52 protein-coding genes (2 of these 52 running past the window's edge) are annotated in these 56,574 nt (G+C 73.1%); 29 read left to right on the top strand and 23 right to left on the bottom strand.

What is annotated here, in order from left to right:
- On the bottom strand, window positions 1-1,102 hold the 5' portion of the coding sequence (locus C2L58_RS18605) for an MDR family MFS transporter (protein ID WP_103338849.1). It extends 407 nt beyond the left edge of the window; only the first 1,102 of its 1,509 coding nucleotides appear in the window; its start codon is at window positions 1,100-1,102; its stop codon lies beyond the left edge, outside the window.
- A 121-nt stretch (window positions 1,103-1,223) separates the two neighbouring features.
- Between C2L58_RS18605 and C2L58_RS18610 the strand changes: the two genes are divergently transcribed.
- Complete coding sequence (locus C2L58_RS18610) at window positions 1,224-2,384, top strand: DUF1015 family protein (RefSeq protein ID WP_103339411.1); 1,161 nt, start codon at window positions 1,224-1,226, stop codon at window positions 2,382-2,384.
- A 359-nt stretch (window positions 2,385-2,743) separates the two neighbouring features.
- Here C2L58_RS18610 and C2L58_RS18620 read toward each other — a convergent pair whose 3' ends face one another.
- On the bottom strand, window positions 2,744-3,250 hold the full coding sequence (locus tag C2L58_RS18620) for a DinB family protein (RefSeq protein ID WP_103338850.1): 507 nt from the start codon (window positions 3,248-3,250) through the stop codon (window positions 2,744-2,746).
- Between the two features lie 54 nt (window positions 3,251-3,304).
- Between C2L58_RS18620 and C2L58_RS18625 the strand changes: the two genes are divergently transcribed.
- Both C2L58_RS18625 and C2L58_RS18630 read left to right on the top strand, forming a co-directional pair.
- A complete protein-coding gene (locus C2L58_RS18625; RefSeq protein ID WP_199191328.1) occupies window positions 3,305-4,384 on the top strand; it encodes an ATP-dependent DNA ligase in 1,080 nt (359 codons plus the stop codon).
- Window positions 4,381-5,385: a DNA polymerase domain-containing protein gene (locus C2L58_RS18630; protein WP_103338851.1), complete on the top strand. Its 1,005-nt coding sequence runs from the start codon at window positions 4,381-4,383 to the stop codon at window positions 5,383-5,385. Before C2L58_RS18625 ends, C2L58_RS18630 begins: the two co-directional genes overlap by 4 nt.
- Here C2L58_RS18630 and C2L58_RS18635 read toward each other — a convergent pair whose 3' ends face one another.
- Window positions 5,386-6,516: an MFS transporter gene (locus C2L58_RS18635; protein WP_233225794.1), complete on the bottom strand. Its 1,131-nt coding sequence runs from the start codon at window positions 6,514-6,516 to the stop codon at window positions 5,386-5,388.
- A gap of 98 nt (window positions 6,517-6,614) precedes the next feature.
- Here C2L58_RS18635 and C2L58_RS18640 point away from each other — a divergent pair, with 98 nt between their 5' ends.
- Window positions 6,615-7,175 (top strand): TetR/AcrR family transcriptional regulator, encoded by a 561-nt coding sequence (locus tag C2L58_RS18640; RefSeq protein ID WP_103338853.1) that lies wholly within the window; start codon window positions 6,615-6,617, stop codon window positions 7,173-7,175.
- Here C2L58_RS18640 and C2L58_RS18645 read toward each other — a convergent pair.
- Window positions 7,172-7,426, bottom strand: a complete 255-nt coding sequence (locus C2L58_RS18645) for a hypothetical protein (protein WP_103338854.1) — start codon at window positions 7,424-7,426, stop codon at window positions 7,172-7,174. The two genes, C2L58_RS18640 and C2L58_RS18645, sit on opposite strands and share 4 nt — an antisense overlap.
- A 68-nt stretch (window positions 7,427-7,494) precedes the next feature.
- Window positions 7,495-8,520, bottom strand: a complete 1,026-nt coding sequence (locus C2L58_RS18650) for a CobW family GTP-binding protein (RefSeq protein ID WP_103338855.1) — start codon at window positions 8,518-8,520, stop codon at window positions 7,495-7,497.
- A gap of 451 nt (window positions 8,521-8,971) precedes the next feature.
- Between C2L58_RS18650 and C2L58_RS18655 the strand changes: the two genes are divergently transcribed.
- From C2L58_RS18655 to C2L58_RS18665, 3 genes are all read left to right on the top strand, one after another.
- Window positions 8,972-10,105: a nitric oxide synthase oxygenase gene (locus C2L58_RS18655; RefSeq protein ID WP_103338856.1), complete on the top strand. Its 1,134-nt coding sequence runs from the start codon at window positions 8,972-8,974 to the stop codon at window positions 10,103-10,105.
- 91 nt (window positions 10,106-10,196) lie between these two features.
- A complete protein-coding gene (locus tag C2L58_RS18660; protein ID WP_103339413.1) occupies window positions 10,197-10,703 on the top strand; it encodes a flavodoxin domain-containing protein in 507 nt (168 codons plus the stop codon).
- 79 nt (window positions 10,704-10,782) lie between these two features.
- Window positions 10,783-12,063, top strand: a complete 1,281-nt coding sequence (locus tag C2L58_RS18665; protein ID WP_103338857.1) for an MFS transporter — start codon at window positions 10,783-10,785, stop codon at window positions 12,061-12,063.
- Between the two features lie 10 nt (window positions 12,064-12,073).
- Here the strand turns inward: C2L58_RS18665 and C2L58_RS18670 are convergent, their stop codons facing one another.
- Genes C2L58_RS18670 through C2L58_RS18685 form a run of 4 tightly spaced genes read right to left on the bottom strand, consistent with a single transcriptional unit; the run spans window position 12,074 to window position 15,821 of the window.
- The gene (locus C2L58_RS18670; RefSeq protein WP_103338858.1) at window positions 12,074-13,210 is read right to left on the bottom strand and encodes a hypothetical protein; all 1,137 of its coding nucleotides are present in this window, start codon (window positions 13,208-13,210) and stop codon (window positions 12,074-12,076) included.
- A gap of 44 nt (window positions 13,211-13,254) precedes the next feature.
- Window positions 13,255-13,917, bottom strand: coding sequence for a hypothetical protein (locus C2L58_RS18675; protein WP_146073634.1), 663 nt, complete (start codon window positions 13,915-13,917; stop codon window positions 13,255-13,257).
- A 35-nt stretch (window positions 13,918-13,952) separates the two neighbouring features.
- Window positions 13,953-14,612: a response regulator transcription factor gene (locus C2L58_RS18680; protein WP_103338860.1), complete on the bottom strand. Its 660-nt coding sequence runs from the start codon at window positions 14,610-14,612 to the stop codon at window positions 13,953-13,955.
- Window positions 14,613-14,621: 9 nt separating this feature from the next.
- Window positions 14,622-15,821 (bottom strand): sensor histidine kinase, encoded by a 1,200-nt coding sequence (locus tag C2L58_RS18685; RefSeq protein ID WP_199191329.1) that lies wholly within the window; start codon window positions 15,819-15,821, stop codon window positions 14,622-14,624.
- Window positions 15,822-15,988: 167 nt separating this feature from the next.
- Here C2L58_RS18685 and C2L58_RS18690 point away from each other — a divergent pair, with 167 nt between their 5' ends.
- Entirely contained in the window at window positions 15,989-16,597 is a 609-nt protein-coding gene (locus C2L58_RS18690) for an MmpS family transport accessory protein (RefSeq protein ID WP_103338861.1), read from the top strand.
- Window positions 16,598-16,675: 78 nt separating this feature from the next.
- Here C2L58_RS18690 and C2L58_RS18695 read toward each other — a convergent pair whose 3' ends face one another.
- Window positions 16,676-18,181 carry a sialidase family protein gene (locus C2L58_RS18695; protein WP_103338862.1) on the bottom strand — a complete coding sequence of 502 codons (1,506 nt, stop codon included), beginning with the start codon at window positions 18,179-18,181 and terminating at the stop codon, window positions 16,676-16,678.
- A 113-nt stretch (window positions 18,182-18,294) separates the two neighbouring features.
- Window positions 18,295-19,263 (bottom strand): YeiH family protein, encoded by a 969-nt coding sequence (locus tag C2L58_RS18700; RefSeq protein ID WP_103338863.1) that lies wholly within the window; start codon window positions 19,261-19,263, stop codon window positions 18,295-18,297.
- Between the two features lie 71 nt (window positions 19,264-19,334).
- Here C2L58_RS18700 and C2L58_RS18705 point away from each other — a divergent pair, with 71 nt between their 5' ends.
- Entirely contained in the window at window positions 19,335-20,234 is a 900-nt protein-coding gene (locus tag C2L58_RS18705) for a LysR family transcriptional regulator (protein ID WP_103338864.1), read from the top strand.
- Here C2L58_RS18705 and C2L58_RS18710 read toward each other — a convergent pair.
- Window positions 20,231-21,133 (bottom strand): LysR family transcriptional regulator, encoded by a 903-nt coding sequence (locus tag C2L58_RS18710; protein WP_103338865.1) that lies wholly within the window; start codon window positions 21,131-21,133, stop codon window positions 20,231-20,233. The two genes, C2L58_RS18705 and C2L58_RS18710, sit on opposite strands and share 4 nt — an antisense overlap.
- 122 nt (window positions 21,134-21,255) lie before the next feature.
- On the opposite strand from C2L58_RS18710, the gene C2L58_RS18715 reads away from it, so the two are divergent.
- Window positions 21,256-22,140 (top strand): SDR family oxidoreductase, encoded by an 885-nt coding sequence (locus C2L58_RS18715; protein WP_103338866.1) that lies wholly within the window; start codon window positions 21,256-21,258, stop codon window positions 22,138-22,140.
- Between the two features lie 63 nt (window positions 22,141-22,203).
- Here the strand turns inward: C2L58_RS18715 and C2L58_RS48710 are convergent, their stop codons facing one another.
- Window positions 22,204-22,524 carry a hypothetical protein gene (locus tag C2L58_RS48710; protein WP_146073635.1) on the bottom strand — a complete coding sequence of 107 codons (321 nt, stop codon included), beginning with the start codon at window positions 22,522-22,524 and terminating at the stop codon, window positions 22,204-22,206.
- Between the two features lie 24 nt (window positions 22,525-22,548).
- Here C2L58_RS48710 and C2L58_RS51375 point away from each other — a divergent pair, with 24 nt between their 5' ends.
- Both C2L58_RS51375 and C2L58_RS18725 read left to right on the top strand, forming a co-directional pair.
- Window positions 22,549-23,229, top strand: coding sequence for a PadR family transcriptional regulator (locus C2L58_RS51375; protein ID WP_304532857.1), 681 nt, complete (start codon window positions 22,549-22,551; stop codon window positions 23,227-23,229).
- A 398-nt stretch (window positions 23,230-23,627) separates the two neighbouring features.
- Window positions 23,628-24,377, top strand: coding sequence for a class I SAM-dependent methyltransferase (locus tag C2L58_RS18725; protein ID WP_369904228.1), 750 nt, complete (start codon window positions 23,628-23,630; stop codon window positions 24,375-24,377).
- A gap of 1 nt (window position 24,378) precedes the next feature.
- Here the strand turns inward: C2L58_RS18725 and C2L58_RS18730 are convergent, their stop codons facing one another.
- From C2L58_RS18730 to C2L58_RS18745, 4 genes are all read right to left on the bottom strand, one after another.
- A complete protein-coding gene (locus tag C2L58_RS18730) occupies window positions 24,379-25,698 on the bottom strand; it encodes a M14 family zinc carboxypeptidase (RefSeq protein WP_103338867.1) in 1,320 nt (439 codons plus the stop codon).
- Between the two features lie 197 nt (window positions 25,699-25,895).
- Complete coding sequence (locus C2L58_RS18735; RefSeq protein ID WP_103338868.1) at window positions 25,896-31,364, bottom strand: ATP-binding protein; 5,469 nt, start codon at window positions 31,362-31,364, stop codon at window positions 25,896-25,898.
- Window positions 31,365-31,611: 247 nt separating this feature from the next.
- Window positions 31,612-31,851: a hypothetical protein gene (locus C2L58_RS18740; RefSeq protein WP_103338869.1), complete on the bottom strand. Its 240-nt coding sequence runs from the start codon at window positions 31,849-31,851 to the stop codon at window positions 31,612-31,614.
- Window positions 31,852-31,998: 147 nt separating this feature from the next.
- Window positions 31,999-33,627 carry a DUF6345 domain-containing protein gene (locus tag C2L58_RS18745; protein WP_103338870.1) on the bottom strand — a complete coding sequence of 543 codons (1,629 nt, stop codon included), beginning with the start codon at window positions 33,625-33,627 and terminating at the stop codon, window positions 31,999-32,001.
- Window positions 33,628-34,972: 1,345 nt separating this feature from the next.
- Here C2L58_RS18745 and C2L58_RS18750 point away from each other — a divergent pair.
- The 3 genes from C2L58_RS18750 to C2L58_RS18760 all read left to right on the top strand — a co-directional run bounded on the left by C2L58_RS18750 (window position 34,973) and on the right by C2L58_RS18760 (window position 37,765).
- Window positions 34,973-35,296: a hypothetical protein gene (locus C2L58_RS18750; protein ID WP_103338871.1), complete on the top strand. Its 324-nt coding sequence runs from the start codon at window positions 34,973-34,975 to the stop codon at window positions 35,294-35,296.
- A 78-nt stretch (window positions 35,297-35,374) separates the two neighbouring features.
- On the top strand, window positions 35,375-36,883 hold the full coding sequence (locus tag C2L58_RS18755) for a CehA/McbA family metallohydrolase (RefSeq protein ID WP_103338872.1): 1,509 nt from the start codon (window positions 35,375-35,377) through the stop codon (window positions 36,881-36,883).
- Window positions 36,884-36,949: 66 nt separating this feature from the next.
- Window positions 36,950-37,765, top strand: coding sequence for a hypothetical protein (locus tag C2L58_RS18760; protein WP_233225796.1), 816 nt, complete (start codon window positions 36,950-36,952; stop codon window positions 37,763-37,765).
- A gap of 154 nt (window positions 37,766-37,919) precedes the next feature.
- Here C2L58_RS18760 and C2L58_RS18765 read toward each other — a convergent pair whose 3' ends face one another.
- On the bottom strand, window positions 37,920-39,125 hold the full coding sequence (locus C2L58_RS18765; protein ID WP_103338874.1) for an MFS transporter: 1,206 nt from the start codon (window positions 39,123-39,125) through the stop codon (window positions 37,920-37,922).
- Window positions 39,126-39,206: 81 nt separating this feature from the next.
- On the opposite strand from C2L58_RS18765, the gene pdxR reads away from it, so the two are divergent.
- A complete protein-coding gene (gene pdxR, locus C2L58_RS18770; RefSeq protein ID WP_103338875.1) occupies window positions 39,207-40,619 on the top strand; it encodes a MocR-like pyridoxine biosynthesis transcription factor PdxR in 1,413 nt (470 codons plus the stop codon).
- Here the strand turns inward: pdxR and C2L58_RS18775 are convergent.
- Together C2L58_RS18775 and C2L58_RS18780 are read right to left on the bottom strand one after the other, a co-directional pair.
- Window positions 40,547-41,980: an MFS transporter gene (locus C2L58_RS18775; RefSeq protein WP_103338876.1), complete on the bottom strand. Its 1,434-nt coding sequence runs from the start codon at window positions 41,978-41,980 to the stop codon at window positions 40,547-40,549. The genes pdxR and C2L58_RS18775 overlap by 73 nt on opposite strands.
- A 76-nt stretch (window positions 41,981-42,056) precedes the next feature.
- Window positions 42,057-42,533: an SRPBCC family protein gene (locus tag C2L58_RS18780; RefSeq protein ID WP_199191330.1), complete on the bottom strand. Its 477-nt coding sequence runs from the start codon at window positions 42,531-42,533 to the stop codon at window positions 42,057-42,059.
- Window positions 42,534-42,695: 162 nt separating this feature from the next.
- Between C2L58_RS18780 and C2L58_RS18785 the strand changes: the two genes are divergently transcribed.
- Together C2L58_RS18785 and C2L58_RS18790 are read left to right on the top strand one after the other, a co-directional pair.
- Window positions 42,696-43,211: a bifunctional nuclease family protein gene (locus tag C2L58_RS18785; RefSeq protein ID WP_103339416.1), complete on the top strand. Its 516-nt coding sequence runs from the start codon at window positions 42,696-42,698 to the stop codon at window positions 43,209-43,211.
- Window positions 43,212-43,290: 79 nt separating this feature from the next.
- Window positions 43,291-44,259 carry a sigma-70 family RNA polymerase sigma factor gene (locus C2L58_RS18790; RefSeq protein ID WP_103338878.1) on the top strand — a complete coding sequence of 323 codons (969 nt, stop codon included), beginning with the start codon at window positions 43,291-43,293 and terminating at the stop codon, window positions 44,257-44,259.
- Here C2L58_RS18790 and C2L58_RS18795 read toward each other — a convergent pair.
- The gene (locus tag C2L58_RS18795; protein WP_103338879.1) at window positions 44,223-44,702 is read right to left on the bottom strand and encodes a DUF2087 domain-containing protein; all 480 of its coding nucleotides are present in this window, start codon (window positions 44,700-44,702) and stop codon (window positions 44,223-44,225) included. The genes C2L58_RS18790 and C2L58_RS18795 overlap by 37 nt on opposite strands.
- A gap of 69 nt (window positions 44,703-44,771) precedes the next feature.
- On the opposite strand from C2L58_RS18795, the gene C2L58_RS18800 reads away from it, so the two are divergent.
- The 5 genes from C2L58_RS18800 to C2L58_RS18820 are packed head-to-tail and all read left to right on the top strand — an operon-like array spanning window position 44,772 to window position 50,556.
- Complete coding sequence (locus C2L58_RS18800) at window positions 44,772-46,412, top strand: fatty acyl-AMP ligase (protein ID WP_103338880.1); 1,641 nt, start codon at window positions 44,772-44,774, stop codon at window positions 46,410-46,412.
- Entirely contained in the window at window positions 46,405-46,668 is a 264-nt protein-coding gene (locus C2L58_RS18805; protein ID WP_233225797.1) for an acyl carrier protein, read from the top strand. The genes C2L58_RS18800 and C2L58_RS18805 overlap by 8 nt, the downstream gene beginning before the upstream one ends.
- Window positions 46,665-46,982: a hypothetical protein gene (locus tag C2L58_RS18810; RefSeq protein ID WP_103338882.1), complete on the top strand. Its 318-nt coding sequence runs from the start codon at window positions 46,665-46,667 to the stop codon at window positions 46,980-46,982. Before C2L58_RS18805 ends, C2L58_RS18810 begins: the two co-directional genes overlap by 4 nt.
- A complete protein-coding gene (locus C2L58_RS18815) occupies window positions 46,982-50,182 on the top strand; it encodes a WXG100 family type VII secretion target (protein WP_103338883.1) in 3,201 nt (1,066 codons plus the stop codon). The genes C2L58_RS18810 and C2L58_RS18815 overlap by 1 nt, the downstream gene beginning before the upstream one ends.
- Before the next feature lie 8 nt (window positions 50,183-50,190).
- A complete protein-coding gene (locus tag C2L58_RS18820) occupies window positions 50,191-50,556 on the top strand; it encodes a hypothetical protein (RefSeq protein ID WP_103338884.1) in 366 nt (121 codons plus the stop codon).
- On the opposite strand, the gene C2L58_RS18825 is transcribed toward C2L58_RS18820, so the two are convergent.
- Window positions 50,540-51,334 (bottom strand): class I SAM-dependent methyltransferase, encoded by a 795-nt coding sequence (locus tag C2L58_RS18825; protein WP_103338885.1) that lies wholly within the window; start codon window positions 51,332-51,334, stop codon window positions 50,540-50,542. The two genes, C2L58_RS18820 and C2L58_RS18825, sit on opposite strands and share 17 nt — an antisense overlap.
- 163 nt (window positions 51,335-51,497) lie before the next feature.
- Between C2L58_RS18825 and C2L58_RS18830 the strand changes: the two genes are divergently transcribed.
- From C2L58_RS18830 to ligD, 5 genes are read left to right on the top strand one after another with little or no spacing between them, the layout of a single operon-like run.
- Window positions 51,498-51,686, top strand: coding sequence for a hypothetical protein (locus C2L58_RS18830; protein WP_103338886.1), 189 nt, complete (start codon window positions 51,498-51,500; stop codon window positions 51,684-51,686).
- A complete protein-coding gene (locus C2L58_RS49265; protein ID WP_158264139.1) occupies window positions 51,686-51,862 on the top strand; it encodes a hypothetical protein in 177 nt (58 codons plus the stop codon). Before C2L58_RS18830 ends, C2L58_RS49265 begins: the two co-directional genes overlap by 1 nt.
- A gap of 60 nt (window positions 51,863-51,922) precedes the next feature.
- Window positions 51,923-52,477 (top strand): hemerythrin domain-containing protein, encoded by a 555-nt coding sequence (locus C2L58_RS18835; RefSeq protein WP_103338887.1) that lies wholly within the window; start codon window positions 51,923-51,925, stop codon window positions 52,475-52,477.
- A 3-nt stretch (window positions 52,478-52,480) separates the two neighbouring features.
- Window positions 52,481-52,615 carry a hypothetical protein gene (locus C2L58_RS51300; protein ID WP_255410548.1) on the top strand — a complete coding sequence of 45 codons (135 nt, stop codon included), beginning with the start codon at window positions 52,481-52,483 and terminating at the stop codon, window positions 52,613-52,615.
- Window positions 52,616-52,632: 17 nt separating this feature from the next.
- Complete coding sequence (ligD, locus tag C2L58_RS18840; protein WP_103338888.1) at window positions 52,633-54,210, top strand: non-homologous end-joining DNA ligase; 1,578 nt, start codon at window positions 52,633-52,635, stop codon at window positions 54,208-54,210.
- Window positions 54,211-54,214: 4 nt separating this feature from the next.
- On the opposite strand, the gene C2L58_RS18845 is transcribed toward ligD, so the two are convergent.
- Window positions 54,215-55,156, bottom strand: coding sequence for a PfkB family carbohydrate kinase (locus tag C2L58_RS18845; RefSeq protein ID WP_233225798.1), 942 nt, complete (start codon window positions 55,154-55,156; stop codon window positions 54,215-54,217).
- A gap of 124 nt (window positions 55,157-55,280) precedes the next feature.
- Between C2L58_RS18845 and C2L58_RS18850 the strand changes: the two genes are divergently transcribed.
- On the top strand, window positions 55,281-56,574 hold the 5' portion of the coding sequence (locus C2L58_RS18850) for a RecQ family ATP-dependent DNA helicase (protein WP_103338890.1). Its footprint extends 329 nt past the window's final position; only the first 1,294 of its 1,623 coding nucleotides appear in the window; it begins with the start codon at window positions 55,281-55,283; its stop codon lies off the right edge, out of view.

Consider the following 56,574-nt stretch of genomic DNA (forward strand, 5'->3'; position numbering starts at 1 on the left):
CGAACGCCGCCGCCCAGAGTGACGAACCCGCGCCGAGGAGCGCCACCAATACGCCGCCGGCGATGATGAACACGCTGCCGATCAACGCCGTGTCGCGGAAGCCGATGCGCAGGTAGATCTTGCCCGCCAGGGACGCCGAAATCGGCCAGCCGACCGTCAGGGCCGCCACCGCGAACCCCGCCACCAGCGCGCCCGCGCCGAGCACCCCCTGCGCGTACGTCGGCAGGTACGACGTCAGGCCCATCAGGACCGCGCCGACCACCAGCGCCACCAGGTTGCCGCCCACCAGGACCCGCCGGGTGAACACCCAGAGCGGCAGCACCGGCTCGGCCGCGCGCTTCTCCGCCACCACGAACGCCACCAGCAGCAGCGCGCCCGCGACGAAGATCCCCACGCTCGGCAGCGAGCCCCACGCCCACGCGACGCCGCCCTCGAGCAGGCCGAGGATGACCAGGGAACAGCCGACGGTGAGCAGTGCCGCGCCCAGGTAGTCGACCTTGTGCGGCTTGCGCTCGACGTGCTCGGCGAAGTTGCGGAACAGCATCAGCGCCGCGATCGCGCCCAGCGGCAGGTTGATGAAGAAGATCCAGCGCCAGTCCAGGTACTCGGCGAAGACCCCGCCGAGCGTCGGGCCGACCACCGAAGCCACGCCCCAGACGCTGGCCACGTAGCCCTGGACCCGCGCGCGTTCCTCCACCGTGTACAGGTCGCCGATCACCGTCATCGACATCGGCTGGATCGCTCCGGCGCCGATGCCCTGGACCGCCCGGGCGGCGATCAGCACCGGCATGCTCCACGCCGCACCGCAGAGCACCGAGCCGACCAGGAACGCCGCGATCCCGAAGAACATCACCGGCCGCCGGCCGAGCACGTCGGCGAACTTGCCGTAGAGCGGCACCGTCACGGCCTGGGTGAGCAGGTAGATCGAGAACAGCCACGGGAACTGGGCGAAGCCGCCGAGGTCGCGCACCACCGACGGGACGGCGGTCGCGATGATCGTGCTGTCCAGCGCGACCAGCGCCGTGCTGAGCATGACCGCGATCAGCACCGGGCCGCGTTCGGACCGGAAGCCGACCCCCTTCGTGGCGGCGGATGTCGTCATCGGCGGGGTGCTCCTCGGGACGGTCATGACCGGGGTCAACTACTTTGCAGTCCTAAGCATTCCATCCCGGCGGCACCGGCCCCAGCGAATTTCCCGGCGCCCGTGGCGCAAGATGGACAGGATGAGCGACTGGATCCGGCCGATCGGGCGGGGCTGGGTGGTCCGCGACGCGGTCCCCGGCCCCGACGTCGACGAGTTCGCCGAGCCCGAGCGCGTGGTCGCGGCGCTGGCCGCGCCCGGTGCCGCCGACAGCCTGCTGGCCGTGCAGCACCCGGCCCGCACCCCCGCGGCCCTGGCGCGTGGTCTCGACCTGACGGCCGCCGTCCCCGTCGCCCGCGCCGTGCTCGAACGGCTCCGCAAGCGGTCCTACCGGCCGGTCCGCGACGTCGTCGCGCCCTACCGGATCGAAGGGCCGGACGGGGTGGCGCTCGGCCTGCTCTGCCTGGTCGACCCGGCCGCGGTGACCGACGACGGCGCCGCGCGAGTCCGCCACACCGAGGACGTCTACCCCGACGTCGTCGCCGAGCGGGCCGCGGTGCTCGCCGGGCTGGGCTGCGCGACCAGCGCGGCGCTGCTCGTCCCGGCCGGCGGCGGCGCGGAGCTGACCGAGCAGGTCGAGCAGGCCTGCGCCGGCCTCGGCCTGCCCGATCTGTCCACTTCGGACGCGGCCGGGCGGCGGCACGACCTGTGGGTGGTGCCGGAAGGGCCCCTGCAGAGCCGGCTGCTGGCCGCGGTCGCCGGCACGGACCTCCTGGTCGCCGACGGCAACCACCGCGTGGCCGCCGCGGCGGCGGCCGGCCACGGCGCGCTGCTCGCCCTGGTCACCGCGGGACCGGCGCTGGAGATCGGCGCGATCCACCGCGTCCTCACCGGCACCGGCCTCGGCCCCGAAGACCTGGTGTCCCGCTGGTGCGAGGCCGGCCTGGACGTCCGCTACGACGAGCAAGCCGTGCCGGTCGCCGGCGAGGTCGTGGTGCGCGCCGGCGCGGCCGTGCTGCGGATCCCGCTCCCGGCCGTGGAAGGGCCCGGGCCCGTGATCGACCACGAGATCGTCGAGCAGGTCCTGTTTTCCCGCGCGCTCGGCGTCGACCCCGAAGGGCCGTGCGTCCGCCCGCTCCCGGCCGGCCGCCCGCTGCCGCCGGACGCGGACGCGGTGGTGCTGCTGGCCCCGGTCAGCTACGCCGACGTCCTCGCGGTGCACGCGGCCGGGCGCCGGATGCCGCGCAAGGCCACGTACTTCACGCCGAAGCCGCGCAGCGGGCTCGTGCTGGCGGAGCTTTAGCGGCGGTCCACCGCGAACCACGCGCGGCCCGAACAGCCCGCGTTCCCGCAGGTACTCCTCCCCGGAACGACGTGCCAGCCGGGAAGCCATCGTGCCGCCCGTCGCGGTTTCGTACGCGAGCAGGCCCTTGAGCACGTTGAGTGTCGAGTGGGCCGAAGAGCGCGCCGAGCCTTCGACCCACGCGCAGCCCGCCCACCGGCCATCGGGGTCCGCGCCGCCGGTAGGCCGGCACCCCGACTCCTCCGTCCCGATCCGCGCCTGCGTCGCTTCCGGGATCTCCGGCGGCTCGCCCGCCAGGTCGCGCTCCATCTCCCGGCCCAGGGCCGGATCCGGGTCGCACGACCAGGCGAGCAGGTCCGTCAGGCTCCCGTGACGCCGTCGATGGCCTCCCGCAGGAAGTCCGCGTGGCCGTTGTGGCGGGCGTACTCGTGGATCATGTGCAGCATCACCAGCCGCAGCGAGACGTCCTCGCCCCAGCGCGCCTGGTGGCCGGTGACGTCCAGGGACTCGGCCGCCTCTTCGATCTTGCGTGACTGCTCGACCTCGTCCTGCCACGCCTCGAAGGCCTCCGCGCGGGTGGACGAACTCGCGTCGTAAGCGGCCTGGAAGTCGCCTTCGGGCGACCACCGCAGCGGGATGTCCTCGGCGTTGATCACCCGCCGGAACCAGGTGCGCTCGACCTCGGCCATGTGCCGGACGAGGCCGAGCAGCGAAAGCGTCGACGGCGGGCTCGACGCCCGGCGGAGGTCCTCGTCGGACAGTCCGTCGCACTTCATCGCGAGGGTGGCGCGGTGGAAGTCGAGAAAGGTGCGCAGCATTTCGCGCTCGCCGCCGGTCAGGGGCGGTGCGGGGCGTTCGGTGGTCACGAGGGAGTGTGTATCACGCCGAGAAATGTCGTACCTGTGTTTTAAGCTCGCGCGGTGGACTTGCCCGTGATGCCGCCGGTGCGGCCGATGCTCGCGAAAGCCGTGCACGAGGTGCCTCGTGACCCGGGGCTGCTGTACGAGCCCAAGTGGGACGGCTTCCGCTGCGTCGTGTTCCGCGACGGCGACGAGATCGAGCTCGGCTCCCGCAACGACCGCCCGCTGACCCGCTACTTCCCGGAGCTGGTGGAGCTGCTGGCCGCCGCGCTGCCGCCCCGCTGCGTCGTCGACGGCGAGATCGTGCTGGTCACGCCGGCCGGGCTCGACTTCGAGGTGCTGCAGCTGCGGCTGCACCCGGCGGCCTCGCGCGTGCGCAAGCTCGCCGTGGAGACGCCGGCCAGCTTCGTCGCCTTCGACCTGCTCGCCCTCGGCGACACCGACCTCACCCAGGAGCCGTTCCGCGAGCGGCGCAAGCAGCTCGAAAGCATCCTCCGCACGGACGCCGAAGGTCTGCAGCGCATCCACCTGACCCCGCTGAGCGACGACCCCGGCCAGGCCGAAGACTGGTTCACCCGGTTCGAGGGCGCGGGCTTCGACGGCGTCATGGCCAAGCCCGGTGACCTGCCGTACGAGCAGGACAAGCGCGTCATGCTGAAGGTCAAGCACGAGCGCACGGCCGACTGCGTCGTCACCGGCTTCCGCTGGCACAAGGACGGCGCCGGCGTCGGTTCGCTGCTGCTCGGGCTGTTCGACGACGAGGGCGTCCTGCACCACGTCGGGGTGGCCAGCAGTTTCACCAAGGCGCGGCGGGCCGAGCTGGTCGAAGAGCTGGCGCCGCTGCGCGAGAACGCGCTCGAGAACCACCCGTGGCGGTCCTGGGCCGAATACGAACCCGAGCCCGGTCGGCAGCCGGGCGCGAACAGCCGATGGGCCCCGCAGAAGGACCTTTCGTGGGAGCCGCTGCGCCCGGAATGGGTGGCCGAGGTCCGCTACGAGCACCTGCAGGGTGGCCGGTTCCGGCACGGCGGGCGGCTGGTCCGTTTCCGGCCCGACCGCACGCCGGAGTCCTGCACGTACGCCCAGCTCGACGAGGCACCGCCCGCCGAGCTCGCGAAGCTGTTCGGGGAGGCGCGATGAGCGGGGCGGTGCTGCTCGACGTCGACGGCGTCGAGGTCAAGATCAGCAGCCCGGACAAGGTCTACTTCCCGGAACGCGGCGAGACGAAGCTCGACCTCGTCGAGTACTACCGGGCGGTGTCCGGGCCGCTGCTGGCCCGGCTCGGCGGGCGTCCGCTGCTGCTGGAGCGCTACCCGGACGGCGCCGGCGGCAAGAACTGGTTCCAGAAGCGCGTCCCCAAGGGCGCGCCGTCGTGGCTGACCACCACGGTCGTCTCGACGCCGAACGGCACGACGAGCGACGCGCTGGTGGCGAAGGACCTCGCCCACATCCTCTGGGCGGTGAACCTCGGCTGCCTCGGCTTCCACGTCTGGCCCTACCTCGCCGACACGCCCGAGGTCACCGACGAACTGCGCGTCGACCTCGACCCGTCGCCCGGCATCGGGTTCGACGAGCTGCGCGAAGCCGCGGTGCTGACCAGGGAGTTCCTGGCCGAGCACGGCATCGAAGGTCACCTGAAGACGTCGGGTTCGCGGGGGCTGCACCTGTACGTGATGCTCGAGCCGCGCTGGGACGGCTTCCAGGTGCGGGCGGCCGCGGTCGCGCTGGCGCGGGCGCTGGAACGCCGTCACCCGGAGAAGATCACCGCGCAGTGGTGGAAGGAAGAACGCGGCACGCGCGTGTTCGTCGACTTCAACCAGAACGCCCCGCACAAGACCGTGTTCGGCACCTGGTGCGTGCGCCCGCGCGTCGGCGGCCAGGTGTCCACCCCGATCGGCTGGGGCGAGCTGGACACCGTCGAGCCCGGCACGCTGACGCTGAGCACGGTGCCCGCGCGGGTCGCCGAGCGCGGCGATCCGTGGGCCGGGGCGGGGGAGCGGCCGCAGTCGATCGAGCCGCTGCTGGAGATGTCCGAACGCGACATGGCGGCCGGGCTGATGGACGCGCCGTGGCCGCCGGTGTACCCGAAGATGCCCAACGAGCCACCGCGCGTGGCGCCGAGCCGCGCGAAGAAGGCGTGATCAGGGTGGCCCGAGGCGCCGGTGAAGCTGGCTCCACGCGGTGAGGGCCACCAGGGCGGTGAGCCCGAACACCGCCGCGGACCCGAGGCCCGCGGCCGCCGCACCGGCCAGCGGCGAGGCGACGGTCTGGCCGGCGCCGAGCCCGGCGAACGACCACGTGATGCCGCGGGCGGGCCGCGCCGGGAAGAGGCGGGCCGCCCACAGGATGCAGAGCCCGGTCAGCGCCATGTAGGTGCTGCCGAACAGCGCACCGGAAAGCAGGGCGAGGGGCACGCCCGGGTCCGGCAGCGCCAAGAGGGCGATGCCCGCGGCGGAGAGGGTCCACGTCGCGAGGTTGACCGTCCGCAGGCCCACGCGCCCGGCCGCCCGGCCCGCGAGGCCGCCGAGCAACCCGGCCACGCCGATCGCGGCCCAGCACCAGGTCGCGGCCACCGGGCTCAGCCCGGTTTCGGCGAGCCGGGAGCTGGAGAACGTCCAGTACGGCGCGCTCGTCACGCCGATGAGGACGGAGTTGACCACGAGCGGGACCAGCCCGCCGACGGGACCGGAGGTCGCCGGGACGTCGGCGGGCCCGGGTGAGCGCGGCAACGTCCGCCACGCGATCAGCGTCACGGCCACGCCGAGGGCGGCGAACGCCGACCAGATCACCGGCCAGCCGAACGCGAGCAGGGGAGTGAACGCCGACGCGGCCAGGCCCAGCCCGGTTCCGGTGTTGGCCCAGGTCTGCGCCCGGTCGCGGGTGCGCGCCCCGGCCGTCTCGCCGATCAGCTGGGCGACGCCGGGCGAGACGAGGCCCGCGCCGGCCCCCGCGACGGCGATCCCGGCACCGAAGACCGCGACGTGCGGGGCGACAGCCATGAGGCCGAGCCCGAGCGTCGCCGCCGCCGCGGCCAGCAGCACGGTGCCGCGTGCCGACCGCGCGGACGTTCTCGGGGCGAGCAGCAGCCCGAGGCCGTAGCCCGCGGTGGACACGCCGCCGAGCACGCCGACGCCGACCGCCGTGAGCCCGAACGTCTCGCTGAACCGCGGCACGAACGGCCCGAACGCGTACCGCGCGAACCCGTAGCAGAGGGCGATCACGACCGCGCCGATCGCGGCCGTGGACCACCACCTGTCCGTTTTCGTCTGCATCACCACTCCATCCACCAAACAGACAGGTCTGTCTGATGTCAAGCGATGGTACGATTACCGCAGGTGAAGACTGATACCGACCTGTTCGGAGGAGTGCGGTGGCCAGGACCCGTCCCGGCGATGCGGGCGCGAAAGTGCTCAAAGCCGCGTCGACGCTGTTCTACCGCGACGGCATCCACGCCGTCGGCGTCGACACGGTGGCGGCCGAAGCCGGGGTGACGAAGGCGGCCCTCTACGGCAACTTCGGGTCCAAGAGCGGGCTCGTCGTCGCCTACCTGCGGGAGCGCGACCGGCGGTGGCAGGAGGAGGTCGACCGGATCACCGCCGCGCACCCCGATCCGCGGGACCGGGTGCTGGCGGTTTTCGACGCCTACGAAGCCTGGGTGGCGCGCGACGGCTACCGCGGCTGCGCCTTCCTGAACGCGACTTCGGAGTTCCCCGACCCCGCCGACCCGGTCCGCGAGGTGGTCCGCCACCACAAGACCGCGTTGCACGGCTATCTGCGGGCGCAGCTCCGGCGCGGCCACCCTGAGCGCGCCGACGTCCTGGCCGACGAGCTGATGCTCCTGCTGGAGGGCGCCGCGGTCACGTCGGTGGTCGCCCAGGGCGCACAGCCGTTCGAGACCGCCAAGCGGCTCGCGCGGACGTTGACCGCTTAGATCCCCAGGTCGAGCACGAGCTGGCTGCGGTCCTCGCCGACGCCGGACAGCGTCGCGACGCACGCCGGGCACGGCGCGAGCTCGGCGGTGACCAGGTCCACGGGCTTCCAGCTGCGGGACTCCCGTTCGCCGCAGGCGGACCGCCGGTAGCGGAGGTCGCCCGAGCGGGTCATCAGGTGGGCCAGGGGGACGTCTTCGGGCAGCACGCCGACCAGGTACCAGCGTGGTGCGCTCACCGCGGTGGTCGTCATGGCGGCCAGTGTCCGTCGCGGTGCCCGGGGTCCGGGCGCATTTGCCGATCTTCGGCGTGGCGGGGTGCTCAGGCCTGGTCGGGCAGGTACCGCAGGACGTGCAGCAGGCCGCGTTCGTCCACCGTGTCCGGGTCTTCGGCCAGGCAGCTGCCGAGGTCGGCGAGCACGGCGTCGGTGTCGATCCCGGCGCCGATCAGCACCAGCTCGGTCCGCCGCGGCTCGCCCCGCGGCCACGCCGACCGCGCCAGCTGGACGAACCCGCCGACGGTGTGCAGGTGGAAGCGCGATTCAGGGCCGGTGGGGCCGAAGTCGGCTTGGCCCTTCATCCGGTAGAGCCCGGCCGGCCGCCGCTCGAGGAACTCGACGAAGGCACGCGGCGCGAGCGGCGTCGCGGCGGTGAAGGTGACCGTCTGGTACTCGGCGTGCAGGTGCCGCGAGTGGTCGTGGTCGTCCTCGCGCAGGTCGTCGAACGACAGCTGCCCGGCCCGCTCGCCGCGGGGTTCCGGGTCGAAGAACAGCCGCGGGTCGACCCGGCCGTGCTCGGTGACCAGCAGCGGGCGGCCCGGCGCCAGCTCTTCGACGGTCGCGGTCAGCTTCGCGAGCGCCCCGGCGGGCACCCGGTCGGCCTTGTTCAGCACCACGAGGTCGGCCAGCCGCAGGTGGTCGGCCAGCTCGGGGTGGCGTTCGCGGGCGGCCTCGAACTCGGCGGCGTCGACGACCTCGGCGAGCCCGCCGTAGCGGATATCGGGGTTCTCACTGGCGATCATCAGCCGGATGAGGTCGCGGGGTTCGGCGATGCCGCTGGCTTCGACGACGATCACGTCGATGCCCGCCTCCGCGCTCGAAAGCTTCGCGAGCATCGCGTCCAGCCCGCCGGCGTCGACGGCGCAGCACAGACAGCCGTTGCCGAGCGAGACCATCGTGTCGACCTGGCCGGCGACGGCGAGCGCGTCGACGTTCACCTGCCCGAAGTCGTTGACCACGACGCCGACCCGGGCGCCCTCGCGGTTGGCGAGCAGGTGGTTGAGCAGCGTCGTCTTGCCCGCGCCGAGGAACCCGGCGACGAGGACCACGGGGATGCGCCTGGCGTGCACGAAACGTCCTCCCTCTGCCGATCACCGCGACTCTAACGCCGAGGCCCCTACACGGCCGGACGACCCCGGTGAAGGCCGTTCGGCGAATGCCCACGAAAAGACGCAGGCGGTCGCGCGGGAAAGGATCACGCGGATTTCGCCGCCCGGCGTGATCGATTGACGGAAACGCGCTTTGCCATGTCCGGATAACTCTTGGTAGTAGTTGTTTTTTCGGCGTTCAACCTGCGTGCGCCGGTATTCCGCGATCGCCGGGACGTCGTTCCCGAGTGGGGGATCCCGCCTCGCGGACCGTCGGGTATCCTCCCCCGCCTGGCCGGAGTTCCCAGGACAGTGGGGACTTCCGGCCGGCAGTGTCGTCGGTGACTCTCGGAGGAACGGTGAACCTTTTCGTCGGGCTGCAGATCGCGATTTCGGAGAGTGGGGAACCGCGGTGACGGTTACACCCGAGCGGGTGACGCCCTCCCTATCGCTTTACTCACAGCGTGTCTCGCAAGAGCAAAGCGTCAATTCCGCGGAAGCGGAAGAATTCCTGGACCGGATGTTCGCCGAAGGCGCCGCGGAAGAGGGCGAGCGGTTGGAGACCCGGCTGGCCGCGGTTCGCGCGGAAATCCAGGAAACCGGCACCTACAGGCACACCCCGGCCGAGCTGGCGTACGGCGCGCGCGTCGCGTGGCGCAACTCGGCGCGCTGCATCGGCCGGCTGTACTGGCGCAGCCTGCGCATCCGGGACCGGCGCCGGGTCACCGATCCCGCCGCGATCGCCGGCGAGTGCGTCGCCCACCTCCGCCAGGCCACCCGGGGCGGGCGGATCCGGCCGACGATCACCGTCTTCGCGCCGGACACCCCGGACGCGCCGGGCCCGCGGATCCACAACGAGCAGCTGATCCGCTACGCCGGGTACCGCTTCGAAGACGGCTCGGTCCTCGGCGACCCGCGCTACGCCGCATTCACCGAGCAGGTGCGAAGACTCGGCTGGCGGCCGCCGGAGCGAAGAGGCTCCTTCGACGTCCTGCCCCTGCTGATCGAGGCCGTGCCCGGCGAGCCGCGGCTGTTCACCCTGCCGCCGGACGTCGTCCTGGAGGTCCCGCTGACCCACCCGGACCACCGCTGGTTCGCGGGGCTGGGGCTGCGCTGGCACGCCGTGCCCGCGATCAGCGACATGCCGCTGGAGATCGGCGGCGTCACCTACCCGGCCGCGCCGTTCAACGGCTGGTACCTCGGCACCGAGATCGGCGCCCGGAACCTGGCCGACGAGCGGCGCTACGACCTGCTGCCGGTCGTCGCCGAGCTGATGGGCCTGGACACCGCGTCCGAGCGGACGCTGTGGCGCGACCGGGCGCTGGTGGAGCTGACGCTGGCGGTGCAGCACTCCTTCGACGCCGCCGGGGTCACGATGGCCGACCACCACACCGAATCGCGCCGGTTCCTGTCCCACCTGGAACGCGAGGAGCGGGCCGGGCGCCGGTGCCCCGCGGACTGGAGCTGGATCGTGCCGCCGTTGTCCGGTGGGCAGACCGCGGTTTTCCACCGCTACTACGACGAACCGGACCCGACGGAGCGACCGGCGTTCCTGCCGCCGCCGTGAGGGCTGCGGAGAGTAGCGTGCGAGCGCCCGTTCGGCGGATCGTGGGCGACCCGCGGGGCAGTCCGGTCCCCGAGGGCCGACAATGGTCCGCATGACCGCAGTCCTCGTCGCCTACGCCGGGCGTCATGGCGGAACCCGGCAGATCGCCGAGGTCATCGCCGCCGAGCTCGGTGCGGCGGGTCTGACCGTCGATGTGCGCGACGCCGCCGACGTGGCCGGCGTCGAGCACTACGCCGCGGTCGTCGTCGGCAGCGCCCTGTACTACCACCGGTGGCGCCCGGAGGCCGTCCGGTTGCTGGAACGCAACGCGCGGGCGCTCGCCGAGCGTCCGGTGTGGTTGTTCCACAGCGGACCGTGCGGCCCCGGCGCGGCCACACACCAGGTGAGCCTGCCGGCGAACGTCGCGTTGCTGGCCGCGCGCATCGACGCGGAACGCACGGCCACCTTCGGCGGCCGGCTGGACCCGGCGACCGTGCACGGCCTGATCCCGAAGCTGGTGGCGTCGGGCCGGCGGGCCGGGGACTTCCGTGACTGGGACCGGATCAAGGCGTGGGCCCGGGACGTCGGCCGCCGGGTCCGCATCCGCGTCGCGCTCTGATCCTCTTGCCCGCCCGGGGTGGTGGGTGCTAAACCGGGCCTGAGGTCTTCCGGTGGGGAACCGACGGAACGGGGCGAACGTGACGGATCGACCGGGCAAGAAAGCGCTTACCTCGGACCAGCGCAACGCGTTCCTCGCGGCGCTGCTCGGCTGGAGCATGGACTCGTTCGACTACTTCCTCGTCGTCTTCGTCCTGGCGGACATCGCGAAGGACAAGTCGTTCGGGGCGACGGCCACGCAGCTGGCGTTCATCACGACGGCGACCTTGGTGATGCGCCCGGTCGGCGCGCTCCTGTTCGGCCTGTGGGCCGACCGGGTGGGCCGCCGGATCCCGCTGATGGCCGACGTCGTGCTGTACTCGGTGGCCGGTCTGCTGTGCGCCTTCGCGCCGAACTACACGGTGCTGCTGGTGCTGCGGTTCGTCTACGGCATCGGCATGGGCGGCGAGTGGGGCCTGGGCGCGGCGCTGGCGATGGAGAAGATCCCGGTCGAGCGCCGCGGCTTCTTCTCGGGCCTGCTGCAGGTCGGCTATTCGATCGGCTACCTGCTGGCGGCGCTGGCGTACCTGCTGTTCCACTCGGCGCTCGACCTGCAGTGGCGCTGGATCTTCGTGCTGAGCATCTTCCCGGCCCTGATCAGCCTGCTGATTCGCGCGCGCGTGCGCGAGTCGGAGGTGTGGGAGACCGCGCGCGAGAAGCTGAAGGTGACCCGGACGTCGGTGAAGGACATCCTGCTGAACCCGAAGGTGATCCGCCGCTTCGGCTACCTGATCCTGCTGATGACGGCGTTCAACTGGATGAGCCACGGAACCCAGGACGTCTACCCGAGCTTCTTGAAGGCCCACGACAACGGCGGCGCGGGGCTGAGCGCGGCGACGAGCACGTGGATAGCGGTGCTGTACAACATCGGAGCCATCATCGGCGGCTTGACGTTCGGCACGCTGTCCGAGCGGCTGGGCCGCCGCCGCACGATCGTGACGGCGGCGGTCCTGGGCCTCCCGGTGATCCCGATCTTCGCCTTCGACCACGGCGCGGGCATGCTGGCGCTGGGCTCGTTCCTGATGCAGATCATGGTCCAGGGGGCGTGGGGAGTGATCCCGGCGCACCTGACGGAGATGTCACCGGACGCGATCCGCGGGTTCTACCCGGGAGTGACCTACCAGCTGGGCAACCTGCTGGCGGCGTTGAACCTGCCGATCCAGCAGGCGATCGCGGAATCACACGGGTACACGTCGGCTCTGGTGTGGACGGTGGTGCCGGGGCTGATCGCGGTGGCGGTGCTGACGGCGATCGGGAAGGAAGCGAAGGGGATCAAGTTCGGCGAGTCGGCGGTGGCCACGGCACCGGCGGGGGCGCAATGAGCTGGTCCGCTCAGGTCTCGGGCTTCGCTTCGGAGCCTTCGCGCGATTCGGCCAAAGCTTCTTCGATCATCATCCGTTCGTAGATTGCGGCGAACTGGCTCCGGCCGCTCTGCCGAGCGTGTTCCAGGAAGGAAACGACGTGCGCGGGATCGGGTTCCAGGCCTAGCAAGTGAGCGGCGACGGCGGGGTCGCCCATTTCGATCGCATGGCGAGCCAGGCTGGTCAGGTGAGCGGTGGCGGGGTTCAGTGCGATGAAGGACGAAAGCACGAAAGTCGCAGTCGTCCGACCTTGGTCGATGGCGAAAACCGCGAGCTCGTGGAGATCCGGCCGGGGGCTGTCAGCGGTGATGGCGGCCGCCAAGATGGGAAGGGCCAGTCCGATCTTCGTCTCGACCGCCTGCCGGGCAAGCTCGGTAAGCTCTTCGAAGCCGCCGTTGCTGGAGAGCGCCTTTGCGGCCGTGACCATGACTATCCCGTCGCCGGCCCGAGCCGCCTCGCGGAAGATTTCCTTCACCTCGCGGAAGCGACCCAGCTTGCCGACGGCCAGGGCGATCAGCCCGATCGCCTCCGTGTCGCCGGCCTCGAAAGCCCGTCGGAAGCATTTCTCGGCGAACTCGAACCGGTCAGCCAGGTAAGCGACCATGCCGATCGCCGCGACACCTCGGTCGGAGCTCAGGGAGAACACGGCATCCCACGTGTCATCCGGCACAGGCGAACCGCCCAGCGGGCTGGTGCCCTCCTGCGCCTGGTCTACCAGGTAGTCGGAAGCCAAGTACCGGTCATCGGCCCGAGGCTGCAGACATGAACTGGCGCTGAGCACCGGCTGGGCGGCCCACCGCAGACCTTCGGTGACCGACGGCAGATCGGGGCGGTCGCACCACGGCGCAGGGAGGTAGCAGAGATGCAGCTCGGCCAGTGTGGTGCGCGGAACGGGCTCGGAGTAGCCCGCCCGGCGGCAGTCGACCGCCGCGCTGATCAGGGCCTGGCCGACGTAGAACAGCGGGCTGTCGCCGACCGACCAGCGCTCCAGCATCGGCGTGCCCGCCGCCAGGTACTCCGCGAAGCCCTCAGAAGCCGCCAGAGCCCGGCCGATGCGCGGGTCACCTGCCCGTGCGGTCTTCGCGCGCTCCTGCTCGGCCTCCGTCAAGTGCTGCTTGATCGCGATCAGGTGGCTCGGCGGGATACAAGCGATCAGATCCGCCGCAGCTTTATTGATCGTGCCTTCGACCGCCCGGAAGGCGGCGAGCTCGTGGTCGCGGATGGTGGCGACTCACAGACCGAGGGAGCCAGCCGCTGGAGCAGACCCACGTCGAGGCCACCCGGGACGAGGAAGCGTTCAAGGTCGTCGAGCCAGATCACGGTGTCCTTCAAGCCGGACTTGGCGATCTCCCGCATCGCCGGGCCGTCGAAAGGAACGAGCAGGTCATGACCGGGGCGCAACCGGCGGATGGCCTCGGCCGCCGCGCGGCTCTTGCCTGCTGCGGCGCGGCCATGCAACAGAACCAAGCCGTTGCTCGCGATCGCCCACTCCAGGTCCTTGTCGCGGTCCCGGGGCACATACCGGGGGAGATCCCGGTCGTCGAACGTGTCCACCGCACGCTTGACCCGCAACGCCAGCAACGACACGTCGGCCACCTTCGGCAGCCGATCGCCGTCGAGGTGGAGCGCCCGGCCCACGAACACGCTTCGCGAAACGGCAGGCTCCCGGCGCCGCAGTTCGACCAGGGAGAAGCCGACTGCCACGACGGCCGCGAGCCAGCTCAGCGCCTCGAGCGTCCGCCGGACCGGACCACCGTCCGCCACCAGCCAGCTCAGCCAGCCGAACCGCAGGGCCAAGAGAAGAACGACCGGCACGAGAACGGCCACAGCTCGGCGAACCCAACGGGACTTCACGGCGTCACGAGCGCCGCTTCATAAGCGAAGATCGTCAGCTGCACCCGGTTCGACACATCCAGCTTCGCGAACGCCCGCGTGATGTGCGTCTTCACCGTCGCCTCGCTCAAAAAGAACTCAGCGGCGATCGACGCGTTCGGCTTCCCCTGCGCCACCGCCGTCACGATCTCGCGTTCCCGCTCGCTGAGCAGCTCCAGCTTCGCCTGAGCCCGCGACCGGCGCGGATTCGCCCGCGCCGCCACGAACTGGCCGATCAGCTGCTTCGTCGTCCGGGGGGACAACATCGCGTCGCCGTTGGCCACCACGCGGACGCCTTCGATGATCTCCTGCGGGGAGCCCTCCTTCAGCAGGAAGCCGCTCGCTCCGGCCGCCAAGGCCTCGAACACGTACTCGTCCAGGTCGAACGTCGTCAGGATCAGCACCTTCGGCGGGCGGGGCTGGGCCAGCACGGCCGCCGTGGCCACCAGGCCGTTCATGCGGCGCATGCGGATGTCCATGATCACCACGTCCGGCGCGTGCCGGGCGACCTGCTGGACCGCTTCGTCGCCGTCGCCGGCCTCCGCGACCACCCGCAAATCCGGTGTGCTGCCCAGGATCATGGACAGTCCGGTGCGGACCAGCGGGTCGTCGTCGACGAGCAGTACACGCACGCTCACCCGCTCATGCTAGGACGCCGGTACCACCCACGGCAGCCAGGCCCGCAACGCGAACGTCCGCTGGTCGACCGGGCCCGCCGACAACGAGCCGCCCAGCAGGGAAATCCGCTCGTTGACGCCGGTGAGCCCGGTGCCCGACCCCGGTGACGGCACCGGGTGCGGCGGCAGCGGGTTGACGACCTCCAGCGACAACCCCGCGCCCGGGCCGCCGCGCACCAGCACCTCCGCGGGCGCCCCCGGCGCGTGCCGCAGCACGTTGGTCAGGGCCTCCTGGAGGATCCGGTACGCCGCGGTGGCGAGCGGAACCGGAGCCGCCGACACCTGGTCGAGCAGGATCGTCACGTTGACCGCCAAGCCCGCTTGCCGGGCGCCGGCGATCAGGTCGGGGATGTCGGCCAGCGTCGGCGGTGGCGGCTCCGCGGGCCCGCCGGGTGCCCGCTCGGCGAAGCCCGGGCCCCGCAGCACGCCGATCACCTGACGCAGGTCGTCGAGCGATTGCCGGGCGGTGGTCCGCACGGTCTTGGCCGCCGCCACCGCGTCCGGCGTCGTGGCGGCGGTGACCTCCAACGCGCCCGCCTGCAACGAAAGCAGGGAGAGCCGGTGCCCGAGGACGTCGTGCATCTCGCGGGCGATCCGCGCCTGCTCCTCCTTGCGGGCCACCTGATCGCGCAGCGCCTCCTGCTCGGCGATCCGGCGGCGCGTCTCGGCGAGGCTGTGCCGGACGATCCCCAGGGTGAGGGGCACCGCCGTGTACACCACCGCGGTCAGCACCACCCCGGTGAGCTTGGCGGCGGTCGTGCCGGTCGACATCCAGGCCTCGGCGAGCGACGACTCCGCGGCCCGGCTCGCGTCCCGCCAGACCGCGAGCCCGGTCGCCGCGAACACCAGCGTCGCCGCGCTCCACCGCCACCAGCCCACGTACCGGGTGGTGAGCGCGGCGAGGGCGATCAGCGCCGCCATCGAGTCGCCGGCCAGCAGCAGCGGCGGCACCAGCGCGATGCCGGTGACGAGCAGCGGCCAGCGGTGCCGCCAGACCAGCATGACCGCCGCGCCGATCGCGACGAGCCAGCCGAGCATCCCGAACGCCGTGGGCAACGCGTCCGGGTCGTCCGGCGGCGAGCTTTCCAACGCGAAGTTGACGGTGCTCGTCAGCACGCCCGCCGCGACCGCGAGCACGGTGCACACCACCCGAAGCACGGACCGTCCCATGCGGGAAGCCTACGAGGTGGTCACCACCACCCCATCAGCCGTTCCGCTCGTCCACCCCGCGATCGGTGACGACTTAAGTCGTACGGCGTCGAGGCTTGCGGACGACGCGGGACGCCTTACCGCGCTGGTTTCCTTCTCGCCGTCAAGCAGCAGCGAAAGGAACCCCGATGACCGACTACACCCCGCTCCAACAGCACGCCGCCCCGCCGGCCACGCCGCCGCGCAACGGCCTGGGCACGGCCGGGTTCGTCCTCGGCCTGATCGGGCTGGTGATCGCGCCGATCCCGCTCGCCGGGGTCGCCGCCTGGCCGCTGGCCGTGCTCGGCCTGATCCTGTCGGCGGTGGGCGTGGCCAGGGTGCGGGCCGGCAAGGCGACGAACAAGGGACTCTCGATCGCCGGCGTCGTCGTGTCGCTGCTCGGCCTGATCGTCAGCATCCTGTGGCTGGTGGTGATCGGCAAGGCGATCAGCGACGTCAACGACCAGGCCGGCCAGCACCACACCATCGTCTACCAGGTGAGCGGGGACGCGAAGGCCGTCGACATCGTCTACAGCACCTTCGACCGGGACACGATCCTGATCAACACCGAGGTCGGGGCCGCCCAGCCGTGGACCAAGACCGTCGAAGCCACGGGATTCCTCGCCGGAGCCCAGTTCTCCGCGACCGCCGGGCCGGACGGCGGCTCGGTGGGCTGCCAGGTGATCGTCGACGGCAAGGAGGCCAAGACCGCCACCGCGGCCGGGGCCGGGGCCGTCGCGAACTGCACCGGCTTCTGAGTCCCGTGCCGCCCGGGCGAGGGGGCCGGGCGGCACGGGTGAGGTGGGACCCGGCCCGGGGGCGGGTCCCACCCCGGTTCAGCCGCAGTGCTCGAACTGGCTGTCGTAGACCTGGCCGCCGGCCGAGCCGCCCCACTTCACGCACTTGTCCGCCGCGGTGGCCTTGACCGGGCCGGCGAAGTAGGAGAACGCGCCCGAGTCGGTCTGCCGCGCCGAGCCCTTGACCTCCAGGTAGGCCGCGGTCGCGGTGGCCGTCCCGGCGGCGCCGTTCTTCATGGTGCTGACGCAGTTCTGGCCGTTGGCCGCGTTGTACGACAAGAACACCGTGCCGGCCGCGCCGCCGGTGCCGAGCGGAGCCGAGTCGATCACGCCGTAGCCGCCACCGCAGGCGGGGGCGCCGAGCGCGGCGTCACTGACCGCGGCGAAGCGGATCGTGTCGTTCGCGTGGTACTCCGGGCCCGCTTCGAACAGCACGCCGACCGACGACTGGGACAGCTGGACCATGTCGGAGTACGACGCGTCCTGGCCCCACACGAGCACGCTGCCGGCGGTGCCGGTCCAGTTGGCACCCTCGTCGAAGGACGAGTGGACCCGCAGCTCCTTGCGCCGGTCGCAGACGGACGGGGCCGCGAAGACGATGCGGTTGTACTTGCCGCCGGTGTCGGTCGCGCTCATCCGGGCCGTCGAGCCCTCGACGACCGGGGTGACGAGGTCGGTGGCGAAGGCGAACTTCGAGCTGAACGTCGCGCCGCCGTCGGAGCTGATCGCGGACGCGCGGTTGTGGGTGCCGTCGGAGAGACACTTGTCGTCGCCGTTGGCGTCGTTGCGCGCGGCGGCGTAGACCCGGCCGTCCCGCAGTTCGGTGACGCTGATCTCCTGCGGGTTCATCAAGTCCGAAGTGGACGTGTCGGTCGCCCCGCGGTGCCAGGTGGCGCCCTTGTCGTCGCTGTAGACCAGCGCGCCGGTGTTCTTGCCGCTGATCGTGTAGCTCATGCCGGCGACGAGCCGGCCGGCGTGCGCGCCGCGGGTCAGCACGATCCCGTGCGACGGACCGGTCGCCAGCCACCCCGGCGCGCTCGCGAACCCGAGTTCGGTGGTCAGCACCTTCGGCGCGCCCCACGTCTTCCCGTTGTCGTCGCTGATGGACACGCGCGGGATCCGGCCGCACGACGGGTTCGTGAAGCACTGCATGGTCGACAACAGCACGATCCGGTTGCTGCCCGGGAGGACGATCGGCGCCGGATTCCCCTTCACGTCCCCGAAAGCCTCGATGGCGGTGTTCAGCGCGCCCCACGTCTTGCCGCCGTCGGTCGAGCGCTTCATGACCAGGTCGATCTTGCCGAGGTCGTTGCAGAAGTCGGCGCCGCCGTTGCGGCCCTCGGCGAAGGCGAGCAGGTCGCCGTTGTTCGCTTTGACGATGGTGGGAATGCGGTAACAGTCGTGGCCTTCGGTGTTCTTGGCGAACACCAGCGTGCTGGCCACGTCGGCCTGAGCGGTCGCGGCGCCGACAGCCGCCGGGACCGCCAGGGCGGCGCACCCCAGCAGCCCGGCCAGCAGACCCTGGGCGAGTCGGGTGATCTTCACGGTTCGTGCTCCCTACGGAATCGGTCAACGTCTCGCCGGCAGCGTCGACGCGTCCCGTACAAGAGGAGTACAACCGCGCGTATAACGACCTATACGTGACCGCCAGGGAAAATTCAGGTGAACGCGGCCAGGGTGCCGAAGCCGGTCGCCAGCACCAGAAGCGTCGAGAGGAGCCCCAGAAGCAGGGCCCGTCCGCCGCCGCGCAGCAGCGCGCCGAGCCGGACGGCGCAGCCGAGGCCGAACAACGCACCCGCGAGCAGGAGCGTCGACGCGGTCTTCGTGACGTCGAGCACGAACGCGGGGACCAGGCCGGTGCTCCGGACGGCGACCATCGCGAGGAAGCCGAGGACGAACAGCGGCACGAGCGGAGCGTGCGTGTCGCGGCGGCCGCGTTCGGTCGCGCCGACGAGCGCGACCACCGGGGCGAGCAGCACGACACGGCTCAGCTTCACCACGACGGCGATCCCGACCGCGGCCGCCCCCGCGGGCCCGGCCGCCGCGACCACCTGGGCGACTTCGTGCACCGAGATCCCGGCCCAGCTGCCGGTCCGGGTCGCGTCCAAGCCGAGAGCGCGCGCGAGCAGGGGAAGCGCGGCCAAGGCGACGCTGCCGTAGCAGGTGACGAGCGCGACGGCGGTGGCGACGTCTTCGTCGTCGCGCTCGATCACGCCTTCCACCGCGGCGATCGCCGACGCGCCGCAGATCGAGAAGCCGGTGGCGACCAGCAGGGCGAGACTGCGCGGGACCCGGACCAGCCGGGCGAGGCCGAGCGTGCCGAGGAAGGTGACGGCGACCGTCAGCACGACCGCGGCCAGCGAGCCGGGGCCGAGCGCGAGCACGGTGGGGACGGCGAGCTGGAGCCCGAGCAGCACGACGCCCGCGCGCAGCAGGCGTTTCGTCAGGCGGGCGACGGCCTGGCGCTGTTCGCCGGTCAGGACAGGGGTGCTCCCGACGACGACGCCGAGCACCACCGCGGCGGTGAGGGCGCCCACCACCGGCCAGGCCGAGCTGAGCGCGTACGCCGCGGCGACGCCGAGCCCGGTGATCGCGAAGCCGGAGGTCTTCGCCGTCGTCAGTGCCATACCGTGCAGCGTCGTCGCCCGCGGGCGTGCGCGGTAGCCGGCCGTCCGTGGTGAGGTCATAGACTGAAGCTATGACCGGACCGGACCTGGACTCGCTGCGCCTGTTGGTGCTCGTCGACGACCTCGGCAGCATCGGCCAGGCGGCCGGCGCCCTCGGCATCGCCCAGCCGTCGGCGAGCAAACGGCTGTCCACTTTGGAACGTCAACTGGGACTGTCCCTGGTGGACCGGACCCGGCGCGGCTCGGCGCTGACCCCGGACGGCCGGGTGATCGCGGGCTGGGCCCACCGCGTGCTGACCGAAGTGGACGGACTGCGCACCGGCGCGGAAGCCCTGCGCACCCAGCGGGGCGCGCAGTTGCGCGTCGCGGCGAGCATGACGCTCGCCGAGCACTTCGTGCCCGCCTGGATCGGCGAGGTCAAGCGGACCGGGCCGGACACCTACGTCGGCCTCGAGGTGGTGAACTCCGAGCAGGTCGCCGACCTGGTCGCGCGCGGGCGGGTGGACCTGGGGTTCGTCGAGTCGCCGGGGCCGTGGCCGGGGCTGGCCACGCGCCGCGTCGCGGCGGACCGGCTCGTCGTGGTGGTCCCGGCGGGGCACGCCTGGGCGCGGCGCCGCCGTCCACTGCGGGCCGAGGAGCTGGCCGCGACGCCGTTGGTGGTGCGCGAGCCGGGCTCGGGAACGCGCGAGACGGTCGAGGCGGCGCTGCGCCGGGCGGGGGTGGGCCCGGTGCGGCCGTTGCTGGAGCTGGGTTCGGCCTCGGCGGTGCGCAACGCGGTGATCACCGGCGCCGGGCCGGCGGTGATCAGCGAGCTCGACGTGGTGCGCGAAGTGGCCGGCCGGCGGCTGGTGCCGGTAGCGGTGGAAGGCATGGAGCTGGGCCGGGTGCTGCGCGCGGTGTGGCCGGCGGGCCGGCGTCTCACGGGCCCGGCGGCGGAACTGCTGACGCTGGCGGTGCGGTCCGGCTCTTAGCGTGCCGAAACCTTGAGGCCGGCCGCTTCGGGGCTGGTCAGGTGCGCCGCCAGCGTCTTGCACGCCGACGCCAGGAGGTCGTTGTCGTCGCTCGCGCGGGTGGCCAGGGCCACCTGGCACGGCTCGATGCCGTCCAGCGGGACGATCGTCACGTCGCGCCGGAGCCGGCTGAACCGCACCCCGGCCGGGACGATCGCCACCAGCTGGCCCGCGGCGATCAGTTCGAACTTCTCCTCGAACTCCTTGACGAGCGGGCCGTCCGGGGCGCGGCGGCCGTCCGGGCGCGGGTCGATGCGCCAGAACGCGTTCCACTCCGGGTCGTCGACGCGGGGGAGCGGCTCGTCCGCGAAGTCGGCCAGCGTGACCGACTCCCGGCCGGCCAGGCGGTGGTCCGCGGACACCAGCAGCACCCGCTCTTCGGGGTAGAGCACGGTGACCCGCAGCTGGTCGGCCCGCAGCGGCAACCGCGTCACCGCGACGTCCACCCGGTGCTCCAGCAGCGCCTCCCGGGTTTCGGTCCAGCCCAGGTGCCGGGTCAAGACCTCGGCCTCGGGGTGGCGGCGGCGCAGTTCGCGCACCGCCGGCGTGACGAACAGGTTCGTCCGGTAGCCGATGGTGATGCGGCTCGGCGCGGCCGCCGCGCGGGTGCTCACCGCCGCCTGCTCGGCCGACTGCAGCAGCGCCTTGGCGCGGGGCAGGAACACTTCGCCCGCTTCGGTCAGCCGCGTGCCCTGCGGCGTGCGATCCAGCAGGCGCGCGCCGAGCTGGCCCTCGAGCCGGCGGATCTGCCGGCTCAGCGACGGCTGCGTCGTGTGCAGGGCGGCCGCCGCGCGCCCGAAGTGCCGATGCTCGGCCACGGCCGTGAAGTACCGCACCAGCCGCAGGTCCAGGTCCGCCATGACCGCAGTCTAGCTGCGGTGATGCCCGAAGCGTATCGGCCGATGAGAACCAGGCTTTGGACGTCCGCGCCGCCGCGGCCCAACGATGGAAGCACTGTCAGCCAGCTACGAGGAGTACGAAAATGCGGGTGTTCGTCACCGGCGCGACCGGGTTCGTCGGCAGCGCCGTCGTCCGGGAACTGCGGGAAGCGGGGCACGAGGTCCTCGGCCTTTCCCGTTCGGAGGACAAGGCCGCGGCGCTCGCGGCCACCGGCGCCGAGGTCCGGCGCGGGAACTTGACCGACCTGGACGGCCTCCGCGCGGCGGCCGCCGAAGCGGACGCGGTCGTCCACACCGCCTACGTCCACGACGACTTCGCCGACCTCACGGGCGCGGCGGCGACCGACCGCGCGGCGATCGGCGCGTTCGGCGAAGCGCTCGAAGGATCCGGGAAGGCGCTGATCATCACGGCCGCGACCGGCCCGGTGGCCCCGGGCCGGATGGCCACCGAAGAAGACGCGGCCGCCCCGGCGTTCCCGCGATCGGCGTCGGAGGCGGCGGCGCTCGCGCTGGCCGAGCGGGGTGTGCGGGCGTCGGTGCTGCGGCTGCCGCAGTCGGTGCACGGCGAGGGCGACGGGCACGGGTTCGTCCCGGCCCTGATCCGTCTCGCGCGCGAGACGGGGGTGTCGGCCTACCCGGGCGACGGCACGGGTCGCTGGGCCGCGGTGCACCGCTTCGACGCGGCGCGCCTGTACCGCTTGGCCGTCGAGGCGGCGCCCGCGGGCGTGCGGCTGCACGCGGTGGGCGACGAAGGCGTGCCGCTGAAGGCGCTCGCCGGGGTCATCGGGGAGCGCCTCGGGCTGCCGGTGCGGTCGGTGGCCGACGTCCGGGGCCACTTCGGCTGGCTCGCGCACTTCGCCGGGCCGGACGCGCCGGCGTCGAGCGTCCTGACCCAGAAGCGGCTCGGCTGGCTGCCCGAGTGGCCCGGCCTGCTCGCCGACCTGGAAGCCGGGCACTACTTCGGCTGACCTTCCTTGCCCTCGATCGAGCGGCGATATATCGTGTGAATGTCGCCGATACGACTTGGAGGGTTATTCATGGAGATGAGTGCGGGCGCGGGACGGATCTTCGCGGGGTTCGGTGGGGACTTCGGGCAGGGGCGCCCGGGTCACCCTGGGCACCCGGGGGGCGGGCACGGCGGGTTCGGGCACGGCGGGTTTGGGCACGGCCATCCCGGGCTGGGGCGCGTCGGGGCCGAGCACGGTGGGTTCGGGCATGAGCACCCGGGGCATGGTGGGGCCGAGCACGGTGGATTCGGGCACGGGCACCCGGGGCCAGGGCATCTTGGGGCCGAACACGCGGGGTTCGGGCATCCGGGGCATGCCGGGGCCGAGCACGGTGGGTTCGGGCACGGGCGTCCGGGGCCGGAGCATGAGGTGCCGGGGCAGGAGGACTGGGACGGCGGCCCGGAGCTGGCCCGAGGGTTCCCGCCGCCGCCACCCCACCCGCCCCAGCCCCCGGGCGTACCGGGCGGGCCGGGCTTCCCCGGTTTCCCGGGCGGCCCGGGCTCGTTCGGCGGCCCGGGCGGCTGGTTCGGCGGGGGCGGGCCGTTCCAGCGGGTCCGCGAGTTCCGCGGCGGCGGAGGCGGCCGCCCGCCGGCCCGCCCGGTGCGGCCGGCGGTGCTGGCGCTGCTGGCCGAGGAGCCGAGGCACGGTTACCAGCTGATGCAGGAGATCCGGCGTCGCACGCACGACCGCTGGCGGCCCAGCCCGGGATCGGTGTACCCGATCCTGCAGCAGCTGGAGGACGAGGGTCTGGTCCACACGGTCGAGACGGCCGGTCGCCGGGTGGCGGAGCTGACCGACGCGGGGCGCGAGCACGTGGCGGGCCGCGAGGAGGAGTTCGCGGCGCTGTGGGAGGAGCCGGAGGAGGAGCCGGGCGCCGACCGCTTCGCGGCACTGTGGCACGCGCTGGGCGAGCTGTCCGGCGCGGCCGCCCAGGTGGGCTACAGCGGCAACGAGGCCCAGGTCGCGGAGGTGAAGAAGATCCTCGCGGACGCGCGGCGCCGGGTGTACGCGGTACTGGCCGACGCGGGCCTGGAGGACGACGACGCCTGACGGCCGGGTCCGCGGGCCGCCGTCGGCTCCATATCGCTGCGCCCGCCGGCCGCCATGCGTCCCCGCCGGCCGGATCGTCCACATCGGACGGTCCGGCCGGCGGGTAGGCTCCACCCCATGGAGGAGCAGGACTTCGCCGCCCACCTGACCGCGACCATGACCGGCAGCGCCCTCACCATGCTGATCGGCGTCGGCCACCGCACCGGCCTGCTCGCCGCCGCCGCGCGGGGCCTGCCACCAGTGCCGGGCTCGCCGACCGCGCCGGGCTTCAGGAACGCTATGTCCGCGAGTGGCTCGGCGCCATGGTCACCGGCGGGATCTTCACCTACGACGGCCGCGAGTACACCTTTCCACCTGAGCACGCCAAGTTCCTGCTCGGCGAAACCGCGTCGAACCTGATGCCGTCACTGCTGACGCTGTCGGCGTTCACCGGCATCCTCCCGGACCTGGAACGCGCGTTCGCCGAAGGCGGCGGTGTCCCGAGGGCGGCCTACGGGCCCCACCTCGAAACCCTCGGCGCCAAGACCGGCGACAGCTGGAAGCACATCTACCGCGAGCACCTCGTGGACGGCTTCTTCGGCGCGGTCCCCGGTCTCAAGGAACGGCTGACGGCGGGCGCCCGCGTGCTCGACCTCGGCTGCGGCACCGGGCACGCGATCGGCGTCGCCGCCCGGGCGTTTCCCGCCTCGCGCTTCACCGGCCTGGACATCAATGCCGGTGTCGTCGAGCAAGCGAGAGAACACCGGCTCCCCAACGCCGACTTCGCTGTCGGGGATGCCGCCGAGCTGACCGCCGATCCGCCCTACGACGTCATCACCGCGTTCGACGCCGTCCACGACCAGGACCGCCCGGACGTCGTGCTGCGCCGGATCCGCGGCGCGCTCGCCCCGGACGGCCTGTTCTTCATGGTGGACACCAACTTCTCCAGCCACCTGGAGCGGAACATCGGCCACCCGCTGGCGGCCCTCACCTATTCGATCAGCCTGATGTACTGCACGACGACGTCGCTGGCCGAGGGCGGCGCCGCGCTCGGTGCCGTGTGGGGCACCGAAAAGGCGTCGGAAATGCTCGCGGACGCGGGGTTCCGGCACGTCGAAGTGCTCGGATCCCCGCGCCCGCAGAACTGCATCTACGCCTGCCGCCCGTGACTCACTGCTGGTACGGTGCCGCCGCGGCCTTGGCGGCGGTGACCAGCGCGCCCTTGTTCTTCGGCCAGAACGTGCTGTCCACGCAGGTGTAACGCGGCAGGAAGCCACCGCAGGTGCCGCTCGAACCGCCGACCTCGAACGTCACGCTGGCGACACCCAGTTCGCCGTAGGTGAAGTCGTCGGTGGTGCCGGACGTGTCGTAGCCGACGGTCTCCTCGTTGGTGCCGACCAGGTAACCGTTGGACGCGGAGTACTTCGCGCCGAGCCTGCGGTACTGGGCGTCGTTCGGCGAGGTGGCCTGGGTGAAGCCCCACGGGATGATGATGTCGTTGCCGTAGCTGTGCAGCGTGATCATCGTGCCCTTGGCGGTCGCGGGCGCCGGGTCGTTGTTCCCGGTGCCCCGCTGGTCCGGGTAGATCGCGCGGGCCAGCTTCTCCAGCGCCTGCACCTCCGGCTCCGAACCCGCGCTCACGCCCTGGTAGGTCTCCGAGCAGGCGGAGTTGGAGTCGCCGCCCCACTTGAACGTCGAGTTGCGGTTGAGGTCGACGCCGATGTTCGTGCCGCTGCAGCCGCCGCGGGAGTTGTTCGCGTTCTTGCGCTGCAGCTTCGGCGAGTTCCCGCCGGAAGCGACGATGTCGACGCCGTCCGGGTTGGCGATCGGCACCACCCACACCTCGGTGGTGTCCAGAATGGACTTCGCGGTGGCGTCGGTGGCGTAGCCGTCGGCGAGGTAGTCGATCCAGCGCCAGGCGAGCTCACCGGTCGACAGCTCGCGCGCGTGGATCTGGGCCATCAGGAAGAACTTCGGCTTCGTCGACGTCGTCGACAGCGTGCAGTCGCCGGCCTGCTTCTTGGTCAGGCAGATCGCCTGGACGTCGTGGCCGCCCTGGCCCTTGGTCTTCTTCCACGACTGCCCGATCGTGTACTTCGTGGCCAGGTCGGGGTGCGCCGAGGCGACCTGCGCGAGGTGGTTCTCGTGCGCGGTGACGGTCCGGTACCCGCCGTAGAAGGTGTCCGCCGCCAGGCTCTCCGTCCGCGCGGGCAGTTCCTTGTAGACGGTGTCGAAGTACGAGGGCCGGTAGCCGAGCGCCCGCAGCTTCGCGGCAACGGCTTGGCCGCCGACGACGTTGACGCTGCCGCCGTCCCCCTCCTCGACGTCGAACCCGGCCGCGGCCAGCGCCTGCGCCTGGGTCGCGGTGGCCGGGACGCGCCAGAACACCGGCGTGTCCGCCGCCTGCGCGGTGGCGGTGCCGCCGAGCAAGGAGGTGAGCAGGACCCCGGACGCCGCGAGGGCGAGCCGGGACAAGGACCTTGACGCCATCGGGGGATCTCCTCACGCCGCACGGATGGAGGTCCGGTCGGAACCCGTGGTCACCGTACCGGCACGCACAGTGTGTCGGCCCGGTGCAAAGGGGTCATACCCCCGAAAGTCGCGAGTCTGCCGCGGCCCGGTCGTGAGTGGTAAGGCGGGTTAGAACCCGCGTTACCACTCACGACAGCCGCGGCAGACCTCGGACGCTACTTCTTCAAGCCGTGTTCGATGGCTTCGATGATCCGGGGTCGCAGCTCGGCTGCCGAGATGATCGCGTCCACCGAGCCGACCTCGACCGCTCGCTGGATGCTGTGGACCCGGTCGAACTCCGCCGCCACCTCGCTCACCTTCTCCGCGCGGACCGCCGACTGGACCTCCGCCAGCTGGGCGCTCAACGCCGCCCGGGAAGCGCCGCCGGCTGCCGCCACCTGGGCCTGCAGGTCCGTTACGCGCCGGTCGTTCGCCGTGCGATTGTTGACGTCGCCGGCGAACACCACCGCCGCCGCCGGGGCGCCGCCCAGCACCGAAGCGAACGAGCCCTCCAGGGCCAGCACCGTCATGTTCGGGTTGAGCGCCTTGGAGAACACCACGAACGCGCCGCCGTGGTACCGCGAAATCACGCAGAACACGATCGGGCCCTCGAAGTTGACGATCGCCCGGCCGATTTCCGCGCCGTATTCCAGCTGCAGCTTGCGCAGCGACTCCGGCGAGCCGTCGAAGCCCGACAGGTTCGCCAGCACCACCAGCGGCCGGTTGCCCGACGCCGCGTTGATCGCCCGTGCCGTCTTCTTCGACGACCGCGGGAAGAGCGTGCCCGCGGTGTACGTGTCCGGGCCGTCGGTGGGCGGGAAGCCGCGGCGGGGGACCGACCGCGACTCGATGCCGACCAGGCAGACCGGGCGGCCGCCGATGTGCACGTCCTGCACCGCCGCGGTGTCCGCGTCGGCCATGCCCGCCCAGCGCTCCAGCACCGGGTGGTCCTGGTCGGACAGCGCGCGCATGACCGTGCGGATGTCGAACGGCTTCTTGCGGTCCGGGTTGTGCTCGGCCGAGAAGATCTGGCCGACCGTCGTGAAGTCGCTGCCGACGATCGCGTGCGGGAACGACGAGACGTCCCGGGTGACCGGGTCGTTCGTGCCCACCTTGCGCGGCCCGGCCTCGCCCGGCACCACGTACGTGTGGTCGTAGTGCGCCATCAGCACTTCCCGCGCGGCCGGCAGGTTCGGCGCCCAGTACTGCGCCTGGCCGTTCGGGCCCATCACGCGGTCGTAGCCGCCGATGCCGAAGTTGTCTTCGGCCGACACGCCGCCGGAGAAGTCGAGCGCCTGCTTGCCGGTGAGCACCATCGCCGAGTCCGGCGTCATCACCAGGATGCCCTTGGTGTGCATGAGCATCGTGGCTTCGGCGTTCCAGTACGGCTGGGCGCCGACGTTGATGCCGTTGACCACGATGTTGATCTCGCCGCCGTCCTGGGTGAACGTGACGATCCGCTTGAGCGCCGCGGCGACCCAGTCCATGTTTTCGGTGCCCGAGGACATCGAGATCCGCGCGCCCGACGACAGCGCGAACCACTCCAGCGGGACCTGCATCCGCTCGGCCAGGTCGAGCGCCGCGATCACCCGCGAGCACTCCGGTTCCGACAGCGCGCCCAGCGACTTCGTCGGGTCGCCGAGCAGCACGACGCGGGTGACGCCCTCGGGGTGCCGCTCGGACGGGGTGGTGACGACACCCGCGATGATCGCCGCGGTGTTCTTGCCCTTCGGCCGGTCCACCGGCACCAGGACACCCGAAGAATCCAGGTCGTGCTCGGTGAACGTGCCCTCCGGGCCGGAGAGCAGGCCGGTGATCTCGTACGGGTAGACCGTTCCGCGCCGCGCGGCGCGCAGCACCTTCAGGCGGTAGTCGTCGAGGGGCTTCACCGGCTCGGTCGACGGCGCCTCGACGTGCAGCCGCGCGCCGTGGCCGGGGTCGAGGGCGATCCGGACGGCGAGCTCGGTCAGCTTGCCCGTGTCCGTGCGCCGCCGCGCCAGGAACTGGACCTCCTCCAGCCCGGCGCCCACCGACGTCGGCAGAATGCGCTGGACGAGGGTGTTGAGCTCCTCGGTGGTCAGGTCGGTCGGCGGCCAGACGTACATCATGATGCGGTTCGTGTCGAACCGCTTGTTCTGCGGCCGCTGCGCCTGGATGTTGCGGATCGCGTCGAGGCAGGCGGTGACCGCGTCCTCGAGCGCCGGCAGCGCGACCAGCCGTCCGTCGGCCTCGCGCAGCGGCGTCAGGTCGCGGACCTGGCCCATCGCGATGAGCCGCTCGTCGGCCGGATTGGTCTTCGCCGCGGCCTTGAACAGGTAGATCTCTTCGTCGGCCGAGGGCAGCCGGGTAAGGTCGAACTCGCGCAGCCGCTGCAGCTGCAGGCGCTGGGCGATCTGCGGGTGCAGGCCGCGGATCAGCCGGTTCTCGGTGAAGCCGACCCCCTCGCGTTCGAAGGTGAAGTGGTGGTGCATCACCGCGCCGCCGGTGCCGGCCACGGTGATCACGAACCGGCGCACGCCGGTGGGCAGCGGGCTGTCGGCGAGCAACGCGCCGAGCTGCTCCGCGGTCGCGTCGACCTCCGGCTGGTCTTCCCAGCGCAGGTACAGGTCGGCGACCACACCGTCGGTGGCCACCTCGCCGAGCGCGCGGAGGGCGCCGGGCAGCTCGGCGATGTCGACGGCGGTGGTGACCAGCGGCAGCACGCCTTCGGGGGCGTTCAGCTCGGCGGTCAGCCAGCGGTGCCCGCCGGCTTCGCGCACGGCGACCCCGGAGAGCCGGCGGTTGCCGTAGTACCGGCGGGTGAGCACCTCCAGCAGCGGCGCGTGGTCGCGGCCCGGCCGCCCGATCCGCTGCCCGATCAGCCGCACGAGGGGTTGGGAGCCGGTGATCATGGCCTGGATCCGCTCGGCGCGGTCCGGCGCGTCCGGGTGCTGGTCGAGGTAGGTCAGCTCGGTGCGGACGGCGGCGTAGACGCGGGCGCGGTTGCGGCGCAGCAGCGGCTGGGCGAACCAGCGGAAGACCACGCCGCGGGCCAGGTCGGACACCGCGGGGAAGCGCACCTGCGTGGCCTCGACCAGGTGCTCCAGGGTGAGCCCGGCGCGTTCGCTGAGCGGCTCGGCGGGCGGCGCCCCGGCCAGCCACTGCCGCAGCAGCTCCGAGACGACCGCGACGTCGGCCGCCGTCCGCTGCTGGGCCAGGAAGATCCGGAAGACCGCCGCCTCCAGCTCCGGCGTGCGCTCCAGGTCGGTGACGCCGTAGTGCGCGAGGACCCGCTTGAGCTTCGCCTGGAAGCCCTCGGTGACGCCGGCGCGTTCGACGTCGAGGCTCTGGAGGTAGCTGTGGAAGAACTCGCGCGAGCTGTGCACCGGGCTGCCCGGTTCGGTGTCGAGTTCGCCGCCCGGGGTGTTGCGGCTGAGCTCGGACAGGTCGGCGAAGACGGTGAGCAGCTCCAGTTCGCCCTCGACCGGCCGGTTGCCCAGCTCGGCCCGGGCCTCCAGGTAGGTCGCGAGGAGCCGCTTGCGCTCGGCCGGGTCGACGTCGAAGCCGAGCAGCAGGCTGCGCAGGTCGTTCAGGCCGCGTTCGACGCGCTCGGCCGCGGACACGCCGTCCGGCACCGAAGGCAGCTCGATCTCGACGGTCTCGGCCTCGTCGGCCGCCTCGTCCTCGGCGCCGTCGGCCAGCGGTTCCAGGCGCATCAGCGGCGCGCCGGTCTCGACCTGGCTGCCGACGGACACCGGGCATTCGCGGACGCGGGCGCGGAACGGCGCGCGCAGCACCGTCTCCATCTTCATGCTTTCCAGCACGAGGATCGGCGCGTTCGCCTCGACCTCGTCACCGACGGACAGCGGCGTGGCGACGACCAGCGCGGGCGCGGGGGAGCGGACGACGCCGCCTTCGTCGCGGCTGATGCGGTGGGTGACGCCGTCGACCTCGACGAGGTGGATCGGGCCGTGGGTGGCCGAAACCAGCCGGAAGCGCCGCCCGTTGACCAGGATCTGGCCGCTGTGGGCGTCGAAGCGGTCGATCTCGATGTCGGCGTGGTGGACGTCGGACGCGCCGGCCGAGATGCCGACGCGGAACCGGGTCCGCCCGGCCCGGGCGACGGAGACGCGGTAGCCGACGCCCCGGAGCTTCAGGTCGAGCGGGCGGCTCTCGTGCTGAACCTGCGGGCGGCCGCCGTGCGCGGTGGCCAGCAGCCGCTGGACGGAGACCTCTTCCTCGTCCTGGTAGGCCTCGATGGCGGCCGCGGCGAGCGCGATCGCGGAGTGCCGGTGGGTGACCAGGCGGCCCTCGGCGCGGACGCGGTCGATCCAGCCGGTGTCGGCGCTGGCGTCGATCACCTCGGGCTGGTCGAGCAGGTCGAGCACGAAGCTCTTGTTGGTCGCGCCGCCCTCGATGATCACCGTGGTTTCGGCCATCGCGCGGCGCAGCCGGCCGAGGGCCTCGTCGCGGTCGCGGCCGTAGGCGATGATCTTGGCGATCATCGAGTCGAAGTCGGCCGGGATGGTGTCGCCCTCGCTGACGCCGGTGTCGACGCGGATGCCGGGGCCGGCGGGCAGGGCCAGCCGCGCGATGCGGCCGGGGGAGGGGGCGAAGTCGCGGTCGGGGTCTTCGGCGTTGAGGCGGGCTTCGATGGCGTGCCCGCTCTCGGCCGGCTGCTCGCCCTCGAGCTTGCCGCCGCCGGCCACGTGCAGCTGCAGCTTGACCAGGTCGGTGCCGGTGGTGATCTCGGTGATCGGGTGCTCGACCTGCAGGCGGGTGTTGACCTCGAGGAAGGCGAACAGCTTCTCGCCCGGGTGGTACAGGAACTCGACGGTGCACGCGCCGCGGTAGCCCACGGCCACCGCGAGCCGTTCCGCCGACGTCTTCAGCTCGGCCGTCTGCGGCGGCGAGAGGACCGGGGAGGCGGACTCCTCGATGATCTTCTGGTTGCGCCGCTGCACCGAGCAGTCGCGGACGCCGAGCGCCCACGCCGTCGCGCCGTCGGAGATGACCTGGACCTCGACGTGCCGGGCGCCGGTGACCAGGCGCTCCAGGAACACGACGCCGGAGCCGAACGCGCGCAGCGCTTCGGAGCTGGTGCGCTCGTAGGCGTCGGCGAGGTCCTCGCCGGAGGCGACCATGCGGATGCCGCGCCCGCCGCCCCCCGCGGTGGCCTTGAGCATCAGCGGGTAGCCGATCCGCTCGCCGGCCGCCAGCGCGTCTTCGAGCGTGGCGACCTCGCCGCGGCTCCACGGCGCCACCGGCACGCCGACCTCTTCGGCGATCAGCTTCGCGCCGATCTTGTCGCCGAGCTTGCGCATCGCGTCCGCGCTCGGCCCGACGAAGGTGACGCCGACCTTCTCGCACAGCTCCGCGAAGGCCGGGTCCTCGGCCACGAAACCCCAGCCGACCCAGGCGGCGTCGGCCTTCGTCTCGACCAGCGCCCGCTCGAGCTTGGCCAGGTCGAGGTAGGGGCGAGCCGAGGCCGGGCCCAGGTCGTAGGCGAGATCCGCCTCGCGGACGAACGTGGCGGTGCGATCGGCGTCGGTGTAGAGGGCGACCGTCTCGATCCGCGTCCCGGTTTCCGCCGACAGATCCCGGACGGCGTGGATGAGCCGCATCGCGGCCTCTCCGCGGTTGACGATGGCGACACGACTGAACACCGGCTGAGCCTCCCAAGTACCACGCGCAGAAGGCGACGTACCTGTCCTGGAACGTCGCCTGCACTTGTCTACACCCTGGTGGATGACCGGGGCCGGGACCAATGTCCGCGATGGCGCATGCCGAGGCGGCTGAGTTGTGGGAACCCCACAAAAAGCGACCCGCACCACACCGCGCGGACCCGCTTTCACGCGAGGTTCGCGACAAAGCACCCTGCGGGCGCGCGAACGGCAGGTGACGCGGGAGCGATCAGGAGGCGAGCAGGACGTCCGACTCCAGGACTTGCCCTAGTTCGCGGCGCTCGGCTTCCGACAGGGGGACGGCGGCGACGTCGCACCGGCCGTCCGGCCCCGGCGCGGTGGTGACCACCAGCACGGGCCGCCCATCGATTTCACGGAGAGTGACGCGGCCACCGCACGCGAGGTCGACGGTGACGCCGGGGCGCTCGCGATGCCTGCCCAGCCAGCGGCTGACGAAATCGAAGGTCATCGCGGTCTCCCCTCGGTACGGCGCGCTCCCCCTGGAGCACAGGTGTCGCTGGCGGATGCCCCGGATACCGCGGATCTACACCCGATCGTGCGAAACCGACGGGCCGGCACCCCCCGACGTGGTGCCGGCCCGCCCGGTTCGCGCCGGTCAGCGCAGGGGCGCCTCCAGGACGTACCGCTTCGCGAGCCCGGCACCGCAGTCGACCTCGACGGTCCGCCGGACGACCGGGGTGCCGTCGTCGCCGCGCAGCGCGTAGCCGACCGCCGTCGAGTCCGGGATCGTGCGGATCTCGGCGGGCACGCGGCCGCCGGCCGAGAGCCGGCGCAGCAGCCGCTGCAGCGGCGCGTCGAGTGCTTCCTCCACAGTGGACGGATCGCGGGTGGCCGCGCCCGCCGCCGGCGGCGCGGTGGGCGCGCCTTCGGTCAGCCGCTCGACCTCGCGGGTGGCGTCGACGATCGTCGTCACCGTGCCGCCGCCGTCGATGCCGACCCGCACCTCGCCGAGGCCCGGCGTGACGACCGGGCGACCGTCGACCAGCTGCGTGAACACCACGTGCGTCTCGCGCACCCGCGGGTCGGCGACGTCGTCGGCGGTGCCGCCGGCGTGGTACTGGTGGCGCACCTTGTCGGCGACCAGGTCGACGCGGTCGGCCAGGCCGAACGTCTCGATGGCGTCCTGGGCGATCCGGACGGCTTCGTCCGCGCTCGGCGCGTCCCGGCCGGTGCCGTCGGCGTCGGCGAAGGTGATCTCGCGGACGCCGCGGTGGTCGACGCTCAGCCGCGGGCCGCCCTGGCCGTCGCCCAGCACGACGCCGTGCGGGCCCATCGCGTCGTCCGGCACTCCGCCGCCGAGCCGGACGCCGTAGTGGCCGGCCAGCTCGGCCAGCCGCGCGGCCGAAAGCCGCGGCGGCGCGAACCGGGCGGTCTGCGCCGAGCCCGGCAGCTCCAGCTCCGGCGCCCGGATGCTCTTGGCGGCGTCGTACCAGGTCCACCACCACCAGTTCTTCGACGCGGCGGCGCTCGAGAAGGACCCTTCGTTCCACAGCCGGTCCTGCGCCTCGGCCTGCGTCGCCCCGCACGCGACGACCGAGGGCGCCTGGTGGTGGTCGATGTCCCAGGACGCGTCCAGCCACGCCTTGCCGAACTTGTGGCCGTTGCCGTTCCACTTGCTGAAGAAGTAGGCCCCGTAGTTCGGGCTGTCGACGCTGGTCGTCTCGAAGCCGAAGATCATCCGGAGGCCGAGGTTGGCCGCGTCCCACGTGCGGATCGGGCTGTTGCCGTCGCCGATGCGCAGCGAGAGGCAGGTGGAGAAGAACAGGTAGCGCGCGACCTCGTTGCCCAGCCGCATGTCGGCCGAGCTCGCCCAGGCCGACCCGCCCCAGGTGCCGCCCATCGGCATCCAGAAGACGCCGCTGGAGTCCATGGTCCCGTGCCCGGAGTGGTACTCGGCGACGCAGGCGTCGAAGCCGTAGGTGCCCTGCCAGTCGTCGTACTGCTCGCCGTAGATCCACGACAGCACGCCGCCGTCGGTGTACCAGTAGTTCGGGGCGGCGAACTGCTTGACGTAATTGTAGAAACCGCCCGCGTCCTCGTGGGTGTAGGAAAGGTCGTTCATCCCGGGCGGGAAGTCCTCGATGGAGCAGACGCCGTACCGGTTCGCGCCCCGATCGGCGGCGACGCCGGTCCCGGAGCCGAACGGATCGGCCGAGGTCAGCGCCCGCGCGCCGGCGGCCGCGCCCGGTGGCGCGGTGACCGCGCCGTTCTTCAGCAGTGCCATGATTCCTCCCCGTGGGTGGCAGAATGCAGCGATCGGACGGTAGTCGTCACCGCGGTGAAAACATTCGGATACAGCTTTTTGCCACACCTTCAGCGCAATTTGTTCAGCGCTGCACCGATTCTGTGGAGTATTTTTGCGCGGAGCCGGGAACCGGTCGGCCCGCACCGGCCACAGTGGACATCACCGCGACGGGCAAGGCCGGGTTGGCCGCGGCGGCGGTGCCGGTCCGCTCGTCGGGGTGGCCCAGAAGATCCACAATGGACTTCGCGGGCAGGCCCGGGTGCCGGGCGAGCGCGCAGGCGATGCCGGGGTCGGCGGTGGCGCCGCGGATGTTGGCCAGGGGATGGTGAGGCTGGGCGCGGACCGGCGCGCCGGCGAGCAGCGTGCGGGCCAGGCCGGCCGGGCAGTGCGGGTGCGCCGCGATCCGGGCGGCGACCGTGGTGCCGTGGCGGGCGAGGGTCCGCGGCCGGGCTCAGGCCGGGGTTCGCCGCGACGGCTCGCGCGACGCCGGCGTCCGGGTCCTCGGCGAACCGGGCGACGAGGTCGGCCGGCAGGTCCGGGCGGGCCGCCGCGAGCCGCCTGACCTGCGCCGCGGCGGAACCGGCGAGCGTGCGCAGCTCGACCTCGCGAGCAACCCCGCCGCCGTCGCGTTCCTGCACCGCTGCTCAGGGTGGCGAGCAGGTCGATGGGCGCCGCCCCCGGTTTCCATGCTACCGGTGACCACCGACAGGATTCGGCTTCGTCCGCGATCCGAAGCAGGAGGTCCGCGGGTGCCTGCTCGTTGGCGGCCGAGGCCAGGCGGACGTCCCGGCGGTGATCCCCGGCCGGCCGTGCGGTCGGCCGCCGGCAGCGCGCCGCCGAGGTGACGACGTCGAGGTCCGGGTCCTCGGCCAGGAGGTCCACCGGCTCGGGGAGCGGGCACCGGGTGCTCAGCTCGGCGCGGATCACCGGGTCGGGGTCGCGGGCCAGCCGGTCGAACCAGGCCGGGTCCGCGTCCGGGTGCTCCAGCACCGCCGGCCCGCGCCAAGGATCGCCGGACGGGACGTCGGCCGGGGTGAGCAGGCCGTGGTCGCGCAACGGGTACCACACTCCCGCGCCGCAGCGGGCCGCGAGCACCCCGGCGTGGTCGCGGGTCAGGTCCCGCGGGCGGCGAGGACCGGCCCCAGTTCGTCGTCGGCGGTCGCGACCAGGTGGTTCAGCAGGGGAGCGGGCTGGGCGGGGTTGGCGGCCAGGCCGCGCCGCGACGGGGTCGTCGTCTTCTCCGAACGCTCCGCCCGGGTGCGGAACAGCGCAAGATCGCGGAAGTTCGCGGCGCCGCAACCGGTTTGGCGGCCAGAATGGCGGGATGAAGCTGGAGCAGGTGGCGTCGGCCGCGCGGCGGATCTTTTCGGCCCGGCTCGTCTACGGTGATCCGGTCGAGCGGGACGGCGTCGTCGTCATCCCCGCCGCGGCCGTCTACGGCGGGGGAGGTGGTGGCGGCGGAGACGGCGCACCGGCCGGGCGGGAGGGCGCCGGCTTCGGGGTGATCGCCCGGCCCGTCGGCGCCTTCGTCGTCCGCGACGGCGCGGTCACCTGGGTTCCCGCCGTCGATGTCACGCGGCTCGGGCTGGCCGCCGCCGTCACCGTCGTCGCCCTCGCGAAGATCCTGGCGAAGCGCGCAGGATCCTGACCGGGGTCCGGCGAAAGTTCACCGCCGGTTGGTGTCCGCGCCGGCCTGGCGCGCCTAGCGTCGGGTGCGGAGGTGCGCATGAATCCTGGGGACTTCGGCCGGCGGACGCTGCTGCGGGCCGGTGGGGTGGCGGCGGCCGCGGGGATGCTGCCCGGCGTGGCGTTCGCCGATCAGCCGGGCGGCTCGGGCAGCCGGACCCGGACCGTCACCGGCACGCTGGAACCGGACGTGCCGGACTGGTACTACCTGCCCGTCGACGTCCCGCGCGGGGTGCGGCAGATCGACGTCGTGTACTCCTACGACCGGCCGCCCGTGCCGGCCGGCACCCGCGGGAATGCCTGCGACATCGGCATCTTCGGCCCCGAAGGCCACGACCTCGGCAACGCGCGCGGCTTCCGCGGCTGGTCCGGCGGCTTCCGCGACCGGTTCTCGATCAGCGCTTCCGAAGCCACCCCCGGCTACCTCGCCGGCCCGATCAGACCCGGCCGGTGGCACGTCATCCTCGGCCCGTACACCGTGGCGCCGCAGGGGCTGAACTACCGGGTGGACATCACGCTCACCTTCGGCCCGGACGGCGTCCCGTTCAAGCCGAACCCGGCGCCGGAGACCGCGCCCGCCCGCGAACGCGGCCGCGCCTGGTACCGCGGTGACAGCCACCTGCACACGGTCCACTCCGACGGCCGCCGCACGCCGGAGCAGCTCGTCGCCGACGCCCGGGCCGCCGGCCTCGACTTCATCGTCTCCACCGACCACAACACGTACAGCTCGCAGCTGGTCTGGGGGAACCACGCCACCGACGACCTGCTGATCCTCAACGGCGAAGAGGTGACGACCCGGTCCGGGCACTGGCCGGCGATCGGCCTGCCCGCCGGCACCTGGATCGACTGGCGCTACCGCGCGGCCGACCCGCGGGACTTCCGGCGCTTCACCGACCAGGTGCACCGCGCCGGCGGCCTGGTCACCGCGGCGCACCCGTTCGCCAACTGCTTCGGCTGCACCTACGAATTCGCCTACGACATCGCCGACCTCGTCGAGGTGTGGAACGGCCCCTGGACACAGGACGACGAGGCGAGCGTCATCCACTGGGACGGGCTCCTGCGCGGCGGCCGCTTCATCCCGGCGATCGGCGACTCCGACGCGCACAACCCGGACCAGCGCGTGGCCCTGCCGCACACCGTCGTGCTCGCCGACCGGCTGCGCCGCCAGGAACTCCTGGCCGGGCTGGCGGCCGGGCGTTCGTGGCTGGCGGAATCGGCGTCGGTGCAGCTGGACTTCACCGTCTCGGGCGGCGGGGCGAGCGCGGGCATCGGCGAGCGGCTCGCCGCGGGCACCGGGACACCGGTGACGGTCAAGGCGGTGGTGGCCGGCGTGCCGGGGACGACGGTGACGTTCCTCGACCAGCTCGGCCCGGAACACACCGAGCCGATCGGCGACTCCGGCGCGGCCACCGTCACCTGGACGACGTACCCCCGCTACAGCCGCTGGGTGCGGGTCGAGGTCCGTCGCCCGTCCGGCGGCCCGAACACCACGGTGCCGAACGCCATGGTGGCGATGTCCAACCCGATCTTCCTCGGCGCCGCCCACTGAACCCCGCCCGGCGCACCGCGTCCTCCTATTGGGCAGACTGGTGCGAACGGGTGGAGGGGAGGCAGGGTGCGCGGTTGTGGCCTGAAGCTGGCCATGGTCCTGGTGGCGGTCGTCGTGCTGGCCGCCGGGATCATCGTGGTGGTGGCGTACACGCGCGGTGAAATACGGACGCCGGGGTGCACGGTGGCGCGGCCGGGGGACAAGGCGTCCAGCTCCACGTTCACCCCGGAGCAGATGAACAACGCGGCGACGATCGCGGCGGTCGGCACCAAGCTCGGGCTGCCCGCCCACGCGGCGACGGTCGCGCTGGCGACGGCGTTGCAGGAGTCGAAGCTGCGCAACCTCGAGGGCGGTGACCGCGACTCGGTCGGGCTGTTCCAGCAGCGCCCCAGCCAGGGCTGGGGCACGATCGCCCAGCTGCGCGACCCGGTCTACGCGGCGACGGAGTTCTACGAGAAGCTCGAGAAGCTGCCGAACTGGGAGGCGCTGCCGATCACCGAGGCGGCGCAGGCGGTCCAGCGGTCGGGTGCCCCGGACGCGTACGCGCAGTGGGAGTCGCAGTCCCGCACGATGGCGGCGGCGTTCAACGGCCAGTTCCCGGCCGCACTGACCTGCCGCAACCTGACCTTGGCGGCGCCCGCGGACCTCGCCGGGCCGTCGACGGCGGAACTGGGCACGGCCACCCTCAGCGGCCCCCACCCGGCGGCCCAGGGCTGGACGTACGCGACCTGGCTGGTCGGCCGCGCGGAGGCGCTGGGCGTGGACAAGGTGAGCTTCGCGGGCCAGACGTGGACGGCGGAATCGGGCGCATGGGTGCAGGACCCGGCGGCGGGCCAGGACCTTTCCCTGCACCAGACCGCGGCGGCGCAGGTCAGCGAGTAGCCGGGTCGCCCCAGGGCGGCCAAGGGGCCAAGCGGCCAACGGGCCAAGGGGCCAAGGGGCCAAGCGGGCCGGGCTGCCCAGGCGGTCGAGCGGCCCAACCGGCCAAGCGGCCGAAGCGCCCGAGCGGGCCAAGGCGGCCATGGAGCGCTCGGCGTCAGCGGCTCGCGGCGGCCCAGCGCACCGCCGGGCCCATCGCCCAGCCCGCGGCCGCGAACACCGCCCCCAGGACGAGCCACCCGGCGAAGCCCCCGCCGACCACCAGCGTGCTCAGCAGGACCGGGCCGACCGCGCGGGCCACCGATGTCCCGGTGCCGAAGAATCCCTGGTACTCGCCCTGCTTGTCCGCCGGGGCCAGGGCGAAGCCGATCTCCCACGAGCCCGCCGACTGGAGCATCTCGCCGAGCACCTGTACCAGCGCCCCGGCGACGAGCACCGCGAACGCCACCGCCGGGGACGTCCCCAGTGCCGACAGCGCGAACGCCACGCACGAAGCCAGCAGCACCACGCCCGACCGGCGCACCATCCGCGCCGCCGAGGCGAGGGTCGTCAGGCGGCCCGCCACGCGGACCTGCAGGACCACCACCACGACCGTGTTGAGCACGAACAGCGCCGACACCGTCCAGCCCGGCGCCGCGGTGTGTTCGACGATCCACAGCGGGATCGCGACGCTCAGCAGCGGCATGCGCAGCAGCAGGATCGCGTTGAGCAGCGTCACCAGCGCGTACGGCCGGTCGCGCAGCACGGCGGACTTCGGCGCGCCCGGGCGCCCCGAAGAGCGCGGGGCCGCCGGGAGCTTGTGCAGCAGCGCCGCCGTCACCACGAAGGCCGCCGCGTCGAGGACGAACACCGTCAAGTACGCCGAGGCCGTGTCGGCCGAGAGGGCGAGGCCGCCCAGGCCGGCGCCGACGGCGAGGCCGGCGTTGCCCGCGGACTGCAGGTGGGCCCGGATGCGCGTCCGCCGCTCCGGATCGGCCAGCGCGGCCAGCAGCGCCTGGCGGACCGCGGCCAGCCCGGTCTGGCAGCTGCCGTAGAGGCACGCGGCCAGCACGAACATCATCGGCGAGCGCACGACGAGGAACGCCAGGATCGACACGCCCGTCGCCAGCGCCAGCAGCACCGCCGCGCCACGGGCGCCGTGGCGGTCGGCGAGGCGACCGAGCGGCACCCCCGCGACCGAGCCCACCGCCCAGCCGACCGTGAGCCCGAGCCCCACCTGTGCCGGCGTGAGCCCGGCGATCCGCGTGAAGAACAGCACCGAGCAGGTCAGGAACGCGCCGTCGCCGAGCGAGCCGGCCAGCTGGGCGGCGGCGAGCAGACGGCCGGGGCGCCGGGTCTTCGGACGTTCGAGGAGCGCTGTCATGAGCAGAACGGTAGAGCCGTCTTTGGCCCGATCCCAGATCCAATTCCGGCCAACCGGATTGGGCCAATGTAGCCTCGCCGGATGGACTTCCACGTCAGCCTGGCCGGCCGCGGCGACCTCAGCGTCCGCATCTACCGCCAGCTGCGCGACGCCGTCCTGGACGGCAGGTTGCGCGCGGGGGAGCGGCTGCCGCCGACCCGGGAGCTCGCGCGGCGCCTGGCCGTCTCGCGCAACACCGTCGCGGTCGCCTACGACCGCCTCACCGCCGACGGTTTCCTCACCGGCCGCGTCGGCGCCGGGACGTACGTCAGCGGGGAACTCCCGGCGCCGAAACCGCGCACCGCGCCGTCGAAAAAGGGGCCGCAGCCGAAGGCGGTGTGGCGGTCACTGCCGGCCCCGGCCGCCGTGGGCCCCGCCCCGGTGTTCGACTTCCGCGTGGGCATCCCCGACGCCACGCTGTTCCCGCTGGACACCTGGCGACGCCTGCTCGCGCGGGAACTGCGGGACACCGCCGGGTTCGCGCACTACGCCGAGCCCGGTGGCCACCCTGGGCTGCGCGCGGCGATCGCCCGGCACGTCGGCGTCTCGCGCTCGGTCCGCGCCGGCGCCGACGACGTGCTCGTCACCCAAGGTGCGCAGCAGGCCCTGGATCTGCTCTGCCGCGTGCTGCTCGAACCCGGCGACCGCGTCGCCATTGAGGAGCCCGGCTACCGGATGGCGAAGCAGCTCTTCGCCTCGCACGGCGCCGACGTCGTGGGTGTGCCGGTGGACGGCGAAGGGCTCGACGTCGCCGCCCTGCCGCCGCGCACGAAACTGGTCTACGTCACGCCGTCGCACCAGTTCCCGCTCGGCACGCCGATGTCCCTCGCCCGCCGCACGGCGCTGCTGGCGTGGGCGGCCCGTGCCGGCGCGGTCGTCGTCGAGGACGACTACGACAGCGAATTCCGGTTCTCCGACCGGCCCCTGGAACCGTTGCAGAGCCTGGACCGCGACGGCCGCGTGGCCTACGTCGGCTCGTTCTCGAAGACGCTGCTTCCCATGCTGCGCCTGGGGTTCCTGATCGCCCCGGCTTCATTGCGAGACGCGCTGCACCACGCGCGCCGGCTGTCCGGCTGGCACGGCGACCTGCCCGCGCAGGCCGCGCTGGCCGGGTTCATCGACGAAGGCCTGTTCGCGCGGCACCTCCGCCGCGCGACGAAGGTCTACGCGGACCGCCACGAGCGCATCACCGCGACCCTGGAGCGGGTTTTCGCGGGCCGTCTCAGCCCGGTGCCGTCGGCGGCGGGCCTGCACCTGTGCGCCCTGGCCGAGGACGGCACGGACCTGGAGCCGGTCGTGGCCCGCGCGGCCGCGGCCGGGGCGGCGATCCAGACGCTTTCCGATCTGTGCGGCGGTTTCCCGCGCCAAGGCGTGGTCCTCGGCTACGGTTCGATCCCGCCGGCCGGGATCGACGCCGGGCTCGCGGTGCTCGACGAGGCCTGGGGCTCGGCGTAGTGGTCCGTGCGCCGCCGGGCGGCGATCAGCAGGCCGCCGGCGCTCGTCAGCGCCGCCGTGGCCAGGATCATCAGCCAGCCCCGCCGGAAGTCCGCCAGGTCCGGCGTCCCGGCGAAGACGGCGACCAGCACCGCCGTGCCCAGGACCGTGCCGATCTGCCGGGCCGTGTTCACCATCGACGAGCCCGCGCCCCAGCGGGGCGGCGGCAGGACCGTGCCCACCACGCCCGAAAGGCTCGGCAGGATCAGCCCGACGCCGAGGCCGGTCAGCAGCTGGCCCGGCAGCATCGACACGACGTAGCTGGGCACCGATCCCATGTTCAGCACCCAGATCAGCACGCCGGCTCCGAACGCGACGCCGCCGAGGGCGACCACCGGGCCCGGCCCGAAGCGGTGCACGAACCGGCCGCCGAGGATCGACACCGGCACCACCACCAGCGGGCCCGGCGCCAGGGACAGCCCGGCCACCAGGATCGAGTCGTGCCAGATCGACGTCAGGAACAGCACGTTGCCGAACAGCATCGCCGCGAAGCCGGCGGCGAACACGCCGGTGGTCAGGCAGGCCAGCCACAACGTCGGGACGCGCAGGGCCGGCAGGTCCAGCACCGGCACCGGGTGCCGCGCCGAGCGCAGCGGGACCCAGGCCAGCGCGACGGCGGCCACCGCGAACGCCAGCAGCACCGGCGGCGCGCCCCAGCCGCGGCCGGGCGCCTCGACCAGCGCGTACGCCGAGGCGCCGACGCCCACCAGCAGCCCGGCGGCGCCGAGGACGTCCGGGACGCCGGTGGACGTGTCCCGCGACTCGCGCAGCACGCGCGGCCCGGCCAGCAGGGTCGCCGCGCAGATCGGCAGGTTCACCAGGAACACCCAGCGCCAGGACGCCTCGACGAGCAGGCCGCCGACCGGCGGGCCGAGGGCCGCGGCCGCCGCGCCCACCGACGCCCAGACCCCGACCGCCATCGGCCGCCGGTGCGGCGGGAACGCCGTCAGCAGCAGCGCCAGCGACGTCGGCATGACGAGCGCGGCGCCGATCGCCTGCACCGCGCGGAAGGCGATCAGCACGGGGATCGACGGCGCGGCCGCGCAGGCCGCCGAGGCGAGGGTGAACACCGCCACGCCGGCGAGGAACAGCCGGCGGCGGCCGTAGCGGTCGGCCAGCCGCCCGGCCGGGGCGAGGCAGGCGGCGAACAGGACCGTGTAGCCGTTGAGCACCCACGACAGCGTCGCCAGGTCGTCGCCGGGGAACGCGGCCCGGATGCCGGGGAAGGCGATCGTGACGATGAAGGTGTCCAGGCTCGCGAGGAACGCGGCCGTCGAGACGACGAGCAGCACGAGGCCGGGCTTCGGCGCGCTGGGGGGCATGGTCCTCCTAGGTTCGAAAAAACAACCTAGCTGGACAGGGTGGGTCCTAACAAGAGACCCACCTGTTCGAAGCGACTCAGGTCACCTGGCGGGCCCGGCGGGCCCGGGTTTGCAGCGCCGCGAGGGTGTGCTCGATCGACCGGACGTTGTACCCCGGCCGGTCGGCGCGGCCGGTGACGCGCGGCCCCATGAACTTCCGCACCACCCAGCTGCCGATCCGGTACCAGTTCTCGGTGACCACGCAGCCGTCCGCGGCCGGCGCCAGCACGTACTCCCACCGCGAAACCCGCGAGCCGAGCGGCGTGCGCACGTCGAAGGCGAACCGGCGGCCGGGCTCGAACGCGACCACCCGCACCCGCGTCCACCACTGCAGCTCGCCGTTGCGGTTGCGGCCGCGGAACCGCGCGCCGAGCGCCGGGCCGGTGCCGTCCAGCCAGCGGCCGCCGACGTTCTCCGGGCTCAGCTCGCCCATCCGCGGCAGGTCGGTGACCCACGACCACACCGTGTCCGGGTCGGCGGAGACGGGCACACTGCGCGAAATCGTCGGTTCCACGTCCCGACGGTGACAGCGGCCGCCGCCGCCGGGCAAGGCGCCGGAGCGGACTCCGCAGCCGAGAAGAGGCCGCTGCCGGAAAACCCGGCCGCCGGATCGGGTTGCCGACCCGCCGTTGTGGGTACTTCGCGCGCGGAGGAGTCCCTCGACACGGACGGGGCGGTGGTCAGCGTGATTCCGATCGAAGTGGTGGGAATGGCCGTTCCCGTGCCCGGTGAGGCGCCGCTGATGCTGCTGCGCGAGCCGGAGGGCGCACGCCGCTGGCTGGCGATCATGATCGGGTACGGCGAGGCGGAGGCCCTCGTGCGCGCCCGGGAACAGATCGCGCAGCCGCGCCCGGGCACCATCGAGCTGCTCGGCGACGTGCTCGCCGCGTTCGGCCAGGGCCTCGCCGCGGTCGAGCTGACCGAGGTGCGGGACGGCATCTTCTACGCCGACCTCGTGCTCGCCTCGGGCACCCGCGTCTCGGCTCGCCCGAGCGACGCGGTCGCGCTCGGCCTCCGCCAGGGCGCGCCCATCCGCGTCGCCGAAGAGGTGCTGGACGTCGCGTCCGTGCAGCTCGAGGTCGAGCAGGAAGCCGAAGGGCCGGCCGCCGACGTGCTGGACGCCGAAGCCGAGGTCGCCCGGTTCCGCGCCGAGCTCGACGGCCTGCGGCCGGAGGACTTCGACGACCTGTAGGAAGATTTCTCCCGCCGGCGATGAATTCCGGCCGCGGCTCCGGTACACCCACTCCGAAGCCGCCGGCGACGGGAGAACGATGCAGGACTTCGCGACGCGCACGGAACCGCATCGGCGTGAGCTGCTGGCGCACTGCTACCGCATGCTCGGCTCGGTCCACGAGGCCGAGGACCTCGTGCAGGAGACGCTGGTCCGCGCGTGGAAGGCGTGGGCGGGCTACGACCCCGCCCGCGCCTCGGTACGCACCTGGCTCTACCGCATCGCCACCAACGCCTGCCTCACCGCGCTCGAAGGGCGCGCCCGGCGGCCGCTGCCGTCCGGGCTCGGCGGCCCGGGCGACGACCCGGGCGCCCCGCTCACGCCCTCGTTCGAAATCCCCTGGCTGCAGCCGTTCCCGGACGCCCGCCTCGACGACCCCGGCCTGCGCCTCGCCCGCCGCGGCACGCTCCGGCTGGCGCTGCTCGCGGCGATGCAGACCCTCCCACCGAAGCAGCGCGCGGTGCTGATCCTGCGGGACGTCCTGGAGTTCAGCGCGGCGGAAGTGGCCGGGTTCCTCGACACGACCCCGGCCGCGGTCAACAGCGCCCTGCAGCGCGCCCGCGCGGGGCTGGGCGGCCTGTCGGCGGACGAGGTACCCGAGCCGGCCGACACCGCGGTCGAAGCGGTCGTGAACCGCTACCTGCGCGCGTTCGAACGCGCCGACGTCGCCGGGCTCGTCGAGCTGCTCACCGACGACGTCGTGATGGAGATGCCGCCGGTGCCGCTGTGGTTCCGGGGCCGCGGCGACTACGGCCGGTTCATGGAGCGTCTGTTCGGGATGCGGGGCGCGGAGTGGCGGATGACCCGCACGGCCGCCAACGGGCTTCCCGCGCTGGTGGCCTACTGCCGCGACGACGCCGGGGTGTTCCGGCTGCACACCCTGCAGGTGTTCACCGTGCGGGACGGGCGGGTGGCGCACAACGTCGTGTTCGCCGATCCAGGCGTGCTCGCGCTGTTCGACCTCCCGGCCACTCAGCCGGCCGCGCGGGCTTCCGACGGACGGCCGTAGGCGCCGCCGTCGTTGCTGCGCTGCAGGAGGCCGTCGTCGACGAGGTAGCGGCGGAGCGTCGCGTGGTCGTCGTGGACCATCGAGAGCTTCTCGCGGACGTCCTGCTCGCTGTAGAGCCGGCCGGGTTCGAAGCGTTCGGCGAGGTACGCCAGCAGCAGCTGCCGCCGCCGGCCCGAATGCGGGATCGAGACGAGCCGTCCGTGGCGGAAGAGCGCGTCGAGCGGATCGACCGGGGCCTTGGCGAGCGCGTCGCGGAACACCGGCGGCACGGCCCGGTAGCGGCCCTCGGTCACGGTGACGAGTCCCGCGTCGACGAGCCGCTTCGCGAGCTTGGCGGTGGCTTGGCTCGCCTCGAGCCCGTCGGGGGCGGTGCAGATGCGGGCGAAGAGCTGGAGCCGGTCCGGGTCCGCGAGGGCGGAGACCAGCGCTTCCGGGGAGGCCATGGTCAGCGACCGTACCCGCGCTCGCCCCGGGGGTGAACCGGGTTTCGGCGGACCGGTAGGTTGCGCTGCGTGCCTCGTCCGACCGCACCGGCGACCGTGCCCGAGGCCGTGCTGCGCACGTCGATCGTCGAGTGCCTGTTCGCCCGCGCCGACGACGACCGGCCCCTGTTCACCCACCAGGACCACGTTCGCGGCGTGGAGCACACGCTGACGTGGGCGGAGTTCGCCGCCCGGGTCCGGGTCGTGGCGGGCGAGCTGCGCCGGGTGGCCGGGCCGGGGGAGCGCGTCGCCATCCTCGCGGGCCAGGAGCTGGCCTACCCGCTGGCGTTCTTCGGCGCGCTGGCCGCCGGCCTGATCGCCGTCCCGCTGATGGCGCCGTCGAGTCCCGCGCAGGCCGGGCGGCTCGCCGGGGTCCTCGCCGACAGCGGCGCGCGGGTGTGGCTGACGTCGTCGGCCGCGGCGCCGGGACTGCCCGCGCACGAGAGCGTCGTGGTGGTCGACGAGCTCAGCGGGCCCGGCGCCGATCCGGTGCCGGTGCTACCGGACAGCCCGGCCTACCTGCAGTACACGTCCGGCTCGACGCGCGAGCCGGCCGGCGCGGTGATCCCGCACCGCGCGATCGTCGCCGCCTGCTGGCAAGGCAGTCTCGCGTACGCCGTCGACGAGGGCACCACCTGCGCCGGCTGGATCCCGTTCTTCCACGACATGGGCCTGATCCAGCTGCTGTGCCTGCCCGTCTTCTCCGGCGGGCGATCGGTGTTCATGGCGCCGGCCGAGTTCGTGCACCGGCCGGCGCGCTGGCTGCGGCAGCTCGCCGGGTACCCCGCGGTGTTCACCGCCGCGCCGAACTTCGCCTACGACCTCGCCGCCGAGGCCGGCCCCGGCGAGGACCTCGACCTGTCGGACGTCCGGGTCGCGCTGAACGGCAGCGAACCCGTCCGGCCGGCCACGATCGAGCGCTTCCACGAGGTGTTCGGGCCGCGCGGGTTCCGGCGGGAGGCGCACCGGCCGTCGTACGGGCTCGCCGAAGCCACCGTGTACGTCGCGAGCGCGGGCGAGGAGGGGCCGCGTGGCGCGGTGTTCGACCGCGAAGCCCTCGCGCAGGGCCGGGCCGTCGAAACCGACGGCGGGCAGGAACTCGTGTCCGTCGGCCGTCCCGTCGGGCAGCTCGTCCGGATCGTCCGCGACGGCCGGGAACAGCCCGAAGGCCTGGTCGGCGAGATCTGGGTGCACGGCCCGAACGTCGCGACCGGGTACTGGGGCCGCGGCGACGCCACGGCGTTCGGTGCCGAGCTCGACGGCCTCGCCGGCTGGCTGCGCACCGGCGACCTCGGTGTCGTGCACCGCGGCGACCTGTACGTCACCGGACGGCTCAAGGACCTCATCGTCATCGACGGCCGCAACTTCCACCCGCAGGACATCGAAGCGGCGGCCGCGGAGGCCCACCCCGCGATCCGCCGCGACCGCGTCGCCGCGTTCGGCGTCGCCGACTCCGGCGGCGAGGGCGCGGTGGTGGTGGCGGAGCGGGCGCGCGGCGCCGACGCCGACGACCGGGAGGTGACCCGGGCGGTGCTGCGCGCGGTGTCGCGCGAACACGGTCTCACGCTGCGCGCGGTACGTCTGGTCCCTTCCGGTGGACTTCCGCGCACATCGAGCGGCAAGGTCGCCCGGTCGGCCGCGAAAGCACGTTATGGTGGCGACCGTGGGTGATCACCGCGCCGAGGTCACGAAGGTCGTCTGCGACACCTTCCGGCTCGACCCGGCTCTCGTCGAGCCCGACGCGCCCCTGGAGGAGCTGGGCATCGACTCGAAGGGGCGGATCAAGCTGCTGGCGGCGCTGGAGATCTACTACGGGGTGACGATCGACCTGGACCGGCTGGACCGGTTCACCGACGTGGGATCCGTGGCCGACGTGCTCGCGGAAGCACTGGGAACTCGGGGATCTTCAGGAGAGGCGCTGACATGAGCGGCGGGGGGTACACCGCGACGACCGAAGCGTTGTCGGCGGCGTCCAAGACCATCGGCGACCTGGCGGAAAACCTGCTGGACGACAACCCGGACCTGCAGACACCGCAGGTGACGGCGGAGAAGTTCGGCCGGGCGCACGGCGCGCACGCGACCAAGTACACCGCCGGCGCCCAGGCGCTGTGGGCCGCGGTTTCCGGCTACAGCAGCACCCTCGGCTCGTTCGGCACGAACCTCGGCACCGCCGGCTCGAGCTACGGCGCCAACGAAGACAACCAGGCGGGCGCGATCACGAACGCCGGGGGCTCGCTCTGATGGCCGAGAAGAAGAAGTGGTCCGACGTCAAGGCGCTGCTCGACGACCCGAGCGTGCCCGCCGGGCAGAAGAGCGCGCTGATCAGCAGCTGGCTGCGGGAAAACCCGCCACCGCCGCCGTTCCTGGCCGACCAGGAACCGGACGAGATCAAGCAGAAGCGGCAGGAAGCCGAGAAGTACGCGCACGCCTACGCCGCGAACCCGCTGTTCGCCGGCCAGTCGGTCGACGAGGCCTACGACAAGGCCAAGGCGAGCGGCGACCAGAACAGCTACAACGAGGACCAGGAAAAGAAAGCCGTCGACGACGGCAAGAAGAAGCTCGACGAGACGAAGCCGCCCGCCGCCGCCGACGACGGAGCCGGCGCCACCGGGACGAAGACGTCCGACGAGATCTTCGACGCCGCCGCGCCCGCGCTGAAGCTGTTCGAGACGTTCGGTTCGCTGCTGGCGAAGATCCCGGCCGACTGCCGCGGCAACACCCGCGCGATCGACCTCGACAAGGACATCCGCGCGCCGTTCGACGAGCAGCGCGGGATCAGCTTCGCCGACTTCGTCGCGGACGCCGGGCACTTCAAGCGCGGCTCGGAGACGGTGGACCGGACGGAGCAGGACACCGGCTCGCAGCTGGGCACCCTGTTCGGCAGCTGGAGCGGCGCGGGTGCCGATGCCGCGTCGGACACCTACAACGACAAGATCCAGCCGAAGGCGGCCAAGCTGTCCCAGACGCTCGGCAGCGCGAGCGAGGCGACGCTGAGCACCGCCACGACGGTGTTCCAGCTGTGCAAGGGCAAGGCCGACGCGGTCATCGGGATGTACACCGACCTGGTCGGCAAGGCCGACTACACGATGGCGCAGAAGGTCGTCGCCGTCGCCAACGGCGAGCACGGCAACGAGCAGGACCTCGCCCAGATCGCGGGCTGGATGGACCTGAACTTCGGGACGAACCTGGTCAAGACGCTCAACGACCAAGGCTGCTGCGACGGCGACGAGATCAAGAAGCACGGCCAGGACCTGGCCAAGCAGTGGGTGCAGAACCAGTTCAACCCCGACATGTGGGACCGGCTGTACCAGGGGTTCGCGAAGACCTGCAAGGACACGAAGGACCTGGTCGACCAGGCGTACGACGCGCTCGACAAGGTGATGGGCGGGATCCGCAACGAGTTCGAGGGCGTGTCGCTGCCCGGCGGGTCCGGCACTCCGGGTGGGTCCGGGACCGGGGGGTCCGGTACGGCCGGTGGCTCCGGCGGTGGTGCCGGTGGTTCAGGTGGCGGTTCGGGTTCGGGTTCGGGCGGGTCCGGCGGTGGATCGGGGTCGGGTTCGGGGGCCGGTGGTTCGGGTTCCGGGGCCGGTGGTTCGGGGGCCGGCGGGGGTGGCGGTCAGGTGCCGCCGATTCCCGACACGAGCTCGGGGGCCGGTGCGCCGGGCGGCGGTTCGGGGGCCGGTGGCGGCTCCGGGGCCGACCTGCCGAGCGGCGCCGGCTCCGGTTCCGGAAGTGGCTCGGGGGCGGGCGGTGGCGGCGGTCAGATTCCGCCGATCCCGGACGGGTCCACGGCGTCGGGCGGCGGCTCCACGGGCGGTGGTTCCGGCGGCGGTGGCTCGGCGGGCGGTGGCTCGGACTCTTCGCCCGGCCAGGACGACGGCTCCGCGGCGGAGGCGGCGAAGCAGCAGGCCGCGGAAGCGGCCAAGCAGCAGGCGGCGCAGGCGGCCGAGGCGGCGAAACAGAAGGCCGCGGATGCGCTGAAGGAGTTCAGCGGCCCGGGGATCCAGACCGACTCCGGCGCCGGAGCGGGCCTGGGCTCGGGGGGCGGTGCGGACTCGGGCGGTGGCTCGGGCTCCGGCGGTGGTTCGGGGCCGGGATCCGACAGCACGGCGCCGTCGTCGATGACGCCGCCGTCCGACAGCGGCCAGGACGCCGCGGCCGCGGCGGCCGAGGCGGCGAAGAAGAAGGCCGCCGACGCGCTGAAGGAGTTCAGCGGTCCCGGCATCGAGACCGACTCCGGCGACGGTGCGGGCGGCGGTTCCGGTTCGGGCTCGGGCCCGGGTGGCAGCGACACGGGCTCAGGCTCGGGTGAAGACGGCAAGGCCGCGGCCGAACAGGCCGCGGAGGACGCGAAGAAGAAGGCCGCGGACGCGCTGAAGGAGTTCGGCGGCCCGGGCATCGAGACCGATCCCGGCGGCAAGCCCGACGGCAAGCCCGACAGCCTGCTCGGTGACGAGGATCGGGATGTCCTCAAGGTCAAGCAGGGCGACAAGACCTTCGAGATGACCGAGCCGGACCACGACGGCAAGATGGACATCAAGGTCGGCGACGGCCCCGGCGAACCGAAGGACTTCAAGCTCGACTGGTCCGGCGACGGCAAGCCCACCGACGGTCCACAAGGGACGGACGCGGACACCTTCCGCCCCGGCCCCGACGGCAAGATCCACATCAAGGACGGCGGCCTCGAGATCACCGCCGAGCGCCCGGACGGGCCGGACGGCCCGACGACGGTGACCGTCGACGACGGCAAGGGCACCCCGACGACGTACACGTTGGGCGACGAAGACAAGCCGGACCGGGCCCTCGGCGACACGCCCGAGAAGCGGCTCGACGACCTGCCCACCCACCGAGGCACCCTCGACGACCTCGCGCCGAACGACACCGGCACACCCGCCGGCGACTCGCACCACGGCGGCTCGGACCACGGCGCCGGCGACGGTTCCCACGGCGGCGGGCATGGCTCGCCCGGCGGCACCGGCGGCTCGCACCACGGCGCGGGCGACGGTTCACATGGTGCTGGCGACGGTTCGCCCGGCGGCGCGCTCTCCGGCGGTGGCGGTGCACACCCCGGCCCCTCTATGGCCGGGATCGGCGGCGGCGCGCACGTCGGCGTCTCGGGCGCGGGCTTCGACCCGGCGGCCTCCGGGCTCGGGGACACCCCCGTGTCCGGCGGTGCCCACTCCGGTGCCGCCGCGCAGCCGCAGCCCGCGGCCGCCTTCGCGGCGGCGTCCGGTGCGCCCGGCTCAGCCGGGTCGGCCGGCTCGTCGATGTCCGGGATGCCCGGCATGGGGGCCATGGGCGGTGGCCACGGCGGTGGCGGCGGCGACACCGAACGCCGCGCGTCCGCCTACCGCATCGACGGCGCCGTCTTCGACAACCTCGGTGAGCCCGGGCGGCGGATCATCGGTTCCCTGGACGACGAAGAGCCCCGGACCAGGTAGGAGGACGCATGACCGACATCGCCGGGATGCGGGCCGAGCTCGACGGCCTCGTCCGCGAACAGGCCGATCGCCGTGCCCTGCGCGAACAGCAGGGCGAGGAGATCAAGGCCCGATCCCACGAGTACATGACCAAGCAGGTCCAGGCGGCGGAGCGGTACGTCCAGCACGTCCGCGAGATGGCCCAGCGCAAGACCAAGTCCGGCTGGAGCACCGACCGGTCGCACGCCGAACCGGCCTCCGCCTTCGACGCGGAGGCGTATCCGGGCCCCGGCGGGTTCGAACCGGCGCCGCGGCCCATGCGGGACGAGCCGCGGGCCGCCCGGCGGCCCCGCACCGCCGCCGAAGAGGAAGAGGACTTCAACAACCCCTGGTGAACCACAGGTCGACGGCGACCCCGGGCAGCCGTACGGTGAACGTCTCCGCCGGGGCCAGCCGCCGCCGCAGGTCCGCCTCGAACCCGGCCCGCCGCTCGCCGAACAGGTGCGGTGCCGAGCTCGACAGCGAAAACACCCCGGCGACGACCTCGTCGACGGTCCGGGTCACCTCCTGCCCCGGCACTTCGAACCGCCGCGGGCCGTGGAAGCCCGCCGCACGGTAGACGTCCGCCTCGCTGCCCGGCAGGCCGTCGGGTAGCGAACCGCGTCCCGCGCGCCGCACCGGGCCGAGGTATTCGCGCACCAGCTCCGGGATCGCGGGGTGGACGATCTCGTGCGTCGACGCGTGCACGTGGGCGCAGGCCCCGCCCGGCGCCAGCATCCCCGACACCGCGGCGGCGACGCGGGGCCGGTCGAACCAGTGGAACGACTGCGCGAAGGTGACCACCCGGAACGAGCCCAGCCCCGCGGGCAGCTCCTTCGCGCGCCGGTGCACCCACCGGCAGTTCCCGATGCCCGCCTCCGCGGCCAGCCGGGCCGCTTCGGCGAGCATGTCCCCGTCGGCGTCGAGCCCGACCGCTTCCTCGAACGCCCCGGCCAGCGGCAGCGTCAGCGACCCGGGGCCGCAGCCGACGTCGAGCAGCCGTCCGGATCCGTCCAGCCCGAGCTCGGTGGCGAAGGCCGTGGCGAGCTCCGCGGGATACGCCGCCCGGCCCCGCGCGTAGTACGGGGCGCTGCCCGAATAGAGGGACGGGTCCCATTCCCACGTGTCGGTCACGTCTTCAGCGTAGGGACTCGGGGTCGTGGACGGACCGCGGGTGTGGCTCGCCGGGAGCTGAACCTGCCTCGCTCCACCCGGATCGGTGAACGGGTGTGAAACCCGGCGGGGCGGGGTATCCGGTCGCATTCTTTCCGCCGCCGAACCAGCCGGAGGTCTTCCGATGCCCGTGCGCACCGCCGCCCCGCCCGCCCGTGATGTCACCGGCCTGGCGCTGGAAGTCCTTGCCGCGCAAGGACTCAGCCGTCCGGCCGCGCAGGCCGCCCTCGTTTCGATGGCCCAGGAAAGAGGCGTGACCGCGGCGCGGTGCGCCGCGCTCGTCGTGGCCGCCGTCGACGGGCAGGTGGGCTGATGGCCTTCGCCGCGCGGGCCGGGGACCAGGACACCGCGTCCGTCGGCGGGGGCGTGCTGCTCGCCGTCGGGCTCGTCGTCGCCTTCTTCGGCTGGGGGTCCTGGTGGGCCGTCGCCGGGCTCGTCGTGGCCGTCGCCGGCGCGCTGTGGCTCACAGTCGCCCCTCGCGACGAGTAACCCGTCCGGGACGGGGAACGCCGCTTCCGACCGAGCATCGAGCCAGGAGGAGGCCGTTCCATGGCGGAACACGACGAGGACGTCATCGAGTTCCTGCAGCGCCAGCACCGGGAAATCCGCGAGCTGTTCGCCGAGCTGGAAACCGCGGAAGGCGACCGGCGGCGGGACCTGTTCCACGACCTCGTGCGGCTGCTCGCCGTGCACGAGACCGCCGAGGAACTGGTCGTGCACCCCGAGATCCGTGACCTCGAGCCCGCCGCGAAGCCCGTCGTCGAGGCGCGGCTGGGCGAGGAGCACCGGGCCAAGGAACTGCTGACCACGCTGCAGAAGATGGGCCCGGAAGCCGACGGCTTCGACACCCTGCTCGTCCAATTGCGCGAGGACGTCCTCGCGCACGCCGAGCACGAAGAGCGGGACGAGTTCCCGCTGCTGCGGGCCCACCGCCCGCCGGAGCGGTTGCGGGCGATGGCCGCGACCGCCAAGGTGGCCGAAGCGGTCGGGCCGACCCGGCCGCACCCCGGCGTCGAGAGCGCGAAGGCGAACCTGCTGCTGGGCGCGCCCGCGGCGATCATGGACCGGGCGCGGGACCTCATCCGCGGCGCGCTGGGAGGCTGAGGCGTGACCGAGCCCGGCGACGACGTCACCGATCCGGAGGAATTCGCCGAGGAAGCCGGCACCGACCCGACCCCGCAGGAGGTCGCCGAATACGAGGAGCTGGCGAAGAAGAACCCGCCCTGGTCGTCGCCGGACTGAGTGGGTACTCCCCGGGCATGGCAGCAGACCCGGGCCGCAAACTGCGGCGCTACCAGGAGATGCGGGACTTCGACCGGACCGCGGAGCCGGCCGGCGGGGCCGCCGGTCCGGACGGCCACCGGTTCGTGGTGCAGCGGCACCGCGCGCGCCGGCTGCACTACGACTTCCGCCTCGAACTCGGCGGCGTGCTGGTCAGCTGGGCGGTGCCGAAAGGTCCGACGCTGGACCCGAAGGCCCGCCGGCTGGCCGTGCACGTCGAAGATCACCCGATCGAGTACGCCGGGTTCGAGGGCGTCATCCCGCGCGGCGAGTACGGCGGCGGGGACGTCATCGTCTGGGACCGCGGCGTCTGGCGGCCGGTCGAACCCGACCCGGCCCGCGCGATCGAGGCCGGGACGCTGCACTTCGACCTCGAGGGCGAGAAGCTGGCCGGCCGGTTCGTCCTCGTCCGCACCAGCCGCGGCGAGAAGGACCAGTGGTTCCTCCTGCACAAGCAGGACGAGCACGCGCAGGCCGGCTGGGACGCCGAAGACCACCCGCGCTCGGTGAAGAGCGGCCGCACCAACGACGAGGTCGCGGCCGCTCCCGACGCCCTGTGGCACGGCGACCGCCCGGCCGCGGAAGCGGAGGAATCCGTCGGCGGCTGGCAGGCCCCGACCGAAGACGAACTGGCCGCCCTCGACGCCTTGGGCGTGAAGGGCCGGTGGTCGGTGGCGGGCCGCGAGCTGGCCCTGACCAACCTGGACAAGGTGCTCTTCCCGGCGGCCGGCGGCGGGAAGCCCGTCACCAAGCGGGACCTCATCCGGTACTACGCCACCGTCGGCCCGGTCATGCTCCCGTACCTGGCCGGCCGCCCGCTCAACACCCACCGGTTCCCCCAAGGCGTCACCGAGCCGGGCTTCTGGCAGAAGGAGGTCCCGCGGCACGCGCCCGACTGGCTGACCACCTGGCGCAACGAGCGTGCCGAGCCGGGGGAGAGCCAGCGGTACGTCGTCGCCGACAGCGTCGCGACGCTGGCCTGGCTGGCGAACTACGGCGCGCTGGAGCTGCACGCCTGGACCTCCCGCGCCACCGACGTCGACCACCCGACGTGGGTGCTGTTCGACATCGACCCGGGCCCGGAGACGACGTTCGAAGAGGTCCTGGAGCTGGCGCGGCTGCACCGCACCGCGCTCGAGCACCTGGGCCTCACCGGCCGGCCCAAGGTGACCGGGCAGCGCGGCGTCCAGGTGTGGGTGCCGATCGCCCCGCACTGCACGTTCGAGCAGACCCGCACCTGGGCGGAGACGGTGTCCCGGACGATCGGGCGCGTGCTGCCCGACCTGGTCAGCTGGGCCTGGACGAAGGACAAGCGCCGCGGCCGTGCCCGGCTCGACTACACGCAGAACGTGCTGAACAAGACGCTCGTCGCGCCCTACAGCGTCCGGCCGCGGCCCGGCGCGCCGGTTTCCGTGCCGCTGGAGTGGGACGAGCTGGACGACCCGCGGCTCGCGCCCGATCGGTGGACGATCCGGGACGTCCCGGGCCGCCTGGCCGAGCGCGGCGACCCGTTCTCGGTGCTGCTGGGCCTCGAACAGAAGTTGCCGGGCCTGTAGGCCCTCAGGCCCGGACGGTTTCCAGCGCCCGCGGCTGCAGCCGGTCGAGTTCCGCGCGGGACAGGTGCGGGCGCCCACCCGCGTGCCCGGTCGTCGCCGCGGCGGCCGCGACGGCCAGGCTCGCCGCCGTCTCCAGCGGACGGCGGCGGGTCAGCGCCGCGGTCAGGGTGGCGACGAGCGCGTCACCGGCGCCGGTCGGATCGACGACGTCGGTCTCGACGTCCGGCACGAACCAGGTGCCTTCCGGCCCGGCGAACAGGTTGCCCTGGCCGGAGACTTCGAGCACGACCAGGGACGGCCCCCGCCGCCGGAGGTCGGCGGCGGCCCGCGCGGCCGCGGCGACGTCGGCCACCGGCTGCCCGGTGAGGAGCTCGGCTTCGTGCCCGTCGGCGCGCACGACGTCGGCGAGGGCGAGCAGGCCGGCCGTCAGCGCGTCGTCCTGGGGTGCGCCGTCCAGCACGACCCGGGTGCCCGCCGTGTGCGCCAGCCGGGCCGCCAGCAGGGCCACCGGTGCGGGCTGCTGCAGCTGCACGATGAGGGAGGCGGCGGCCGAGATGGGGGCCGCCGCGGCGAAGACGTCCTCCTCGGTGAGCAGCGTCCCCTCCGGGACGTGCTCGAGGTAGCGGCGCCGGCCGTGGTCCTCGACGACGTCGACGAGCAGGGCCGTCTCGGTGCCCGCCCGGCGGATCACGTGCGAGGTGCCGATCCGGTCGGCCCGGGCCTGGGCGAGCAGCGCGTCCCCGGTGCGGTCGCGGCCGACGACGCCGACCAGCGACACCGACATCCCGAGCTGGCCCAGCGCCACGGCCTGGTTCGCGCCCTTCCCGCCGAGCAGCTCCTGCCGGTGCTTCACGGGCGCCGACGAGTCCGCATCGGGCGCGTCGGGGACTTCGATCACCAGGTCGCGGGCGATCTGCCCGGCGACGACGACTTCGCTGAACATCATCGGGACCAGCGGTGGGTCATGGCGCCTCCTCGGCTCACCGATCGGCTACCCCGGCCGCAAGGACGGGTAAACCGCTCGTTCGGGTCGGTGGTTGCCGGGCGCCGTCCGGGGTAGCCCGGCCGCCATGAGCGATGGGAAGGTGGCCGAGCTGCGCCGGCTGGCCGCGGACCGCTTCGGCTGGGCCGAGCTGTCCGCCGAGCAGGCCGAGGCGATGAGCGCGGCGAGCGAGGGGCGGGACGTGCTGGTGGTGCTGCCCACCGGCGCCGGCAAATCCGCGATCTACCAGGTGCCGGCGCTGGTGCTGCCCGGGCCGACGGTGATCGTGTCGCCGCTGCTGGCGCTGCAGCGGGACCAGATCGAGGGCCTCGACGCCGCGGCCGTGCCGGACGCCGTGGCCCTCGACTCGCGGCAGTCGGCGGCCGAGCGGGACCGCGTGTGGGACGCGATCCGGGGCGGCACGGCGGAGTACGTCTTCCTGTCGCCGGAACAGCTGGCGAAGGACGAGGTCGTGGCCGGGCTGGCCGAGGCGGCGGTGTCGCTGTTCGTCGTCGACGAGGCCCACTGCGTTTCGGCGTGGGGCCACGACTTCCGGCCCGACTACCTGCGCCTCACCCCGGTGGTCGAACGGCTCGGGCGGCCACCGGTCGTCGCCCTCACCGCCACCGCGGCCGCACCGGTCCGGGACGACATCGTCGCGGCACTCGGCTTGCGGGACCCGGTGCGGGTGATCGCGAGCTTCGACCGGCCGAACCTGCACCTGGCGGTCGCACGGTTCACCGACGACGCCGCGAAGCACGCGGCGGTGGTGGAGCGAGTCGCGGCGATGCCCGGCAGCGGCCTGCTCTACGCCGCGAGCCGCCGGGAGACCGAGGACTACGCCGAGGCGCTGTCCGGCCGCGGCGTCCGCGCCTTCGCTTACCACGCCGGGATGAAGGCCGCCGACCGCGACGCGGTGCACGAGCGGTTCGCCGCGGGGGAGACCGACGTCGTGGTGGCGACCTCGGCGTTCGGCATGGGCATCGACCAACCCGACGTGCGGTTCGTGGTGCACGCGTCCGTCCCGGATTCGGTCGACACGTACTACCAGCAGATCGGCCGCGCCGGCCGGGACGGCGCACCGGCGGAGGTGCTGCTCTGCTACCGGCCGGAAGACCTGGCGCGGCAACGGTTCCTCACCCGGTCCGCGCCGCCGGAGGCCGAGCTGCGGGCGGTCGTCGAAGCACTGCGCCGGGGACCGCTGGGCCGCCGGCAGCTCGCCGAAGCCGTCCCGGGCCCGGCCGCGCGGCGGACCCGCGCCCTCGGCCTGCTCGAACGCTGCGGCGACGTGGTCACCGGGCCGGACGGCCGGTGCGCGCTCACCGCCGGCCGCGCGGACACCGGTGCGGTCATCGGGCGGGCGCTCGAAGCGGCGGAACGGG

Origin of the sequence: Amycolatopsis sp. CA-126428, from assembly GCF_002904335.1 — a bacterium.
Taxonomy (GTDB): domain Bacteria; phylum Actinomycetota; class Actinomycetes; order Mycobacteriales; family Pseudonocardiaceae; genus Amycolatopsis.

Coding starts and splice junctions, on each gene's coding strand:
- C2L58_RS18635 (WP_233225794.1), bottom strand. CDS start 6,516: ATGCAGACGAAAACGGACAGGTGGTGGTCCACGGCCGCGATCGGCGCG.
- C2L58_RS18715 (WP_103338866.1), top strand. CDS start 21,256: ATGCGGGTGTTCGTCACCGGCGCGACCGGGTTCGTCGGCAGCGCCGTC.
- C2L58_RS18830 (WP_103338886.1), top strand. CDS start 51,498: ATGCCCGTGCGCACCGCCGCCCCGCCCGCCCGTGATGTCACCGGCCTG.
- C2L58_RS18775 (WP_103338876.1), bottom strand. CDS start 41,980: ATGCCCCCCAGCGCGCCGAAGCCCGGCCTCGTGCTGCTCGTCGTCTCG.
- ligD (WP_103338888.1), top strand. CDS start 52,633: ATGGCAGCAGACCCGGGCCGCAAACTGCGGCGCTACCAGGAGATGCGG.
- C2L58_RS18645 (WP_103338854.1), bottom strand. CDS start 7,426: ATGACGACCACCGCGGTGAGCGCACCACGCTGGTACCTGGTCGGCGTG.
- C2L58_RS18755 (WP_103338872.1), top strand. CDS start 35,375: ATGAATCCTGGGGACTTCGGCCGGCGGACGCTGCTGCGGGCCGGTGGG.
- C2L58_RS18795 (WP_103338879.1), bottom strand. CDS start 44,702: ATGGCCTCCCCGGAAGCGCTGGTCTCCGCCCTCGCGGACCCGGACCGG.
- C2L58_RS18610 (WP_103339411.1), top strand. CDS start 1,224: ATGAGCGACTGGATCCGGCCGATCGGGCGGGGCTGGGTGGTCCGCGAC.
- C2L58_RS18700 (WP_103338863.1), bottom strand. CDS start 19,263: ATGGCACTGACGACGGCGAAGACCTCCGGCTTCGCGATCACCGGGCTC.
- C2L58_RS18710 (WP_103338865.1), bottom strand. CDS start 21,133: ATGGCGGACCTGGACCTGCGGCTGGTGCGGTACTTCACGGCCGTGGCC.
- C2L58_RS18820 (WP_103338884.1), top strand. CDS start 50,191: ATGACCGACATCGCCGGGATGCGGGCCGAGCTCGACGGCCTCGTCCGC.
- C2L58_RS18740 (WP_103338869.1), bottom strand. CDS start 31,851: ATGACCTTCGATTTCGTCAGCCGCTGGCTGGGCAGGCATCGCGAGCGC.
- pdxR (WP_103338875.1), top strand. CDS start 39,207: ATGGACTTCCACGTCAGCCTGGCCGGCCGCGGCGACCTCAGCGTCCGC.
- C2L58_RS18790 (WP_103338878.1), top strand. CDS start 43,291: ATGCAGGACTTCGCGACGCGCACGGAACCGCATCGGCGTGAGCTGCTG.
- C2L58_RS18815 (WP_103338883.1), top strand. CDS start 46,982: ATGGCCGAGAAGAAGAAGTGGTCCGACGTCAAGGCGCTGCTCGACGAC.
- C2L58_RS18765 (WP_103338874.1), bottom strand. CDS start 39,125: ATGACAGCGCTCCTCGAACGTCCGAAGACCCGGCGCCCCGGCCGTCTG.
- C2L58_RS18685 (WP_199191329.1), bottom strand. CDS start 15,821: ATGGGACGGTCCGTGCTTCGGGTGGTGTGCACCGTGCTCGCGGTCGCG.
- C2L58_RS18690 (WP_103338861.1), top strand. CDS start 15,989: ATGACCGACTACACCCCGCTCCAACAGCACGCCGCCCCGCCGGCCACG.
- C2L58_RS18750 (WP_103338871.1), top strand. CDS start 34,973: ATGAAGCTGGAGCAGGTGGCGTCGGCCGCGCGGCGGATCTTTTCGGCC.
- C2L58_RS18630 (WP_103338851.1), top strand. CDS start 4,381: ATGAGCGGGGCGGTGCTGCTCGACGTCGACGGCGTCGAGGTCAAGATC.
- C2L58_RS18745 (WP_103338870.1), bottom strand. CDS start 33,627: ATGGCACTGCTGAAGAACGGCGCGGTCACCGCGCCACCGGGCGCGGCC.
- C2L58_RS49265 (WP_158264139.1), top strand. CDS start 51,686: ATGGCCTTCGCCGCGCGGGCCGGGGACCAGGACACCGCGTCCGTCGGC.
- C2L58_RS18810 (WP_103338882.1), top strand. CDS start 46,665: ATGAGCGGCGGGGGGTACACCGCGACGACCGAAGCGTTGTCGGCGGCG.
- C2L58_RS18730 (WP_103338867.1), bottom strand. CDS start 25,698: ATGGCGTCAAGGTCCTTGTCCCGGCTCGCCCTCGCGGCGTCCGGGGTC.
- C2L58_RS18845 (WP_233225798.1), bottom strand. CDS start 55,156: ATGATGTTCAGCGAAGTCGTCGTCGCCGGGCAGATCGCCCGCGACCTG.
- C2L58_RS18835 (WP_103338887.1), top strand. CDS start 51,923: ATGGCGGAACACGACGAGGACGTCATCGAGTTCCTGCAGCGCCAGCAC.
- C2L58_RS18705 (WP_103338864.1), top strand. CDS start 19,335: ATGACCGGACCGGACCTGGACTCGCTGCGCCTGTTGGTGCTCGTCGAC.
- C2L58_RS18725 (WP_369904228.1), top strand. CDS start 23,628: ATGCCGTCACTGCTGACGCTGTCGGCGTTCACCGGCATCCTCCCGGAC.
- C2L58_RS18660 (WP_103339413.1), top strand. CDS start 10,197: ATGACCGCAGTCCTCGTCGCCTACGCCGGGCGTCATGGCGGAACCCGG.